Source organism: Enterobacter sp. K510, from assembly GCF_055804875.1.
The window spans coordinates 451958-507949 of the sequence record NZ_JBNRLQ010000003.1 but is presented as its reverse complement, the minus strand read 5'-3'; the positions used below and the strand labels follow the sequence as shown (position 1 = coordinate 507949).

Below are 55992 nucleotides of genomic sequence, written 5' to 3'. Positions count from 1 at the left end.
TTATTTATAAGACGTCTTTTAACGTCTTTGCGAAAGAAACCGTATCACTCAGGTGATGCGGTTTTTTTTCGTCTGTAGAAAACCTACTGCAACCCTGCGTATTACGGCGTTGAGGCAAATGACCAACGGCATTACCTCACCGTTGGTCATCTCATTACCGTCTGATTAACCCTTTCTGTTTCCCGCCAGCGCCAGCGCCAAACACGCCACCGCAACAGGACATGCCAGCCAGATAAACACATCTGACAGACTTTGTGCCTGGCTGAACAGCAATCCCCCTGACAACGATCCGCAAATAGAACCTGCCCGGCCTGCGCTTAACGCCCAACTGACGCCCGTTGCCCTGGCATGGGTAGGGTAGAAGGTTGAAGCAAGTACGCTAAGATTGTTCATCGTTCCGGTCAGGGTAAAGCCCAGCACAAATATTGCCGCCAGTAATGCCTGCGGATGCGCAAGCTGCGCGCCGGTTAAGGTTAACGTGATCGCGGCGATAACGCTGGCGACTGTCAGTACATGCAGGCTCGATAAACGATCCAATAATGTCGCCATTACGATCCCACCCAGCACTCCGCCCAGTGGCAACATAGCCGCGATATGGGTCATTTCTGCCACCGGATAACCGCTTTTGGACAGGATCAGCGGCAGCCAACTGGTCAGCAGATAAAACACAAACATAAAGGCAAAAAAGGCGCACCACAGCACCAGGGTAACGCGGATAGTGTCTTTATGGAAAAGCGCTGCAACCGGCGAGGAAACCTGCACGGTTTCGTTATTGATATAACAGACCGCCTCTTTTTTTTTGCCGGTTATTTTGCTGACGATATGGTTGAGCTTTTTGCGGTATCGATCGCGGCCCGCCATAAAGCAGAGCGATTCCGGCAGCCAGACTACCGCTATCGGGATCAGAATAAGCGGAGCGAGGCCGCCCACCAGCAGCAGACCATACCATTGAAAGATCGGTAAAATGATCCCGGCGATCCAGCCTCCCGCTGCGAGCCCCAGCGTAAAGCCGGAATAGCTCAGGGTCACTAACAATATTTTGCTGCGTGCCGGGGAATACTCCGAGGCAAGCGTAATACTGTTGGGCAGAATAGCGCCCATGCCGATCCCTGTGATAAAGCGTAACGCCGTCATTTCCATCACCGAATCGGTCAGGATGGTCGCCAGCGTGCCGGTCGCTACGATCATAAGGCTTAAGATCAGAATGATCTTTCTGCCGTACCGGTCCGCGAGAATACCGAACCCGGTCGCCCCGGCGAACATGCCAAATAATCCCGCAGCAAATACCGGTGCCAGCTCCTGGGGCGAAATGTGCCAGGCTTTGGTCAGCGTCGGCGCAATATAGCCAATAACAGCGGCGTCAAAACCATCCAGCACTACCATAATGCAGCACAACAGCAGCACCCTTATCTGGAGCGCGGAAAGCGGCGCCGCATTGATTACGTCAGAAATGGCCAGACGATTGTCGTCCATGTTAATTTTCCTTGAAGATGATTATGTTAAAGAGCACCGTCCTGTCCGGGAATAAATAAGGCAGGGCGGTTTGGGTGATTACAGATAAAGCGTGAACAGTAAATTGAGCTGCGTGTCGAATGGCGCTGCGCCATAGAGCGTATCTTTGCCAGGTGAATAATGCTGCCACTGCACAGCCGTATCCCAGCGCGTAAAGTGGTAACGAAATTCGCCCCAGTACAGATTGCTGTCGTTAACCTGATCAAGACGAACCATGGCGTTCACATCCAGCTTATCCATCAGACTGTCCTGCCAGTTAAAAAAGAAGAAGATCCCCTCGCGGGTGGCGATTTCCTGGGAACGGACGAGATAGCCGCTATAAGCGGCCTGCATCGCCGGAGGCGACGTCCGGAGTTTTTCCCATTCGTCACGGTCGGGGGCGGCTTCGTTATACTGATACTCTGCGGTCAGCGAGATTTTACTGGCGGAGGTAAAGGTTCCTCCGACGGCCAGCTGTGAGCGAAAATGCCCGGCGGTATCCCGTTGCCAGGCTTTGTCCCACTGATCCTGCTGCTTGCCTCCCGCCCACTCTGCATAGAGCGTTGTGTTGTCATTCAGCAACAGACTTAAATTGACGCCCGTCTGCAAAGCTTCGTCTTCGGAGAAGAGCGCCAGAAACTGCGGCTTGAGTCGGTCGTTAATCTGTGGACTGTAACTCAGCTGTCCACGGTGCTGGTTATTGGTGCTGCCCAAATCCGCGCTAAAGGAGGCGGTGCTGCTTTCCTGCGACAGGCGCGGCGACCAGAGCAGGGACACCGCGCCGCTGTCCCACAGCCACTGACCGTTCAGCATCACGCTGCCCTGACGATTCTGCCGCAGGCTGGTCGGATCGATATCGGTAACGACACGGGTTGCGCCATCGCGAAACCAGTCGGTCGGCGAATAGCCAGTCGCGACGCCGTTGCGGATGTTGATCCGTCCGGCGTCCAACGCCAGCCCTTCCACGGGTTGCCAGTTCAGATAACCCTCCTGCCAGGTATTCATGGTGTGGTGGCCGGTCAGACCAGCGGTATCAAGGTGATCCAGCCGGTCGCGAAACACCAGTCGCAGGGTGTCGGTCAGGCCGTTGTCGAGGCTGAACTGCTCCGAGCCGCGCCAGTAGCGGCTCTGTCCGTCGTCACGGTTCTGATAGCCCGCCGCGCCGTCGATTTGCAAACGCCAGGCTTTCGGCGCGGCTGATTCAACAGCCGCTTCGTCCGCCAGCGCCAGCGCCGCCAGCGAACTGTCATCAGCCTGCGCCCCCGCTGCCATTAACAGCCCGCAGGCTGAAGCAATGATGAACGGTTTCATGGCGTCGCATCTGCCCGGAAGTTGACCAGATAGTCGCGCTGGAACCAGCGTTCCGGGATGTCACGAAAGTGATAATCCTGATTGCGCATAATAGTGACGAGCTGCGGATCCAGTCCGTCAATGATCACGATTTCAGTCGGACGCGACGCCCCCAGCTGTTGCTGATAGCGGCGATACCAGGCGGTTTTCAGCAGGCGCTCGCTCTCGCTGTAAAACTGCGCTTTGATCGGATCCCAGCCCTCTTTTTTCACCCACAGCTCAATGTGGTGATAGACCGCCTGCGGCGTGCTGGCCTTCAGCGTCAGGCGGATGCTGGCCTGCTGCTTACGGTGGCCGTCTTCAATGACTTCTTCCGCCTGGGCCGTGGCTTTATAGTCGGCGGCGAAATTGGTGGATACCACATCGCCATTGGCTGCCTGTCCCAGCAGGCGCTGCTGCGGCGAAATACGCACGCTCGCTTTGCTGGCGGGCTCATAGAACCAGATGTCCTGATCCTGTTTAAGCATCAGCTTACCGGCATCGCGCTCCGGCGCGGTAAAGCGCAGCAGACTGCGGTACTGACCGCTGCGCGGATCCGGACGGGAATAAACGATCACCGTGGTGGCGTCTTTCTGTTTGCCGTTCTGATAATCCAGCAGCTGGGTGGTCAGTGAAAAACTCTGCGTCGGGTTACGGATCGCATCGCTGGCAGAGAGGATCGCCTGCGGATCCTGGGCGGCAAAGGCCGCTGGCAGATAACACAACAGGCCGCAGACCATCAGGCGAGCGCGCTTCCTTGTAAAAAACATACACTTTTCCTTTCGTTTGATTCAGACATGCCGCAGGGCATCGATAATGTTCAGACCGGCCGCCCGCCTTGCGGCAAAGCCGACGGCAAACACGGCCAGACAGGCCGCGCCAAGGCTGACCTGCGCGATAAGCGCCGGATGGCTCGCCACGTTCGCCAGTAATGGCACTGAATAGGTCATGCCCGGCGGTACCCAGCGCAGGGAGAACAGGCGCAGTGCTGCATCCCCCGTCAGCGCCAGCGCAATGCCCGCGCCGCAGCCCAGCAGCACCATCAGCAGGCTTTCAGTGACAAACAGGCCGATCACGCCGCTACGCTGTACGCCCATGGCGCGCAGCGTGCCGATTTCCGTGGTGCGCTCCATCACCGCCATACTCATGGTGTTGCCGATCATGAACATGGCGACAATCCCCACCAGCAGCGAGGCAAGGCCAAAAAAGGTATCGAACATATGCATAATCTGACCGTGCATCGGGTTAAGCTCGAAAACGTCATGCAGCTCCAGGCGCTGATCGGCAAAGGAGGTCGCCATCAGCATGTCGATACGCGCCCGTGCGGCGGCAATCTGATCGGTGTGCGCAAGCTGAATGATAATGCCGGTCACACGGCGGTCTCCTGCACCGAAGACCAGCCGTTGCGCTGTCGACAGATGCATCGCCAGATAGACGTTATCCAGCGGCTGTAAGCCCTGGTTGAGGGCATCGATCACCGTTAGCCGCGCAATATCAGGCGCGCCGGTCAGACGCGTCGTCAGCACGTCCACCTGGCGGTCGGTTTGTTGCGCCAGGCTTTGCGTCTGCTGACTGGCAAGCGCGGCGATATCCTCATCCAGCACGGCGGCAGCCTCGTTATCCGCCACGGCAGCCGTCGGCGGCGGACAATCCTCCAGCTTCAGCGTGTGGCACAGTCCGAGGATCCGGGCGACGCCGGTACCGATAAGCGCGCTGTTCTTCCCGGTGCCCGCCAGCGGGTAGGGCGGTATAGTGATCGGGTAGTTATAGTCATTCCACTGCTGCAACTGGTTCTGCTCGTCGGGGATCACGCCGCTGATCATTACCTGGGTGGAGGTCTGGCGCAGGAAATTACCGGCGATCCCGCCGGTATCCAGCACCGGCGTCACCACGCGCAGCATCGGCTTTAACAGCGGATCGTTTTCGAGCGTCGCGATCAGCCGATCGCTGTCGGCAATGCTGAAAGCAGTGGGATTGCCGCTGCCAAGCGCCATATATCCCGCGCGGTGAAGTTGCAGATGGCCCGCGCGCTGCACATAGGCGGTTTCCAGCCCGCTGGCGATGTCGCTGACAAAACCGCCGAACAGCAACAGCGCGGCGGTGCCGATGGTCAGCGCCAGCTGCGTTGAAAGGGTACGGCGACCATTACGCCGCAGATTACGTAACGCCAGACGCAGCAATTTCATGACGCCTCCCGGACTAACTGGCCATCTTTCAGAGTAAAGACCCTGTCGGCATGGGCGATGAGCTGCGGATCGTGCGAGGAAAAAACAAAGGTGGTCTGGTGCTCATGCTGGAGCCTGCGCATCAGCAGGATAATTTGCAGCCCGGTGGCGCTGTCCAGATTCGCCGTCGGCTCGTCCGCCAGCACCAGTTTTGGGGTATGCGCCAGCGCGCGGGCGATCGCCACCCGCTGACGTTGCCCGCCGGATAATTCCCCCGGCATGGCGTCGGTTTTACCTGCCAGCCCGACCTCATCAATCAACCGCGCCACGCGCGCGCGGCGTTGCGCCGGCTTCATGCCGCACATCAGCAGCGGGTATTCGATGTTCTCCCCGGCGGTCAATACCGGCAGCAGGTTGAAGTTCTGGAACACAAAACCAATGTGGGTGGCGCGATACGCGGTCATCTGGCGATCAGACCAGCCGCGCACCGACTCGCCGTGCAGATAAATCTCGCCGTCGTCCTGCTTGTCGAGACAGCCAATAAGATTGAGCAGCGTGCTTTTACCGCTGCCGGAAGGCCCCGCCAGCACGGAAAACTGGTTCGCAGGGATCGCAAGGCTGACGTCGCTCAGCGCCGCTACCCGCTCCCGGCCCATCCGATAATATTTTGCAACCTTGCTCAGGGTGACGGCGGTCATAGTCCCTCCCGGTACTGCCAGCTGATGTCCGCCACCGAGGCAAAACGCGCGGGCACCCGCCAGCGCAGCATATTTTGCGTGATATCCAGCATGTGCAGGCTCATGGCCGCCATCAGCCGTGGCGCGGAAACCCCGGCGAACATATCGCGACTGCGGGCGATCTCCCGTGCCGTGTCGGCACGCTGTTCGGTGCTGGCGAAACGCGCTTTTGAACGCAGCATGCAATGAAAGCTGCGGATATCCCCCTCATCGGGCAGCAGAACAGTTGCGTCGGCATCCCCGGCGCTCAGCAGCCTGGCCCCGGCGTTATCCAGCAACAGCAGGCCGTTGGTGGCACGCGGATTACACTCCACGATGGCCAGGCCGTCCGGCGTCTCCATCAGGTCGAAGCTGATTTGGCCGCTGAGGGAATGCTGAGCGATAAAGCGGCGGCAGAAGGCTTCGACATCAGGATGACGCAGCGCCTCAAAGCCGAAGGCTGCGCTCTGTTTCCAGCGGTGGCGGGGCAAATAGCAGGCGTGGGCCAGCAGTTTACCCTTATGCGCGAGGTTGTAGGTGCAAAGTTCACGACCGATCAGCTTCTCCTGGATCAGCCAGCGTCCCCCATCCTGGCGTGGCAGCTGCGCTTCAATCAGCGGGATACGGGGATCCAGAAAAACGCCGTGGCCGAAGCTGGAAAACTCCTGTTTCAGCAGAGGAGAACGATAATCGACAGAAAGGCGGCGCCAGTCTGCCACGCTGTCAACCACCTCAGTACGCGGCGTAATCAGCCCCGCATCTTTCGCCAGCGCCAGCACCTCGTATTTGCTGTGCAAACGGGTAATCAGCGCATCCGGCAGGACGAAGAGTTCAATGGACGGATCCAGCCGCCCGAGGGCATGCTGCCGCGCCAGCCAGAAGCTTTCTTCAAACATCGGAATAAGGCGCGTCGCCGGGGCCTGTTGCGCCAGCCGGTTTACCGCTTCCAGAAAACGCTGCGGATGGGCGCGTAAACAGGGCAGGCGAATGAAAGGCACGTCCGGCGCGATAAGTTTTGAAAGCGCGGCGCGGTTGCTGTCGATAGCCGTCACCTGCGCACCGGCCTCCTGTAACGAACGGGCAAACCAGGCGGCGAAGGGAAAGCGAAAGCCGCTGATTAAAAACCGGGATGTATTCATAACGATGCTTCTTCCCTGAGCCAGTCGATCATGCTCGCCGCAACCTGCGGCAGAGCGTCATGTTTAAGCATTTCATAGTGGTTAGCGTTCACGCGGCGCACTTCCACGGCGGCGGTAAATTGTCCCCAGCCGTAGTCGCGCTGTTGCAGGTTTTGCCGGAACTGGTTCATCGCCTGGGTCAGCGTTTCATCGCCCAGCAGCCGCAGCGAGAGATGAGAAAACCAGTCGATGCGATTGCGCTCGCCGCGCAGCAACAGCAGCCTGACCGGGCAGGTCTGCGGCCGGTAGCGCATGACGGCGTTATTGATGCTGATATAGGTAGCCAGCGTGCGCTGGATTTGCTGCGGACTGAGCCGCCAGCTCCGCCCGCCGACGCGATAGCTGATAAATTCCAGCGCCTTCCAGCGTGGACCGGCAGGCACCAAGCCGAGCAGCGAGCCGAGCACGCCCGCCGCCAGGGTTTTCCCCCATTGCGGGATCAGGCGCAGCAGCGGGCGTTCCGCGGATACCAGACCGAGAAAATCGCGCAGGAACATCTGGAAATAGAGTTTTTCCGACGGCGGCGGAACGTCATAAATACAGAAGGCGTCGATAAAACAGAGGCTGACTTTTTCCCCGGCGCAGGCCAGCTGTCGCGCCATCTCAAAGGCGGTCTGCGCGCCGAAAGAGTAAGCGCCGATAAAATAAGGCCCGCAGGGCTGCGTGCTGCGTACCGCCTGAAGATAGTAAGCGCTCATCTCCTCCACGCTGTCGAGCGGCGTGGTGCCTTCCGCAATGCCGGAGGCCTGCAGGTAATAGACGTCGGCATAAGGCCGCAACAGCGGCGTCAGGCCGGTGTAGTGTGAAATATTGCCGTCCCCGGCGTGAACCAGAAACAGCGATGGCCGCACGGTGGCGTTGGTCTTACCCATTATTCATCCCTGATGTCGTTATGTTTAGCGGCGGCGCGTCCTTCCCGGCTGCGCCGCCGTAGTGCATTTACGCTTTGATAAGCGGGCTTGCCACAGCCGGTTTCAGCGGCCTCTGTTCTTCCAGTAGCTGTTTCGCGCTGGGGCGGCGGTACATATCCTCCAGCTCTAACGTCAGACCATAATCGCTGCGCAGTTCATAGAGGATCTGCACGATCACCAGTGACGTCGCCCCGTAATCGAGGAAGTTCGCTTCATAAGGCAGATCCTGGCCGATGTACTTCTGGAACACGGAAAACGCCTGCGGGTGCGCGGCAGGTTTTTCCGAATCGCTGGTGGTCTGGCTGATAAGCGTCAACAGCGCCCGGCGGTCAAATTTCCCGTTAGCGGCATGACGCGGCAGTTCATCCACCAGATGGATATGCTGCGGCACCAGCCACTCCGGCAGATGGCGCTGACAGTGCTGGCGCAGGGCGGTGACATCGCAGCCGGGAGCGACCACCACGCTGTGCAACTGTTTCAGCGCCCCCTCGCTGGCAAGCGTGGTGCAGTACACCACCTGCGGATGCGTCATCAGCGTGCCGTCGATTTCCAGCGGGTTAACCCGGTAGCCGGAAATCTTCACCTGACCGTCTTTGCGGCCGAAGAAGGTCAGCCCCTCTTCCGGCGACCAGCGCACCAGATCGCCGGTGGCGTAGCGTTGCGGCGGCAACAGACCCTCCCCTGGCGCGATGAACGGGCGATCGCAGTAGCCGCGTGCGACGTGACGCCCTGCGACAATCAGCTCGCCCAGACATCCCGCCGGTACAGGCAGGCCATTTTCATCGGCCACCATAAAGGCGCAATGGGGCAGGGGCTGGCCGATGGGCACGCCGGTTTTGCGGTACGCCTCCATTTTTTGCGCATCAACCTGCCCGGCGCTGACGATACAGGTGGCTTCGGTCGGGCCGTAGGTGTTGAATAGCGCAGGCGTGCGCGGCAGCGCGAACCAGTGTTGCAGCGTTTCGTAGCGCATCTCATCGCCGCCGGTAATGAGAAACGCCAGGCTGGCCGGGAAGCGCGCCTGTCTTTCCTGCATCCAGGGCGTCAGTAGCGACCAGAACGGCGTCGGCAGCGAAATGTGCGTCGGCTGCCAGCCCATCAGCAGATCGAGGAATACGGCAAAGTCACGGCGTACTTCCCGGTCATCGCTTGTCAGCAGGGTACCGCCCGCGCACAGCGTGCCGTACACTTCTTCCACGCTGGCGTCGAAGGTCAGCATGTTGAATTGCAGCATGCGGCTGTTGCGATCAAGGGTATAGAGCGGAATGGCGCTGACGATAAAGGTCGCCAGCGCAGAGCTTTGTACACAGACGCCTTTCGGTTCACCGGTGGAGCCGGAGGTGAAAATAATATACGCATCAACCTCGTCCAGCGCCGTCAGGTCGGGCTGCCAGAGCGGTAACCCGGCGCTGTCCAGACGCAGGCGGTGTTTACGATACAGCAGCTTGCCTGCGGGTTCGGAGGTATCGCCAATGATCATCCGGCAGCCGCAACGCGTCAGAGCGGCGTCAAGCCGCCCGCTGCGCAGATCTTCACAGGCCAGCGGAATGTAGCAGACGCCCAGCGACAGGCAGGCCAGCATAGCGATGATGGCATGGTGGCGTGTCGACAGACAGAGCGCCACCCGATCTCCGGTCTTAAGCCCGTAGGTGGTCAGATCCTGGGCGCAGAGATAGACCGCCTGCCACAGTTCGCCATAGGTGAGCGTCAGCGTCGGGGTTTCCAGCGCGATACGCCAGGGGTCATCAGCGGCATGCTGGCGGATGAGGCTCAGCACGTGAGGGGCCATGGGCAGATCCTGCTCCGGCTCCGGCTGAAGCGCAAGCGCGGGAAGGCTGCGCCTTACCTTTTCCAGTGCCGGCCGCTCGCCTGCCTGACGCAAATAATGCACGCAGCTTTGCGCGATACGTTGCAGCTGTGGCGCGCTGAACAGCGCCCCGTTGCCGATGAAATTCAGTTCAATATCGTTATCCGACGCATTCACCATCAGCGACACCGGCACGTCATCGTCTTCCGCTTCGTAGATCCACTCTACGCTGACGGGGAGATCGCCAAATTGCAGGGTTTCCTCCGGCACATAGTTGAAGTGCAGGCTGGCTCCCCGGGCGGTCGGCGCGTCGGCGCTGCGGATTTCCAAGGCAATATCGTCTGCCAGCTGTTGCAGGCTCGCGCGGGTATCTATGTTGAGCGACAGCGTGCGCGGCTCCATCATCAGGCCGAAAGTCTCGCGCCAGCGTGCCGCTTTGCGGTTATGGGTAAAAATGCCGATATCCAGCGTGGATTGCTGGCAAACATCGGCAAAGGTGGCGGCAAACGCGGCCAGCAGCAGGTTTGCCTGCGCCTGGTGTGGGCGTGCGGGCGAAAGGGCCTGCGTCAGCTGCCGGAAATGGCGCAGCGCGTCACCGCTGATTTTCTCCTGCACCAGCAGGTTATGCCCGCTACGGCAGTGCGCGGCGGCAATGCCATGGAAGCTCAGCGGCGCAGGCGGCTGTGGCATCAGTGCCTGAGACGCGCTGAACGCCCCGGCCAGCTGCGGATAATGACACTCCGGCAGAACGGCATCGGGCGCGTGATAGCGGCGGGACACCGCCGTAAACATCACCCGCGCGGCGTGGTGATCGTAAATCAGATGGTGGCAGCGGAAGAACCAGACAAACTGCTGCTCCGCCAACTGGAACAGCCACGAGCCCGCCAGCGGCGCCAGCGGCGACCAGGGCTGCTTATTCAGACGGGCGATCTCCGCCTGCACATCCGCATCGCTGTTGCGTAAATCGATGAACTTGTGAGGGATCTCGCACATCTCGTCGTGCCACAGCGTGATGTCACGGCCCTGCTGCTGGTACACCGTGCGCAGCGCCGTGAAGTGACGCGTGACGTCACGTACCGCCAGCGCCATACGTCCGGCATCCAGCGGCGCGTTGATGCTGTAGCTTTCCCCCCAGTTGTAGGTCAGTACGGCAGGATTACGCGCCATGGCGTTAAGCATGGGCAGTTGCTGGCGGGTAGGGGTGAGTCGGTTCAGCGGCGCCGGACGTTGATGCAGCGGTTCGATAGCCGGAAGCGGCTCTTGTGCCGGAACGGCGAACAGCCTGTTCAGCGTCTGCGCCGCGCGTTTGACCAGCGCATCGACATCATGCTGCGCCGCCCACTGCGCGTTCATATCCACATGCAGCACCAGGCCATCGCGACGGGCATCGGTGCGCAGGGAGAACACCACGGACGCGCCGTGCAGACCGCCGCCCGCCCAGTCATTCAGCCCCGTCAGTTCTTCCTCATCCTGGCGGGAGGTGGCGGGCAGAATGGTGAACACCACGTCACTGTTGATCGGCGCGCCGGCAATCTGATTAAGCTCGCTCATGGAGATCTGCCGGTTGCGGAACAGGCGGAACAGCACCTTCTGGCACCGGGCGATCCATTCCTGTAACGAGCAGGGTTGCGGCACGGAGAATAACGTCGGCAGCAGGGTAACAAAGTTTCCCAGCGCTTCCGGATCCAGTCCCGGTTTATCACACACCGGCAGCCAGGCGAGAAAATCAGTTTCATCGCTGACCACATGCCACAGCCAGCTCATTACGCTGTAATAAAGCGTATTGAGCTGATTTTCCGGCACCCCCGCGTGTCGCGCCAGCTGCGCCTGATCGCAGGGAATAAAAAAGTTGCGGCGGATGATGCGGGTGGACGACAGCGCCGGTTTACTGAACGGCAATAACGCTGGCAGGGTTTGCTGCCAGTAGCGGGTGACCGCAGGCGGTGTGATTTGCGGCCCGCACTGCTCCAGATAATCGCAGCGCATCTCCGGCAGCGCACCGGCATCGTCCACGCGTTTGCGGCTGGCGCTGTAGTCCAGCGCCATGGTTTTCAGGCGGCACAGCGACAGGCCATCGACAATGGCATGATGAATGCGGAAGGTGGCGACCAGTCGATCGCCACAGTAAAACAGGCGGGCGTCGTACAGCGGCGCGTCAAACAGCTCTGCGGGTTCATATTGCCAGGCTTCCAGCATCCCGGCGATGGTGTGGGCGTCGCAGACAGTGGGCGCGGTGTCCCATTGCGGCATCTGGCTGTCCACATACTGGCGAATACCCTCGTCGGTGCGGGTAAAGCGCACACGCAGGATCGCTTTGTCATGCCACAGGCGCGTCAGCGCATCCGTCACCCGCTGCCAGTCGTGACCGGCAGGGAAAGACACCGCTGAAACCATCTGAAAGTGTTCGCTGTGCCCGTGGATCGCCTGGCTCATGACGATTTCTGTTTGCTGCCGGTATAAAGGGAAGGTTATACGCACTGTCACTTTTGCCCTTTCTCCCAGTTCGCGATGTGCTTGTGGGCGGCGGCCAGCTTATCGGCGTCCATTCTGGTCTGTTCAGGATGGAAGCCCGGCAGGAACCAGGGCAGAAAATCTTTGATGATGGTGACGTACAGGCCCTTCCAGCCATACAGCTTCCACAGCGTGCCGGGAATGCTCGCCAGGGTAAGTTCACCGCGGGCTTTCATCGCGCCGGTGCTGAGTTTTAACAGCAGCAGGGCGAAGATGAGGAAAGACGCCAGCGACCAGACAATTCGGTGCGGATAGCTGCCGCCGGTTTTCATATAAATATCGAAAGGCACGCTGCGGTGCTCCACTTCTTCAATGGCGTGCCAGTACCACAGGGCTTTCATTTCATCGCTCGCTCCCTCAAGCCAGCGGGGATTGCCGATCACCTGTTTGCCGCCGATGGACGTCAGGTGCTCCAGCGCACAGGTGACCGCGAGCTGATTACGCGGCTTAAGGCTGCGCAGCCAGTTAAAGCAACGACCCAGCAGGCGTTCGTTGTTTTCCACGAAGCGCTCCGGCAGGCCCAGCGAACGATTATATTTATTGTGCCAGCGCGTGTGCTCTGCTTCCTGATAGTAAAAACGGCGGGCAATCTCCTGCGCCTCTTCCATATCGGGATGAGCTTTCAGCGTCTGTTTTACCGAGTTGATAAACAGGCGTTCCGCTTCCGGAAACATCAATGACAGCGCATCGAGATTTGCCGCAAGCGAGGCGTCGCGTTTTAACCAGTAAGGATGCTCTTCATCCGGCGTGAATGAAAAGTCCATATGGCGTAGCGTAAGTTCTGAAGTTAAATTCCCTTTCATCGTCATTCCTTAATCAGTAGTGGTTATCAGGCCTTTGCAGTGGAGGAGGTGCGGCCATGTTTACGGTGCGCCGTCGCCCAGGTGTGGCTGGCCATCGCACAGGCCAGCGAAAGTTCGCCCGCCAGCACAGTGGCGGCGACAATTTCCGCCAGTTTGTTGGCTTTTCCTGCGCCCTGGCAGCCCAGCAGGGCAAGACCCGCCTGAGCATAGGGCTGGTTCACGCCGCCGCCGACGGTGCCGACGATCAGCGACGGGATGGTGATGGCGACCCGCAGATCGCCGTCCGTCGTCTGGCGACAGTCCATCATCATGCTGCTGGATTCCGCCACGCAGGCGGCGTCCTGTCCGAGGGCGATAAACAGGGCGGCGATACCGTTGGCGCTGTGACAGCCGTTGCTGGTGGCACCCGCCAGCCAGCCGCCTTTGGTCGCCAGCCAGTACAGCTCCATAAACTGTTCCGGCGTGGTTTTCATCACCTTGTAAAGCTCGTTCGCGGGCACAACGATCTCAGCAGATACCCGGCGTCCACGGCCGCTGATCATATTGAGGGCGGAGTGCTTTTTATCGGTGTCGAAATTCCCGGACAGCAAATAGCGGTAGGGCCACGGGCAGCGGTCGAGGAGCCATAAACAGAGCTTCTCGGTCACGATAGTCACCATGTTTTGCCCGGCAGCGTCGCCGGTGGTGTAGTTAAAGCGCACAAACACCGTGCGATCCAGCGGTTGCACGTCAAGGGAACGCAGTTTTGCGAAGCGCGAATGCTCGCTCACCTGCTGCTGTAACGCCGGAAGCTGTGAGGGCAGCCAATGGGCGAAGGCGGTGGCATCGATCATGCTGTCAAAACAGAAGACCGGTGAGCGCTGCATGTTTTCGCCGCTAATCACCGTCTTAACCGGATTATCAGCGTTAAACAGCTTCATCCCCCGGTGATAGCTGGCGACCATTGAGCCTTCCGTGGTGGCCAGCGGAACATAAAATCCGCCGCTGGCATACTGGCCCTGCACATGTAACGGCCCGGCGATGCCTACCGGAACGGACGCCGTGCCGATAGCGTTCTCAATATTGCCTTTTAAGGTTTCGGCATTGAGTGACTCATCAAACAGCGGCGCCAGCGACACGCCGGTGTGCTGTTCCAGAAACTGATGACGTTCATGAATATCGGCAGGCTGAAAGTGTTGCTTGCTGAAGCGGCGCGGCAGGGGCGCGGCGGCGGCAATAGCCTGGCGTTTGCGCATCAGCTTGCCGTTGCCGTTGCGCGGCAGCGCAGTGACGATATGAAAGCAGTGCGGCAGCTTGTAATAACTGAGCTGTGTGGCGAGCCACTGGCGCAGGACGCCCACATCAAAGGTGACGGGGTCTTCAGGCACCAGGCTGGCAACAATACGTTGAGTGATCTCTTTGTCGTCCTCGCCCGTTACCATGCACTCTTTGACAGCGCCTGAGCGCAGTATGGCGTTTTCGATTTCCGTCGGATCGAGGGTGAAGCCGCGGGTAATGATCAGGTTATCGATACGGCCAAGATGGCGGAAATACCCGTCGCTGTTTTGCTCGGCGCGGTCGCCCGTGATCAGCCAGCCTGCAAAGGGGCCGCTTTTGGCAAGCGCTCTGTCCGCGATGAGACCGCGTACCGCCAGATACCCCGGCATACCTGCCGGCAGATGCTGGCCTGACTCATCCAGCACCGCCACTTCATAGCCCGGCAGCGCTTTGCCCGTCCAGCCAGGGCGGGCGTCTTCTTCGCGGGTGGAGATAAAAATATGCAGCGCTTCGGTGCATCCCAGCGCATCGGTTAACACCAGCCCGGTGGCTTCCCGCCACTGGAGGGCAAGATCTTCCGGCAGGGTTTCACCCGCAGAAATGCATTTGCGCAGCGTTGATGTCGACCATCCGGCTTTCAGTAAACGGCGATAGGCGGTAGGCGCGGTAAATAGCACCGTTGCCTGAAAACGCGCGATAATCTCTGGCAGCGTTTTAGGCGACACTTCCCGGAGTAATACCGAACTGGCGCCTACCGTCATTGGCGCAAAGATCAGCGAGCCTAAACCATAATTAAAAGAGAGCGGCGCGGTACAGACAATAATGTCAGCAGGCTGAGGTTTTAATATATTAATAACATAACTTTCGCAATTGGCTTTAATATCGCCATGACTGTGAAACGTTATTTTAGGTTTGCCGGTGCTGCCCGAGGTAAAAGCAATGAGGGCAATGTCGCTGGCATGGCTTTCTGGCCAGCAGAAGGACGCAGGAACTGCCTCAAGCAGAGGAGCGGAAATAAATCCATCATTTTCCTTTTCTGAATCAATGCTAATCATTCTGGAAAATAGCGGATGGTGCTCATCGGAAATATGTTTTTCCCGCAGGCTTTCATCAATAATAATGAGCGCAGGGGAGGCCAGTTCAATAATATTATCGAATTCCACCTTGCTTGATGCCGGGTTCAGGGTGGTGATGACGCCGCCCGCCCGTACTACCGCCAGCCAGCACAGCGTCTGGGCAATACTGCATGGGGCAAGCAACGCTACTCTGTTGCCGGGCTTAAACTTATGTTTAATCAACAAATTCGCCGCAATAAGATCTACCGTTTTCTTAACATCACGGTACGTCCAGTTATTGTTAAGCGTTCTGAAACAAAGATTATCCGGGTGCGGCGTCTGATTTATTAACCAGGCTGATATATTAAGTTTTTCTGCTTCCTGCGAAAGAAAAGATGAAGAACTATTGGCAACGTCCATTGTTGTCTCTGTAATATATAAATGATATGAATATGTTTCTTGTGAAAAATCCTTGAGGGACAGGAATGTGCGTAATTTCCTATTGCACTTGTAACTAAGTGTATAGGTAACAGAATAACAGTGTCAATGGGGGACTGAAAATTGAAATGTCTGCGGCAATTAAAGACCGAGTTGTGAAACGATTTTATCAATTAAATGAAAGAGTTTCCTAATGCCCGAAATATAATAAAAATAGCGATTAATATTATATCCACCAGGATAAAGCCTAAGCCAGGCGGCTAATAAGATACGCTCTTTTTTAACGGGTATGCTCGCTGAGAAAATCAATAAAGGCGCGGATGCGGGTACTTACCGCCCGATCGCTGTAATAGACGGCGCTGAAAGGCATATCCACCGGCAGGCGCTTCGCAGGCAACACTTCTACCAGTTCGCCGCTGGCAATTTCCTTATCGATCATATAATCCGACAGGCAGGCGATGCCGTTGCCGCCGAGACACAGCTGTTTCAGGGTTTCCCCGCTGTTCGATGAAATGCCGCAGGTGATCTCATAAAGCTGCCCGTCCGGGCAGGCGACAGGCCAGGTATTCAGGGATACCGGCTCGGTAAAACCAAGGCAGGTATGCTTCTCGAGATCCTCAACGGTTTCCGGTGTGCCGTAGCGCGCCAGATAGGCCGGCGAGGCGATCATGCGGCGGTAGCTGCTGAACAGCGGGCGGGCGCGCAGGCTGGAGTCGGTGAGCTTACCCACGCGGATCGCCACATCTACTTTACGCTCAATCAAGTTGATGAATGTTTCGGACGAGACCAGCGACAGCGTCATTTCCGGGTAGCGTTCGCGGAAGGGTTTGATGAGCGGCATTAAGTAATGCAGCACCACCGGTGTGGCGGCATCGATGCGCAACAGGCCGCGGGGCATTAATCTGGCTTCCATTACTTCATTTTCCGCCGCCGCCATCTCCTGCAAAATAAGCTGTACCCTGCGGAAATAGCGCTCGCCTTCTTCGGTGAGGCTAAGCTGGCGGGTGGTGCGGTTGAGCAGGCTGACGCCCAGCTTCATCTCCAGCTTTTTCACCGCCCGGCTGACGGCGGAGTTAGCCTGGCCTAATTGTTCGGCTGCCCGGCTGAAGCTGCCGCTTTCCACCACCGCCACAAAAATTGCCATCTCTTCCGATGTCGCCTTCATTATTGCCCCTGTCGCAAAATTATTACGCTATTTTAATGATAACTGACACTTATGCATCATAGTTTTACGGGGGCGCAGGCGGAGGGCCTGGTCCCATTAATGATGTTTTACCCGAATAGCGTTGAAAGTGTGCGCTAAAATCCCTATAACAGAAAGGCTACTCTGCTTCCGGGGCGGCTCACAGCGACAGAGGTTTGAAACCAAAAGTGCGAAAGAATACCTATGCTATGCGCTATATTGCCGGTCAACCTGCTGAGCGAATTTTGCCGCCAGGTTCATTCGCGAGCATTGGTCAGGCACTGCCACCTGGCGCGCCCTTAAGCAGTGACGATAAGATCCGCGTGCTGGTGTGGAACATCTTTAAACAGCAGCGGGCGGAATGGCTCTCTGTGCTGCAAAACTTCGGTAAAGACGCCCACCTGGTCTTGCTGCAGGAGGCGCAAACCACCCCTGAACTGGTGAGATTCGCCACCACCAACTATCTGGCTGCCGATCAGGTTCCCGCTTTTGTGCTGCCGCAACACCCCTCCGGCGTGATGACGCTCTCCTCCGCGCATCCGGTTTATTGCTGCCCGCTGCGCGAGCGCGAACCCATCCTGCGGCTGGCGAAATCGGCGTTGGTCACGGTATATCCCTTGCCGGATTCACGGCTGCTGATGGTGGTGAACGTCCATGCGGTGAATTTCAGTCTCGGCGTCGATGTTTACAGTAAGCAACTGCTGCCGATTGGCGATCAAATCGCGCAACATAACGGCCCGGTGATCATGGCCGGAGATTTTAATGCCTGGAGCCGCCAGCGTATGAACGCGCTGTACCGTTTCTCCAGAGAGATGTCGATGCGCCAGGTGCGCTTTACTGACGACAACCGCCGTCGCGCCTTCGGTCGTCCGCTTGATTTTGTCTTCTATCGTGGTCTGAACGTGGATCAAGCCTCCGTGCTGGTGACCCGCGCCTCCGATCACAACCCGCTACTCGTCGAATTCAGTCCCGGCAAACCTGATAAATAAAGGCGTGTCAGGTCTGCCCCAGGGCAGGCCTGCAACCATGGCGCTGCCCTTCATTTAACTCACAGAAGGATGACACCATGACCACGCAATCCCATCACGATCACGTCGAAAAACAGTTTGGCTCTCAGGCCAGCGCCTATTTAACCAGCGCTGTACATGCCTCTGGCCGCGATTTACAGCAACTGCGGGCGCGGCTGGCCGGACATGCCGGCTCGCAGGTTCTGGATTTGGGATGCGGCGCGGGACACGCGAGTTTTACCGCTGCTGAAGTCGTGGCGCAGGTGACGGCTTATGATTTATCGGCACAAATGCTGGAGGTGGTGGCGAAGGCGGCGCGGGAAAAAGGACTGAACAATATTGATACGCAGCAGGGCTATGCAGAAGCGTTGCCTTTTGCCGATGCCTCTTTTGAGGTGGTGATCAGCCGCTATTCCGCGCATCACTGGCATGATGTCGGTCAGGCGCTGCGTGAAGTCAAACGCGTACTGAAACCCGGCGGGACGCTGATTATTATGGACGTGATGTCGCCAGGCCATCCGGTGCGGAACATCTGGCTGCAAACGGTCGAAGCGCTGCGCGATACGTCGCATGTGCAGAACTATTCTTCTGGAGAATGGCTGTCGATGATTACTGAGGCCGGCCTGATTTCGCGGACGCTGACCACCGATCGTCTGGTGCTTGAATTTGCGTCCTGGGTGGCGCGCATGCGCACGCCGCAGCCGCTGTGCGAGGCCATACGCTTATACCAGCAAAGCGCATCTCATGAGGTAAAGCGTTACTTCGAATTGCAGGATGACGGCTCTTTTACCAGTGACATCATTATGGTCGAGGCGCAGAAAGCGCAATAAAAGCGGGAGAAATAAAAAAGGCACCGGGGAAGCGGTGCCTTTTTTCATCATCAGGAGTCAGGTGTCGCGCTGTTCTTCACAAACAGCGTCAGCTGATCGCCAGGCTTCAGGTTATCGGTACTGTCGTTCCAGCGCATCACATCTTTGATGTTCACGCCGTGACGTTTAGCAATACTCGACAGCGAATCGCCTTTGCGAACACGATAGGTAATGCTATCGCTGTTGTTCGCCAGGGTCTGCGCGCTGCTGCCCGCACCGACGGTCAGGTTCTGGCCGACCTTCAGGCTTGCACCCCGCAGATTATTCCATTGCTGGAGATCTTTGGATGTCACGCCGAGACGTGACGCAATGCCAGAAAGCGTATCCCCTGAACGTACTTTATAGCTTCGGCTGGTCAGCGGTTTATTATCCGCGAGCAGCGTCGGCTGTACGGCAGCGATTTCGCCGGAAGCCAGTGATTCACGCAGCTGTTCTGCATGTTTCTGCGGCACCATCACATACTGAGGGCCGCTCGAACCGAGCGTCGAGCCTTTAACGCCTGCGTTAAAGGTTTTCAGCTTGTTCACGGGTATTCCCGCCATTTCAGCCAGCTGGTTAATCTCAACCGGGCTGTTCAACCTGACGCGCGCCAGCGCACGACTTTCATCTGTAGAAGGCAGACGAACGCCATAACGCTTGCTGTTCTTGAGAATATCGCTCAAAGCCAGCATTTTTGGCACGTAAATCCTGGTTTCCTGTGGCAGTGAAAGAGACCAAAAGTCCGTGGGTTTACCCCGGGCTTTATTCGCTTTCATTGCCTTCAGTACACGACCTTCACCGCTGTTATAGGCCGCGACTGTTAATAACCAGTCGCCGTCAAACATACGGTTCAGACGCTGCATCATGTCGAGCGCGGCCGTTGTGGACGCCACTACATCACGACGCGCATCGTAATTGCGTGTCTGTTTTAAACCATAATTGCGCCCCGTGCTCGGAATGATTTGCCAAATGCCTGCGGCATTGGCACCAGACGTCGCGTGTGGGTCAAAAGCGCTCTCCACTATGGGTAGTAGTACCAGTTCCATGGGCATGTTACGTTTCTTAACTTGCCCTGCTATCCAGTACATATACGGCTCTGCCCGTAAAGTTACATCGTGGAGATAGCTCTTATTGTTCAAATACTTCTGTTTCTGTTCGCGAATCCGGCCATTCTCCGGAATTCCCATCTTTAGCTCGTCGCCAATGAGAGCCCACAAGTCTTGATCCTGCGCGAAGGATGTCCCATCGTCCATCCAGCGTGCTTGACTCGTAAACTTTCCTGCTTCCCCTTGACCAGCTGCAGAAAGGCTCTGTGCGTGCTGTTGAACGTTGCCATCTTGATTAGCCTGGCAACCTACCAGCAGGACAGAGGCGAGTAATATCGCTTTTGCCTTCATGTGTGTGTCAATAGTTGCTTAAAAGACGACCGATCATAACGGCGATGTTTGCAGAAGACAAGCATAACCGTCAGAAGTCATCTTTCTTTGCCCGCAACCAGGCAAAACGCTGCTCAGGCTGTTGCAAATTTGTTTCTTTATTTATTTGATCAATTAAAACAGGGTCTTGCGTACGTAAAAATAAATTTATGTGGCGTTCATTTTTCAGAAAAACGGGTAATGTCTTTTCTTTTTTTGCGCGTAAGTCTTTAACTTTATTGTAGTAATCATTTATGAGCGAATCGTGCGGTAGGATACTGTGGGCAAACTTCATATTGGCTAACGTGTATTCATGTGCGCAACAAACGAGCGTTTCGTCCGGAAGGGCGGCAATTTTGACAAAGGACTGGTACATCTGCTCCGGCGTGCCTTCGAACAGTCTGCCGCACCCGCCAGAAAACATCGTGTCGCCGCAAAAAAGATAAGGGAAACTGAAGAAACAGATATGTCCTAAAGTGTGACCTGGCGTGGAAAACACCGCGAACTCCATACCCAAAACGGTAATTTTATCGCCCCCGGTTACAATTTCTGTCGTGCCTTTACCCTGGGTTTCCGCCGGACCGTAGACCGGAATATCGGGATACTGTTGCAGTAACGTCTTCACGCCGCCGACATGATCATTGTGATGATGCGTCAGTAAAATAGCGGCGGGCTGCCACTGGTTTTCTTTGATTGCATCCAGCACCGGCGCGGCTTCGCCCGGATCGACAATCAGACAGCGTCTTTCGTCGTTGCTGAGCACCCAGATGTAGTTGTCCTGGAAGGCGGGAATACTGTTAAGATTCATAATTACCTCTCAAAGCGTAGCGGAAGGTTGTGATGAAGGCGGCAAGGATACCTCAAACATTTGTGGCACCCGAACACTGGAGTGACTTTCCCGCAGGCGAACATTATCGTGCCGCGCTGGAACTGCAACTCAAGCCATGGCTGGCGAAAATCTATGGATTTCACCTGCTTAAGATTGGCAATCTCAGCGCAGAAATCAATGTCGAAACTTGCGCTATCTCGCATCAGGTCAATGTAGCGCCTCAGGGCGACGCCTTACAGGTGAGGGCGGATCCGCTGCATTTGCCGTTTGCCGATAAATCTATCGACGCCTGTTTACTGGCGCACACCCACAACTGGTGTGGCGATCCGCACGGCTTATTGCGGGAAGCGGACCGTGTGCTGATTGATGATGGCTGGCTGGTGATCAGCGGCTTTAATCCGGTAAGCCTGCTTGGGCTGCGCAAACTCGTGCCGATACGAAGACAGTCGGCAATCTACCGCAGCCGCATGTTTACCATGATGCGACAACTGGACTGGTTATCGCTGCTCAACTTTGAAGTGCTGCACTACAGCCGCTTTCACGTCTTACCCTGGCGCAGGCAGGGCGGAAAAATGTTGAGTACGCATCTGCCCGCCCTTGGCTGCATGCAACTGATTGTGGCCCGTAAACGGACTATCCCGTTGACGCTTAATCCCATGAAACAGAGTAAGGCCCGGCAACGTGTCAGGCAGGCAGTGGGCGCGACGCGCCAGTTTCGCAAGCCCTGATCAGGCGTCCGGCTGATAACCGATGTCGTCCTGAGTGGGATTCATGGCCGCCGCGCGCGCCAGCTCATCGCAGCGTTCGTTCTCCGGATGTCCGGCGTGGCCTTTCACCCACTCCCAGCGGATCTCATGCTGACCGAGGGCGGTGTCCAGGCGCTTCCATAAATCGACATTTTTTACCGGTTTTTTTTCGGCGGTTTTCCAGCCGCGTTTTTTCCAGTTATGGATCCACTGGGTGATCCCCTGGCGGACGTACTGGCTGTCGGTGCTAAGCACCACTTCGCAGTGCTCTTTCAGCGCTTCGAGGGAGACGATAGCGGCCATCAGCTCCATCCGGTTATTGGTGGTCAGCCGATAGCCTTCGCTGAAGGTTCTTTCATGGCCGCGATAGCGTAATATTGCACCATAACCACCCGGACCCGGATTACCGAGGCAAGATCCATCGGTGAAAATTTCTACCTGTTTAAGCATCTCTGGTAGACTTCCTGTAATTAAAAACGGCAAGTAAAACGATAAGTCTGACATAAATGACCGACATGAGCACTGCAATTACACGACAGATCGTCCTCGATACCGAAACCACCGGTATGAACCAGCTTGGCGTTCATTACGAAGGGCATAAAATCATTGAGATCGGCGCGGTTGAGGTCATCAACCGCCGTCTGACCGGCAATAACTTCCACGTTTATCTGAAACCGGATCGGCTGGTGGATCCTGAAGCTTTTGGCGTACACGGTATTGCCGACGAGTTTTTGCTGGATAAACCGACGTTTGCCGACATTGCCGATGAGTTTTTAGACTATATCCGCGGCGCGGAGCTGGTGATCCATAACGCCTCGTTTGATATCGGCTTTATGGATTATGAATTTAGCAAGCTGAATCGCGGGATCCCGAAAACGGAAACCTTCTGCAAGATCACCGACAGCCTGGCGCTGGCGCGTAAAATGTTTCCCGGTAAGCGAAACAGCCTGGATGCGCTCTGCTCGCGTTATGAAATAGACAACAGCAAACGTACGCTGCACGGGGCGTTACTCGACTCCCAAATCCTCGCCGACGTTTTCCTGCTGATGACCGGCGGGCAAACCAGCATGGCGTTTTCCATGGAAGGGGATAATCAGCAACAGCAGGATGAAACCGGGATTCAGCGCGTTATCCGCCAGGCGAGCAATCTGCGCGTGGTTTTTGCCAGTGAGGAAGAAGTGATGGAGCATGAAAAGCGGCTCGATCTGGTGCAAAAGAAAGGCGGAAGCTGCCTGTGGCGCGCCTGATATCCTTCGAAAAGCGCTAAAAATCAGCATGTGGGCGATTTTTGCAGCAACTGATTCAAAACTGAAGAAAAAGCGTTGACGCCCTGCATGGTAAACCGTAATATTCGCCTCGTTCCCACGGGAACAGTGGAGCGGTAGTTCAGTCGGTTAGAATACCTGCCTGTCACGCAGGGGGTCGCGGGTTCGAGTCCCGTCCGTTCCGCCACTATTCAAAAGCCCTGAATCAGCAATGATTCAGGGCTTTGTCGTTTCTGAAACCATCGTTGCATTTTGCCCTCTCATGACAGAAGAGGGCAGCACGGATTTACTCCAGCGTAAAAGGATCCGCATCCTGCCAGGCTGGGAACTTCTCGCGGTACTCTTTCAGCGCCGTCAGGGACAGTTCCGCCTCGATGCGTGTCGCCATATGCGGCTCGGCGGTCGCTAAGATCTCACCCTGCGGACTGACAATACGGCTGTCGCCCCGATAATGATGCCCGTTGCCGTCAGTGCCGACGCGGTTACAGCCCACCACATAGGCCAGGTTTTCAATGGCGCGCGCCACCAGCAACGATTGCCAGTGCAGCGAACGCGGCGCAGGCCAGTTGGCGACGTACAGCGCCAGATCATAATCATTGCGATTGCGCGACCACACCGGGAAGCGCAGGTCGTAACACACCAGCGGCAGAATGCGCCAGCCGCGCCACTCAAACACCACACGCTCATTTCCGGCTTCATAATGATGGTGCTCATCGGCCATACGGAACAGGTGGCGTTTGTCATAGTGATGCAGGGTGCCGTCCGGCTCCACCAGCAAAAAGCGGTTTACCGGCCCGCGCTCGCTTTGCAGCGCCGCGCTCCCCGCCACCAGCGCATTGGTCTGCCGGGCCTTGTCATGCATCCAGGCGACCACCTCATCCTGCGGCAGCGATTGCTGCGCGGCTTCCATCGCAAAGCCGGTGGTGAACATTTCCGGCAGGACGATCACATCGCGCCCGGTGAGGGTTTCCAGTTGTCTGTCAAAATGACGCAGATTGGCCGGGCCATCCATCCAGACCAGCGGTTGTTGCAGTAACGTAATTTTCAAACCAGGCACATTGTGTCTCCCGAAGATCCGTATTTTCACACTGTAGCACGGCGTTCAGGGAATGTGTTGGCAATAAAAAACCCCGCACAGGGCGGGGTTTGACAGTGCGCCTTAACGTCAGGCGGCTTCGATTTTACGGATATTCTCCGGCGGTGATGACTGCTTTACCGGCTGTGTCGCCAGCGCTTCAGGCTCAAAGTCATCGACGTTGATGCTGCGTAAACGACTCTCTTCGGCTTTCGTCAGGATCGCGGCTTCTTCAGCGGTAATGATGCCTTTCGCCAGCGCATCACGCGCCAGTTCATCCAGACGGGTAAACGGCAGATTACGGCCCGCTTCCTTACAGATGCGCTGGTGGACAGGGTCCGCGGCCATCACGTCCAGCAGGGCCTCTTCCAGCAGACCAATCGGGTTGTACTCGCTCGGCGTCAGATACTGACCGCGACCAATACGCGACCGGGTGGCGCTCGGCGTTTGCAGGATCTTCGCCACTTTATGATCCAGTTTGTCCGACGGAGCAAGGTAGTGGCGGCCAGTCGGGAAGATCACGGCTCTCATCAATCCGGCGACCGCGCGGTTCGGGAAGTTAGCCAGCAGATCGTCAATCGCCTGTTCAGCTTTATAAATCGCATCCTGCACGCCCCAGTGCACCAGCGGCAGATCCGCTTCGTGACGGCCTTCGTCGTCATAACGTTTCAGGGTCGCAGAGGCGAGGAACACCTGGCTTAATACATCGCCCAGACGCGCGGAGATACGTTCGCGGCGTTTCAGACTGCCACCCAGCACCGCCATGGAAATATCGGACAGCAGGGCGAGGTTAGCGCTCAGGCGATTAAGGTGCTGATAATAACGTTTTGTCGCATCATGGGTCGGCGAACGGCTGGTCAGGCCGCGCGTCAGGCCGAGCCAGAAGCTGCGCACCATGTTGCTGCCGACGTGCCCGATATGTTTGAACAGCAGTTTATCAAAGGCATTCAAATCATTTTTCTGCGCGGCGTTCATCTCATCCAGTACATACGGATGGCAGCGGATCGCGCCCTGACCGAAAATCATCATCGTACGGGTCAGGATATTCGCCCCTTCCACGGTAATGGCGATAGGGGAGCCCTGATAGGCGCGCGCCAGGAAGTTGCCTTCGCCCAGCATAATGCCTTTACCGCCGGCGATATCCATGGCGTCAATGATTGACTGCTGACCGCGATGGGTACAGTGGTATTTCACAATTGCTGACAGCACGGCCGGTTTTTCACCGAGCATAATGCCGTAGGTGATGAGCGATGCCGCCGCGTCCATCACATAGGCGTTACCGCCAATACGTGCCAGCGGCTCTTCAATACCTTCCATCTTGCCGATCGCTACTTTGAACTGGCGACGGATATGGGCATAAGCGCCGATGCCCATCGCCACCGATTTCAGACCACCGGTAGAGTTGGACGGCAGCGTGATACCGCGACCCACCGACAGACATTCCACCAGCATACGCCAGCCCTGACCGGCCATTTTCGGACCACCGATAATGTAATCAATAGGCACGAAAATATCGTCGCCGCGGGTCGGGCCATTCTGGAACGGCACGTTCAGCGGGAAGTGACGGCGGCCAATTTCCACGCCCGGCGTGTTGGTGGGGATCAACGCACAGGTAATGCCCAGATCCACTTCACCGCCGAGCAGTTTTTCCGGATCCGAGAGTTTAAACGCCAGGCCAAGTACGGTGGCGATAGGCGCGAGCGTAATATAACGTTTGTTCCAGGTCAGGCGCATACCGAGCACCTGTTCCCCCTGCCAGTCACCCATGCAGACGATACCGGTATCCGGGATCGCGCCCGCATCTGAACCCGCTTCCGGGCTGGTCAGGGCAAAGCAGGGGATCTCCTGCCCGCGCGCCAGGCGCGGCAGATAGTGATTTTTTTGCTCATCGGTACCGTAGTGCTGCAACAGCTCCCCCGGACCTAATGAGTTAGGCACGCCGACGGTGATCGCCAGAATACCGGAAACCCCGGACAGTTTTTGCAGCACGCGGGACTGCGCATAGGCGGAGAATTCCAGGCCGCCGTACTCTTTTTTGATGATCATCGCAAAGAAACGGTGCTCTTTCAGGAACGCCCACAGTTCCGGCGGCAGATCGGCCATCTCATGGGTGATCTGAAAATCATTTGCCATGCGGCAGGCTTCTTCCACCGGCCCGTCAATAAACGCCTGCTCTTCAGCGGTCAGACGAGGCTGCGGATAGTTATGCAGCTTTTTCCAGTCAGGATTGCCCTGGAACAGATCGCCTTCCCACCAGGTGGTACCGGCATCAATCGCCTCTTTTTCCGTGCGCGACATCGGCGGCATCACTTTGCGGAAGCTGCGGAAGGCCGGTGCCGACATCATGGACTTGCGCATGGATGGCACATTGAACGGCACCAGTATGATCGCCAGCGGCAACAGCACCCAGATGGACCATAACCCCGTCAGGCCCAGCAAGGCGGTCCACGCCAGCAGAATAACGCTACTTAATACCAGACTGACGCGGTGATAAAACAGCACACCGAGCAGCGCCATGGTTGCGAGGATACTCAAAATTATCATAGAAAATTGCTCCCTGTCTTGTAGGAGGTCTGACCACTTGTGATGTTATGGTTGTAGTGGATGTCATTTTATTTAGCAATGTGTTTACAAGATAATTACAACCTGGTTCACATTGTTGGGGCGGGGGAGCGCACGAAAACCGAAAAGGCCCGGTGATATGTCAGGCTTATACTTCTCGCCCGAAACGCTATCCGGTACACTGCGATGAGTTAACCTCATCCATTTTTAAGGATACCCTCATGTACCAGGATCTGATTCGTAACGAACTGAACGAAGCGGCGGAAACGCTGGCGAATTTTCTGAAAGATGAAGCCAATATCCACGCCATTCAGCGCGCGGCGGTACTGCTGGCAGACAGCTTCAAAGCGGGCGGTAAGGTACTTTCCTGCGGTAATGGCGGTTCACATTGCGATGCCATGCATTTTGCCGAGGAGCTGACCGGTCGTTATCGTGAAAACCGTCCTGGCTATCCGGCTATCGCTATTTCTGATGTCAGCCATATTTCCTGCGTCAGCAATGATTTCGGTTACGACTATATTTTCTCGCGTTACGTGGAAGCCGTGGGCCGTGAAGGGGACGTGCTGCTGGGGATCTCTACCTCCGGTAATTCCGGCAACGTGATCAAAGCTATTGCCGCGGCGCGTGAAAAGGGCATGAAGGTGATCACCCTGACCGGTAAAGACGGCGGCAAAATGGCCGGTTCTGCGGATATTGAAATTCGTGTGCCGCATTTCGGTTATGCTGATCGTATTCAGGAAATCCATATCAAAGTGATCCATATCCTGATCCAGTTAATCGAAAAAGAGATGGTTAAAGCATAACTCTCATCGGGGGCGACCGCCCCCGAAGCGTGGTGGAGGTGTTGTATGTGCGAACTGCTCGGGATGAGCGCCAATGTGCCTACCGATATTTGCTTCAGCTTTACCGGGCTTGTACAGCGCGGAGGCGGCACCGGGCCGCATAAAGACGGCTGGGGTATTACCTTTTACGAAGGCAAAGGCTGTCGCACGTTCAAAGATCCACAGCCCAGCTATAACTCGCCGATAGCAAAGCTGGTACAGGATTATCCCATCAAATCCTGCTCCGTTATCGCCCATATTCGCCAGGCAAACCGTGGCGAAGTGGCGCTGGAAAACACCCATCCTTTCACCCGTGAACTCTGGGGTCGCAACTGGACCTACGCCCACAATGGCCAGCTGACCGGCTATAAATCGCTGGAAACCGGCAACTTCCGCCCGGTAGGGGAAACCGACAGCGAAAAAGCCTTTTGCTGGTTGCTGCATAAATTAACCGCGCGCTATCCGCGTACGCCAGGCAATATGGCGGCGGTGTTCAAATACATCGGGACGCTGGCGGAAGAGTTGCGTGAGAAGGGCGTGTTTAACATGCTGCTGTCGGACGGGCGCTACGTGATGGCCTACTGCTCGACTAATCTGTTCTGGATCACAAGGCGCGCGCCCTTTGGCGTGGCGACGCTGCTGGATCAGGACGTGGAGATCGACTTCCAGAAAGAAACCACACCGAATGATGTGGTTACTGTTATCGCCACTCAGCCGTTAACCGGCAATGAAACCTGGCACAAAATCATGCCAGGTGAGTGGGTCTTATTTTGCCTCGGGGAGCGTGTAGTTTGACGCCAGCTGAGGCTGCACAGCGCCTTTAGCGATCGGCTTGCTCACCACGTAACGCCCGTCCACCACCGACACAACAGGCGGTTGATGGGTTGCGGCGAAATAGTCATATCCCGGCTTCAGCTGCTTCCAGAAATCGGCATAGTAAGAATATTTATGACGCGCCATATTGGCGTCGGTCATGCGGAACGGGTAAATGCTCACCTGCACGCTTTGCTGACCAAAAATCAGCGCGCCGGTCACAAACTGGAAGATCTCATCAATGCCGGAATCGGTCATCGCATAGCAGCCGACAGAGACACAGGCGCCATGGATCATCAGGTATTTGCCTTCATAACCGTGAGCACGATCGTAGGCGTTCGGGAAACCGATATTGATCGCCTTATAGAAGCGGCTGTCCGGCTTCAGCTGGCTGCGCTGAACGTTATAAAAGCCTTCCGGACTTTTGAAATCGCCCTGACGCTGTTTCGGTCCCAGACCGCCTGAATAGTTACAGATCTTATAACTATCAAGAAGCTGATACTGCTCGCCCATTTTGACGTAGAGATCAAGGGTGCGTTCTTCTTTGAAGATCTGGATGTAAACCGGCGACCCCATCAACTGCTGTTTGTACTCTTTGCTGACCGGCGTGGTTGAACTGTTGCTGCTAAGCAGCCCGGCAAACGAGACGCACGGGATCAAAAGCATCGCAAGAAATAATGCGATTTTGCGCATACTGCTGGTTCCTTGATAAAACGTAATTCACATTGCCAGGACGGCAAAAGGGATCCGAAATCAGACTAATCTGTGTCAGGAGCGCTCACATTAGCACCCCGGTAGTTTTTCGCAAGTCCGGATAAGCGCGTTTACACTATGTTTAATTGCGCCATTGCTATTGATTATCTCATTGCTCACAAAATCATTACAACTGCTTCTCATAAACGGCAGTAAGGCTGTATACTTATCCAGTATGGGTGAGGGTCTGCGATGCGTAAAATAATACACGTTGATATGGACTGCTTTTTCGCAGCAGTGGAAATGCGCGACAACCCCGCGCTGCGTGATATTCCCCTCGCCATCGGCGGCAGCCGGGAAAGACGCGGCGTGATCAGCACTGCCAACTATCCGGCGCGCAAATTTGGCGTGCGCAGCGCCATGCCCACGGCGATGGCCCTGAAGCTTTGCCCGCATCTCACCCTGTTACCCGGTCGTTTCGATGCCTATAAAGAAGCTTCCGCGCATATCCGGGAGATTTTTGCCCGTTACACTTCGCACGTTGAACCCCTTTCCCTTGATGAAGCCTATCTGGATGTCACCGACAGCGTGCACTGTCAGGGCTCGGCCACGCTGATGGCCCGGCAGATCCGCCAGGCCATTTTTGATGAACTTCAGCTCACTGCCTCGGCTGGCATTGCGCCGGTAAAGTTTCTGGCGAAAATTGCCTCCGATCTTAACAAGCCCAACGGTCAGTACGTCATCACCCCGAACGAGGTGTCGCAGTTTCTGCGCACGTTACCCTTATCGAAAATCCCCGGCGTCGGCAAAGTATCGGCGGCGAAGCTGGAAAAGCTGGGATTGCGCACCTGCGAAGACGTACAGCGCGCCGATCTCGCTATGCTGCTCAAGCGCTTTGGCAAATTTGGCCGTGTGCTGTGGGAGCGCAGCCAGGGGATCGACGAGCGGGAGATCACCAGCGAGCGGTTACGCAAATCGGTCGGCGTGGAGCGCACGCTGGCAGACGATATTCATGAGTGGTCAGAATGCGAAGCGCAGATTGATTTTCTTTATGATGAGCTGGAGCGGCGGCTGGCAAAGGTTAAACCGGATCTGCGCATTGCCCGTCAGGGGGTGAAGTTAAAATTCAACGATTTTCAGCTCACCACCCAGGAGCACGTCTGGCCGTGCTTAAACAAAGCCGATTTGCTCGCCATCGCCAGAAAAACCTGGGATGAACGGCGGGGAGGGCGGGGCGTCAGACTGGTGGGGCTGCACGTTACGCTGCTCGATCCACAGCTGGAGCGGCAACTGGTGCTGGGGCTTTAATTGGGGGAAACGTGCCGGGTGGCGCTGCGCTTACCCGGCCTACAGTGTTCATGCAGGCCCGGCAATCCCGTACAACATTGCACGGGCGAGCTGTTGTAGGCCCGGCAAGCGAAGCGCCGCCGGGCGTTTATCACAAAGCTTACGACTTAACCGGGATCGCCTTCAGCAGTTCAGTGAGCAGCGTCCAGTACTGGCCCACGCTTTCAATATGCACCTGCTCATCCGGCGAGTGCGGTCCGGTAATGGTTGGCCCGATAGATACCATATCCATATCCGGATATGGTTTTTTGAACAGACCACATTCCAGGCCCGCATGGATCACCTGAATGTTCGGCGTCTTATCGAACAGACGCTGATAGGTTTCGCGTACCAGCGCCATCACCGGCGAACTGGCGTCCGGCTGCCAGCCTGGGTAGCTGCCTTTGGCGGAAGTTTTCGCGCCAGCCAGCGTCCCGAGGGATTCCAGCATGCTGACCACATACTCTTTACCGCTGTCGATCAGCGAACGGATCAGACAGATGATCTCTGCGCTGTCGTCCTGCATGGTCACCACGCCAACGTTCAGCGAGGTTTCCACCACGCCTTTTGCCACGTCAGAGTTGCGGATCACGCCGTTCGGGGTGGCATTCAGCAGCTGCACGAACGCATCGCGGGACTGGCTGGTCAGCGCGGCTTTATCCGTGGTGGTCGCTTCCAGAACCACGTTCAGGTTCTTCTCTTTCGCTTCCAGCTCGTTTTTCAGAATGTCGAGGTAAGTGCTCGCCAGGGTTTTCAGCTCATCAGCTTTGTCAGCAGACACGGCAACGGTGGCGAAAGCTTCACGCGGGATGGCGTTACGCAGCGTACCGCCGTTGAAATCCACAAGACGCAGATCCAGCGCTTTCGCGTGACCGGCCAGGAAGCGGGCCAGCAGTTTGTTGGCGTTGCCCAGGCCGAGGTGAATATCGCCGCCGGAGTGACCGCCTTTCAGGCCTTTCAGCGTCAGCTTAAAGGTCTGGAAACCCGCCGGGATGGCTTCACGGGACAGCGGCAGGGTGGAGATAAAATCAATCCCGCCCGCGCAGCCCATGTAGATCTCACCCTCTTCTTCAGAGTCGGTGTTGATCAGAATGTCTGCCTGCAGCCAGTTCGCCTGCAAACCAAAGGCGCCGTCCATCCCGGCTTCTTCGGTCATGGTCAGCAGCACTTCCAGCGGGCCGTGCGCCACGCTGTCGTCAGCCAGCACCGCCAGCGCAGAGGCCATGCCAATACCGTTATCCGCGCCCAGCGTGGTGCCGCGCGCTTTTACCCACTCGCCATCGATATAAGGCTGGATCGGATCTTTGGTGAAATCATGCACGGTGTCGTTGTTTTTCTGCGGCACCATATCGAGGTGCGCCTGAAGCACAACCGCTTTACGGTTTTCCATACCGGCGGTAGCCGGTTTACGGATCAGGATATTACCGACGCTGTCGCTCTCGGCAAACAGGCCTTTCTCCTGCGCCCAGCCCATAATGTGCGCGGCGAGTTGTTCTTCATGATAAGAAGGATGCGGAATGGAACAGATTTTGGCAAAAATATCCCACAGCGGCTGTGGAGATAATTGAGACAGTTCAGACACGATAAGTCTCCTTGACATAGACCTGTAAAAGAAATGTACAGGTTGCAGGGTTAGCAAATAAACACCATGTGCAATGCTTGCGCGATAGGCTGGCAGAATACCACTTTATTGGCGGCCTGGTACTGTGACGCACGTAAAAAGCAGCGCGGGTGCCCCGTAACACTGGTTTTTAGTGCGTCGGATCTCTATAATCTCGCGCAACCCATTTTCCCCTCGAACACTTTTTAAGCCGTTTTAAAATAGGCTGGGACACTTCACATGAGCGAAAAATACGTCGTCACCTGGGACATGTTGCAAATTCACGCCCGCAAACTGGCCGCGCGCCTGATGCCGTCAGAGCAGTGGAAAGGCATCATTGCCGTTAGTCGTGGTGGTCTGGTGCCGGGCGCACTGCTGGCACGTGAATTAGGTATTCGCCATGTAGATACCGTATGCATCTCCAGCTACGACCATGACAACCAGCGTGAGCTGACCGTGCTGAAACGCGCGGAAGGCGATGGCGAAGGTTTCATTGTGATCGACGATCTGGTGGATACCGGCGGTACCGCGGTTGCTATTCGTGAAATGTATCCAAAAGCGCATTTTGTTACTATTTTTGCAAAACCGGCTGGTCGTCCGCTGGTGGATGATTATGTAATTGATATTCCGCAGGATACCTGGATTGAACAACCCTGGGATATGGGCGTGGCCTTCGTGCCGCCGATCTCTGGCCGTTAATCCCCGCATCTATTATGCCTTTTCAGCGCCCGGTTATGCCGGGCGTTGTTCATTTTAGCGCCCGGCAGGTTACAATAGTCATTAGTGACGTATTCATGGAGGCTGCGCGCAATGACCCAGGCTAATCTTAGCGAAACCCTGTTTAAACCCCGCTTCAAACACCCTGAAACGTCGACATTAGTCCGCCGTTTTCAGCATGGCACGCAACCGGCGGTGCAATCGGCGCTGGATGGCAGAAACATCCCGTGCTGGTATCGCATGAACAACCGTCTGATGTGGATCTGGCGCGGCGTCGATCCGCGTGAGCTGCTGGACGTGCAGGCGCGCATCGTGATGAGCGAAGCCGAACGCACCGACAACGCCCTTTACGACACCGTGGTGGGCTATCGCAACGGCAACTGGATATATGAGTGGGCCACCCAGGCGATGGTCTGGCAGCAAAAAGCCAGTCAGGAAGAAGACGCTGCCCTCAGCGGCCGTCACTGGCTTCATGCCTCTACCCTCTACAGCATTGCCGCCTACCCCCATCTGAAGGGTGACGATCTGGCGGAGCAGGCGCAGGCGCTGGCGAACCGTGCCTATGAAGAAGCGGCGCGACGGCTGCCTGGCTCGCTGCGCGAGCTGGAGATCCCCATTGCCGGCGGCGCGCCCCTGACCGCGTTTCTGCACATGCCGAAAGGCGACGGCCCCTTCCCGACGGTGCTGATGTGCGGCGGGCTGGATAGCCTGCAAAGCGACTACTACACCCTTTATGAGCGCTATTTCGCACCGCAGGGCATCGCCATGCTGACGCTGGATATGCCGTCGATTGGCTTCTCATCAAAATGGAAGCTGACCCAGGACTCCAGCATCCTCCACCAGCACGTGCTGAAAGCGCTGCCGGATATTCCGTGGATTGACCATACGCGCGTCGCCGCCTTTGGCTTCCGCTTTGGCGCGAACGTCGCCGTGCGGCTGGCCTATCTGGAATCGCCGCGCCTGAAAGCGGTGGCCTGTCTGGGGCCGATGGTGCATGCGCTCCTGACCGACAGCGCCCGTCTGAGCACGATACCGGAAATGTATCTCGACGTGCTGGCGAGCCGTCTGGGGATGCACGATGCCTCGGACGAAGCGCTGCGCGTGGAGCTGAATCGCTATTCGCTGAAAACGCAGGGGCTGCTCGGACGCCGTTGCCCGACGCCGATGCTGTCCGGCTTCTGGAAGAACGATCCCTTTAGCCCGGAAGAAGAGTCGCGTTTAATCACCTCGTCATCTGCCGATGGCAAGCTGCTGGAGATCCCGCAGAAACCGCTTTATCGCAATTTCGACCGTGCGCTGCGGGAAATTACCGACTGGATTAATCATAAATTGCGTTAATGCATTGCTAATTTATGCCGGTTTGGTAAAACAGTGGCTACACATAAGGAGATTGCAATGACGTTACCGAGTGGACACCCGAGAAGCCGACTTATTAAGAAATTCACCGCACTTGGCCCCTATATCCGGGAAGAACAGTGCGAAGATAATCGGTTCTTTTTCGACTGCCTGGCTGTTTGCGTTAACGTTAAGCCAGCGCCGGAAAGCCGCGAATTCTGGGGCTGGTGGATGATAATGGAAGCCCAGGAGAAGCGCTTTACCTACAGCTATCAGTTCGGCATGTTTGATAAAGAAGGGCACTGGCAGCCCGTCGCGATCAAAGACAAAGAAGTGCAGGAGCGTCTGGAACATACGCTGCGCGATTTTCATGGTCGTGCCCGCGATATGCTCTCCACCCTTGAGCTGAAGCTTGAACCTGCTGATGACTTCAAAAAAGAGCCGGTGAAGCTCTCGGCCTGATTTATCGCTAAACCTTACGCATAAAAAAACGCCCTTCATCGCTGAAGGGCGTTTTCTTTTCTGTCATCAGAATTGATAGGTCACGCCGACCGCTACCACGTCGTCGCTGCTCAGACCCAGCTGATTGTCGTCGTCGATCTGGTTGATTTTGTAGTCAACCATCGCCGACATGTTTTTGTTGAAGTAGTAGGTCACGCCCACATCAATGTATTTAACCAGATCTTCATCGCCGATCCCGCCTTCGATGTCTTTACCTTTGGACTGCACGTAGCCCAGAGACGGACGCAGGCCGAAGTCGAACTGGTACTGCGCCACGGCTTCAAAGTTTTCCGCTTTGTTAGCGAAACCGCCGGAGATCGGGGTCATGTTGTGAGACACCGCGTACATGGCAGCCAGGTAAACGTTGTTGGCATCATACTTGATGCTGGTGCCCCAGGCGTCGGCTTTGTCGCCCTGACCACGCGCCTGCAACTGTTGCAGATCGGTACGGTCCGAGCTGGCATAAGCGCCGGTGATAGTGACCGGGCTGCCGCCGAAATCATAGGCCAGAGAGGTGCCCCAGCCGTCGCCGTTCTGTTTGTTCGCCGCGCGGGTGCCTTCGTTTTTACCCTGATACTGTAAGGTCATGTCCAGGCCTTCCACAGCGCCGAACAGGTCGGTGTTGCGGTAGGTCGCCACGCCAGTAGTACGCTTGGTCATAAAGTTGTCGGTTTTACCCAGAGAGTCGCCGCCAAATTCAGGGAACATATCCGTCGCCGCCTGCACGTCGTACATCACGCCGAGGTTACGACCATAATCCAGAGAGCCAAAATCTTTAATTTTCAGACCCGCGAAGGCCAGACGGGTTTTCTGCGCGTCAGATGCGCCTTCGATTTTGTTACCGGCAAATTCCGCTTCCCAGCGACCAAAACCGGTCAGCTGATCGTTAATCTGCGTTTCGCCTTTAAAGCCCAGACGCACATAAGTGGTATCACCGTCACTGCCAGCATCGTCGCTGAAGTAATGCATGGCTTTAACTTTGCCATAGAGGTCCAGCTTGTTGCCGTTCTTGTTATAAACTTCTGCCGCCTGTACCGATGCGGAAGCGACAATGCTCATCACCACTAATGCCAGAGTACTCTTTTTCATTTTGATTCCTGATTTGAAAGACACGCTAATATTCGCTGGGCTTATAGCCCCGTGAAAAAACATGAGGGGTTTTAACGCTCTGGAATGAAGGTTTTATGACAAAGTCGGATTAATTTGAAAAAAATGGATTTATTTGCTACTGCCATAAAAGTGTCAAATTCTGCCGTTAGGCTTGCTGATCCCGCGCAATAAAAAACGGGCTTTTTACGCAGGTTATTGGCAAGCGCGCTGACTCCTGTTAAAACGTCCTTTCCCATCTTTTTTCTTATTTGTTTAACGGCAGAGAATCATGAGTGACAGCCAGACGCTGGTGGTAAAACTGGGCACCAGTGTTTTAACGGGCGGATCGCGCCGCCTGAATCGCGCCCACATTGTGGAATTAGTCCGCCAGTGCGCACAGCTGCATGCCGCCGGGCATCGCATTGTGATTGTGACGTCCGGGGCGATTGCTGCCGGGCGCGAGCATTTAGGCTATCCGGAACTGCCGGCGACCATCGCCTCTAAACAACTGCTGGCAGCGGTGGGGCAAAGCCGTCTCATCCAGCTGTGGGAACAACTTTTTTCCATCTACGGCATTCATGTCGGACAGATGCTGCTGACCCGCGCCGATATGGAAGATCGCGAACGTTTCCTTAACGCCCGCGACACCCTGCGCGCGCTGCTGGACAACAACATCGTGCCGGTGATCAACGAAAACGACGCCGTCGCTACCGCTGAAATTAAAGTGGGCGATAACGATAATCTCTCGGCGCTGGCCGCGATCCTCGGCGGTGCGGATAAATTATTGCTGCTGACGGATCAACAAGGGCTGTTTACCGCCGATCCGCGCAGTAATCCCCAGGCGGAACTGATCAAAGACGTTTATGGTATTGACGACGCCCTGCGCGCCATTGCCGGAGACAGCGTTTCCGGCCTCGGCACCGGCGGGATGGGAACCAAACTTCAGGCCGCTGACGTGGCCTGCCGCGCCGGTATCGACACCATTATTGCCGCGGGCAGCCGTCCCGGCGTGATTGGCGATGTGGTGGAGGGGATCTCTGTGGGGACGCTGTTCCATGCCCAGACCTCACCGCTGGAAAACCGTAAACGCTGGATCTTTGGCGCGCCGCCCGCCGGTGAAATCACCGTGGATGAGGGCGCGACCGAGGCTATCCTGCAACGGGGCAGCTCCCTGTTGCCGAAAGGCATCAAAGAGGTGAACGGCAACTTTTCGCGTGGGGAAGTGATCCGCATCCGTAACCAGGAAGGGCGCGACATTGCCCATGGGGTAACCCGTTACAACAGCGATGCGCTGCGTCGTATCGCTGGCCACCACTCGCAGCAAATTGACGCGATTCTGGGTTATGAATATGGCCCGGTCGCCGTCCATCGTGACGATATGATCACCCGCTAAGGAGCAGACGTATGCTGGAACAAATGGGCATCGCTGCGAAAGCAGCATCGTACAAACTGGCGCAGCTATCCGCCCGCGAAAAAAACCGCGTGCTGGAAAAAATTGCCGATTATCTGGAAGCGCAGACGGAGGCGATCCTGCTGGCGAACGCCGAGGATGTGGCAGAAGCGCGTCGTAACGGTCTGAGCGAAGCCATGCTCGACCGCCTGGCGCTCAATCCCGCACGCCTGAAAGCCATCGCTGACGATGTCCGCCAGGTGTGCAAGCTGGCCGATCCGGTGGGACAGGTGATTGACGGCGGTCTGCTCGACAGCGGCCTGCGTCTGGAGCGTCGCCGCGTGCCGCTTGGCGTCATTGGCGTGATCTATGAAGCGCGCCCCAACGTCACCGTGGATGTCGCCTCCCTGTGCCTGAAAACCGGCAACGCCGCTATCCTGCGCGGCGGCAAAGAGACCTGGCGCACCAATGCCGCGACCGTGAAGGTCATTCAGCAGGCGCTGGAAGAGTGCGGTCTGCCCGCGGGCGCCGTACAGGCGATTGAAAGCCCGGATCGTGCGCTGGTGAACGAGATGCTGCGCATGGACAAATATATCGACATGCTGATCCCCCGTGGCGGCGCAGGCTTGCATAAACTTTGTCGCGAACAGTCCACCATCCCGGTGATCACCGGCGGGATCGGCGTGTGCCATATCTACGTGGATGACACCGCCGAGATTGACCCGGCGCTGAAAATTATCGTTAACGCGAAAACCCAGCGTCCCAGCACCTGTAATACCGTGGAGACGCTGCTGGTTCATCAGCATATCGCCAGCACCTTCCTGCCTGCGCTCAGCAAACAAATGGCGGAAAGCGGCGTGACGCTGCATGCCGACGCCGCCGCGCTGGCACAGTTACAGGATGGGCCGGCGCAGGTGGAAGCGGTGAAAGCGCAGCAGTATGACGATGAGTTTTTGTCCCTCGATCTGAACGTGAAAATCGTCGCGGATCTGGATGACGCTATTGCGCATATTCGCGAGCACGGCACCCAGCATTCAGACGCGATCCTCACCCGTACGCTGCGCAATGCGAATCGCTTTGTGAATGAGGTAGATTCGTCAGCGGTCTATGTGAACGCTTCAACGCGATTCACGGATGGCGCACAGTTTGGTCTGGGGGCAGAAGTTGCCGTCAGCACGCAGAAGCTGCACGCCCGCGGCCCGATGGGTCTTGAAGCCCTGACCACCTATAAGTGGATCGGTTTTGGCGACGATACCATTCGTGCTTAAATGAAACGGGGTGATGCAAAAGTAGCCGGTTGATTAGAAAGGTTATTGACGCATCGCCCTGTTAGTTTTAACCTTCTACACCGTCATTCACGCCCGTGAAGACGTCTCAGGGCCGATATAGCTCAGTTGGTAGAGCAGCGCATTCGTAATGCGAAGGTCGTAGGTTCGACTCCTATTATCGGCACCAACAACCACGCGGCTTCACGCGATATTCACCAGACCTGCAAACGTGCCTTGTGCCATATTTGTGCCATTTCCCGCCAGAAATGAGTCAATTTGCATCGCATGTTGCGTCAGGTGATTCGGTGCCAGGTGCGCATATCGCTGCACCATTTCTATACTCTCCCATCCTCCCATTTCTTTGAGTGCTGAAAGTGGAACGCCGGACTGAACAAGCCAGCTCGCCCAGGTGTGCCGCAAGTCATGAAAACGGAAATTCTCGATACCCGCTCGCCTTAACGCAGCCTTCCATGCCGTGTTAGCATCACTGCGCATTTTCCTGACTTCTTTTGTCCGGGTTCCGTCCGGGCGCACGGAAGATTCAGTGTGAACGAAAACCCACCGGTTATGCTTACCCACCTGATCACGTAGCACCTTGCAGGCAGAATCATTAAGGGCGACCCCAATCGCCCTTCCTGCTTTCGCATCCTCAGGGTGTATCCACGCCACCTTCCTTTGCATGTCTATCTGCGACCATTCCAGATCCGTTATGTTGGAACGCCGCAGACCAGTCGCCAGAGCAAAAATAACCACCGGTTTAAAGTGATCTGGCAACTCCCTAATCAATGACTGCGCTTCTTCCTTTGTCAGCCACCGGATGCGCTTGTTCTTCGGTACCGGGCATTTGATATTCGGTGCTTTGGCAATCCATCGCCATTCGTTAGCAGCACAACGCAGCAACGCCCGGATAAAAGCCAGGTGAGTTGTCTTTGTTGCCTGCGCTGCCGGCTTATCCTTAAACTCAGGGACGGGCTTGCCATTCCGCAAGCAGCTATCCCTCATCGCCTCCCAGTTCAGCCGGTGCTTCCGGTTAACCATCCCGCTTACTGCCGATAGAATTTTATCTTCCGTGATTGCTGACAGGTCCATCCCCCTGAAATGCATCAGCCAGAATCCGATCCGACTTTTGTCATCGTCGAGACTTTTCTTGTGCTGCTTCTCATTCAGCCAGCGCACACATGCTTCATCGAATGTATGCGCTTTATATTCCCCCATCTTGTCGACACGCCATGCCTCTGCCTTCAACTGGTCATGGAGTTCCTGTGCCTGCCTTTTGTCCGATGTGCCAAGAGACCGTCTAATTCGGCTCCCACCAGGCGTAACGAAGTCGCAGTGCCACGTACCGGCACGTTGTTTGATTGACATGCTTTATCCTCCTGCACATCAACCGCATTCACCGGCTGATTGTGGATCGGGTTCTTCAGTGCTGCAATGCAATCTGTCTTGCAGATGAGGTATGGGCTTTTCTTCTTCGCGGGATTTTTGCGCGTGGCAGCAAGTCTGCCTGACTTAATCCACTCTGCCACAGTGCCTTCGCTGACCCGCAGGAAGGCCGCCGCTTCATCGCGGGTAAATATCATTTCTTCCATTGGTTATCTCCAGGAAAAAAGAAACCGCCTCGGTGGGCGGCTATTCGATGCGAAGGCCAGGTATCTTCCCGGCGGCGATGGCGTCGTACAGTTCGTACCATGGCGCGCCAACAAGAGAGCCGTCTGGAAACTTATCTCCGTATTCGAATGGCGCTACTCTTGGATCAACTCTGGATAGTGCGATAACACCTTTCTCGCGCTTCTTGTCTGCTTCTGAGCGGATTGGCCGGAAGATTATGTCACCTTTAATGCCGGTTAATTCCACGCCATAACAATCTCGATAGACAATAAATGCACTGCCAACATAGTCGACAGTGCATTCTGTCCATTCATTACACGGTATAGATTTCTTCGCGTACTCACATACACACCCCACCGGCGGCAGCCCCTGCCCATCCCATTGCGGTTGCGCGGCGGCAAGTGCGGCTTGGTATTGCTCGCGGGTGACCTCTTCAGCCAAATAATCTGGCTTCAAACTCATATTAATGCGCCATTCCCCGGGGCAATCTCCGTTCTCATTAGAAAAATAGAGTGTATCGCTGCCACATAAAAACCCTGCATCAACCGCACCATCCGGCCACCCGCCACGCTCCGGCAATTCCTGCACCAATAAATCAATAAGTTTCATTTTTCCTCCGGGCAAAAAGAAGCCCCGACTAGCGGGGCAATGACAACAAGGGGATGCTTTCGCACCCAATAGCCAGCTCATAACTGGCTATCAGTTGCGTCACTCATGCTGCTTAACGGTGTAATTACCGTTTGGCTTAACGCCGACAGAAAAATAACTCCCGCCAGTGACTCCCACACCCCAGTCTTCGCTAGTGCCATCACCTTGCTTTTTGTTGGTGATGAAGTGCTGAAGTGCAACGACGGCGGCCTCAATATCAAGCGTTGAGTTCACTGTTATGGTTATGCGCACAGTTCCTCCTAAGCCACCCGCATAGCGCGCAGCTGTTTAATGTGAGTTCTTTGGTTTGGGGCAAAAAGTTCTGCTTACAACGCTTTCACTGCCGCTCTGGCTGCGCACAACTCCATATGGGTACCTAAGGGTAACTGGGATGCAAGTCAGTCAATCGCTGTTGTTAACGACATGGTCTCTATTCGATGCGATAAAGACGCCAGACTGAGAGTTTCGGGTGATTATCCATTCTTCAATGTTGCTAACCAATATACAGCGCAATTTACTAAAATTGAGGATGCACACTTTACCACTACTGTTACTGGGTCTGGTCGTGGAATAGGTGCAAATAGTGGCTGCTATATATCACACTGGCAGATCAATAACTGTCGATTTGCGCAAAACATGGCATTTGGTATCCGAGGAGACATGATTGGCTGCGTAGTTAATAAATGCCTTTTTGGAGCTATCGGAGGCGTTTCTGGAACTCTACAGCCAATTTATTCTGTTGGTTCTTTTAGTGCCCCTATCGCTGCATCGAATATCAATGTTTTTAAAGACTGTGAGTTTTCTCGATGTTCATCAACCTATATCGTCCGGATGGAGAATGGCATTAAACCTAAGTTTGACGGATGTATCTTTGAGGTAAATACAGCAACTGAGGCAGTAATTCGTATCAAAGGTATGTATTTCCCGGTGTTTGTTAATTGTTGGTGGGAAGTTAACACTGCGCCAAACATGCTCTTGCTTGACATTGCTGATGGAATCGACTCCACTCAACTGGTTATCGATCAGTGCCAGATCGACAGCGGGACGCCCTATAGCACCGCTATTATCAACTGGGGTGCCACTGTAAACAAAAGTCTTGCTCTGACAAACACGCTTTTCGCCAGGGGCAGTGGGGTACTTTGCAATGAAGGTACAGTTCCAACATTTTCTTATGGCAACCGCAGTACTACAACTGGCATAAACTTTACAACAGGCGCGGCGAGTTTCACAAATCTCAATTCTTCAGGGGTTATAAATACCGCAGGTATTGTTAGCACTGCCGGGAATCAAGTCAGAGGGCTTTACTCCCTGCCAAACACGGGAACGACCATTGTAACCGATATACCGGTAAGCAGTGGGAATGGGGGCGGGCTTGTCATCATGCGGGGTAGTCGAAATGATGGGGTTTCAATATGCCAAGTATACGCAATTACTATAAAGAGGTCGGGCGGATTTGGTAATGATGTTGAAGCAACTCTTATAGGAAGGGCGCCTTCCTCTGATACTGGTTCCTGTACATTTAGCTCGGGCAGTGGAAATCTGGTTATAAACAGAGGCAGTAATACTGGTAATCTTTATTTTACATTACTTATATAAATACCCTCCCCATCAAATGATGGAGGGGGTGGTGTTATTGATTGTCTTTGACAGCAAATTTATCAAAGGCAATCTTAACTATAAGCGATATGGCTAAGAATATTAATATGTCAACTGAATAATTCATGCCTATTAGGTGTTTGTTTAAATCACGGTACCCCTCTCCAAGGAAGGAGATATAGAACTGTGAGATTCCGAAAGCGGATGTTGCAAATAAAATCATAGAATATCGCCATTTGAAAGCAAGTACAGAAATAATGGCAATAATAACAAGAATTGAAAATCTGAGGCCTTTAAGTGCTCTTTCTTTGGCATTCATAACTGAATTCAGTACAGCGCTGTTGCTCTCAACAATCCTGATGTTTTTATACACATGGAAATAGTCTTCTCCAAGTTGAGTGCTAATTCCTTTATCATAAGGCAGTTTGAATATTTCCAGAGGATGCGAAGCAAAAAATCTCACTGAGTCACCAATGGATATATCCTGATGGTCTGCGAAGCATTTTCCTCTGATGGTGGTTCTTTCGGCGCCTTTTTCAATATTGAATTTGTTACCCCATGAGTCTATGCCGATACAATCAGTGTCAACATTGTCTGGCAAGGCAATGCCATTTATATCAGCATACAGATATGTACCAAAGTAAGTTGAATGGAAGCTATTGTTCTTTGTTGAGCCAGAGAAGACTATGCATAAGATTGCCAGAACCGTAGCTACACCCATGGGCAGGTGTAATCTTACATCATAATTTCTCTTAAATATTATGAAACATGCCGAGATAAGTACTGGGAAGTAAAAGTACTGGCTTTTAGAAGTTGCAATCATCGCGCAAGCAATGAACAGGTATATGTAATCTGCTCTGGAATGCAAACCTCTAATCATGATGGCAATGACCAGAGGTACCAGCAGTATAATGAACTGGTCTTGATAAAAAGAGGAAAACTGCGATATGTTGGATGGGGTTATTGCCCATATCAAAGCTAGCGGGAATAATATCCATGTGAATTTGCTTTTGTTGACACCATTGAATAAATAAAAAAATGAAAGGACGGTAAGCACTTTTAAAATTGCTGACCAAAACCTCAGATCAAAGAAGTGCGTTATAGAGGAGACAATGACGGCATAAATGTATAAAACGTAACTTACCGAACTTATGTAGTCATACTTACCTATTGACCGGAAAGATTCTCTGAACTGGTAAATTAGCGAGCCTTCATCAGAAAATTGCTTAATGTTTTCCAGGAAAGGGAATATGGCTCGATAAAAATCGCCAGTGTTTAACATGTACACATCAATAGATAAATAGCATACTGCCCAGCAAATCGCAGCAATATATGCAAACTTAACGTAAGAAATCACTTGTCACGCCCACCCTTTAAAATATATTTAGGTCTTTGTTTTACTTCTGTATAAATTCTGCCAATGTACTCACCCAGAACTCCAATCCCGATCAACTGTACGCCACCTAAAAATAAAATAGATACGAGCAGTGAAGGATAGCCACGAACGGGGTTACCAAAAGCTAATGTGTCTATGATCATCCATGCCCCATAAAGGAAAGATAAACCAGCCACAACCAGCCCGATGTACGTCCACATGCGTAATGGGAATGTAGAGAAACTGGTAATTCCTTCAAGCGCTAGGTTCCACAGCTTCCAGCCATTAAACTTTGTATTCCCGGCAACCCGCTCTGCGCGGGCATACTCAACCACATCTGTGCGTCCACCAACCCAGCTCAGAACGCCCTTCATGAAGAGGTTACGCTCTGGCATGAGTTTGATGTTTTCCACTACCTCGCGAGACATCAGGCGGAAGTCACCAACGTTTTCTTCTATCTTTGGGTTGCTGATTTTGTTGTGCAGCTTATAGAACCATTCAGCGGTCTTGCGCTTCAGTCTGCCATCTGTAGAGCGATCAGATCGTTTAGCCAGAACCATATCAGCCCCGGCCTGCCACTTCTCAATCAGGTGAGGAATAACTTCGATGGGGTCTTGCAGGTCGACGTCAATTGGGATAATCGCTTCTCCGGTGGCACGATCAAGTCCGGCGAATAGAGCTGGCTCTTTCCCAAAGTTGCGAGTGAACGACAGCGGCACCACAAGCGGATCTGAAACAGCAAGCGCGTTAATAATAGATTCTGTAGCATCTTTGCTGCCGTCATTGATGAAAACGATTTCTACTTCATGCTGCTGAAGCCCTTCAAATTCCCGAACCGTTTTATAAAAAATCGGTATTGCGTCTTCTTCGTTGAAGACGGGAACGACCAGAGAAATTTTCATTTTTTATCCCTGAAGACGATAAATTTTGAATAAAGGAAGCCGCATATCAGGCTGATAGCAGAGAATATGATCAGCGTTGCGATTGGCGGTAATTCGGCATTGTCAGCCTCCCAGCCAACAGCGGCGCTAAGAGAACCCATAAATCCTACGTACAGCATGTAACGCATCGTCGTCGTAGATGATTTGAAAGTGAATCGCGCATTGGCAAAGAAACTGAATGATACAGCCACGACGAATCCTGCAAAATTTGCGAGCGCCTGGCTGGTATGTAGTGCATAAATGCAAAAGGCGAACACGACCCAGTGTATGAGCGTATTTAAAACACCTATTGATGTGTACTTGGCGAAAAGCTTTAACATGATAAATATCAGTAGATTCTGAAAGGATGAGAGTTTAGCACCGTACCGTTACTTGATCGACCACCATCTTTGACGATACTGTATATATATACAGTTATGATGGAGGGTAGGCTATGGCACGCAGATCAGATATTCTCGCCGCGTTCGTGGCGGCAATACACAAAAACCCCAAGGGGTATCAATGCCTCAGAACGGCGGACTTCGTGCGTGAGCTACGCGAGCGTAACTGGCATTACACCCTAGCCGACGCTAATCGGTGGATAGAGCGATACCAGACCGGATTTGTTGATAAAACTCCTGATGCGAGTGAAAACCGGCTGTGGATGCTCAGAAACATGGGGTATTTTCAATAATGGGATTCCCGTCTCCAGCGGCTGATTACATTGAAACAACGATGTGCGCTGACATCATTTGCAACCTGACGGCTAACAGTCTGGTCATTGAGACATCAACCGGCGCTGCTGTAGTGGACAGGGGATTGATAGTACGGCAGGGCGACGTGCTGCTCGCCAGTGTCGACGGACGTGCCTATTTTGGGAAGATGATGGGGAGGGCGTTCATCACGCATGATGGCGATGCGATAGAAGGGGAATCTCTGGATGAGCTTCAGGTGATCGGCGTCGTAACGCATTTCGTCGTCGATACGCGGAACGACCTGGATGATGACTGCCCGGTGATGTGAGCGTATGGCGATTTAGCATGTGCCACGTTTGTGTCACACATGGTGAATCGTCATTATTCATCTTTGAGCTTGCGCCATTAACTTGTCATGTGTGAATGCGGTTATGGCTTTATAAAACAGTTAGTTAAATGTAGTTCTACTAATTCGTAATGCGAAGGTCGTAGGTTCGACTCCTATTATCGGCACCAACTTCTCCCTCTTCCCGGATCCTCCGAATACCATTAAAAACCCGTGTACTGAGATTTTCAGCGCGTAGCTTACCTTCACTCTCTGCCGACAATACCAGTAATGGGGCTAAAATGATTGTGTCTATGAACACCCTTCATGAGTACGCGAAGAAGGGAATGCTTCCATAAGGAAATCGCCGATGCTCAAAGAAAACTTCAACGAACTGCAAATCTTTCTTGTGGTGGCGAGGGAGCGAAGCTTCACCAAAGCAGCGGGCAAACTGGGCGTTTCTCAGTCTGCACTCAGCCACGCGATGAAGGCCCTGGAGGAAAGGCTGAATATCCGCCTTCTGACCCGCACGACCCGAAGCGTTGCCCCTACAGAGGCCGGTGAGAGAATTATTGCCTGTCTTGAACCGCGTATTGCCGATCTTGAGCAGGAGCTGGAATCGCTTGTTCAACTAAACGGCACTGCCTCCGGCAATATTCGTTTATCTGCCGGGGAGCATGCCGCGCGAAGTCTGGTATGGCCGAAGTTAAAACCCTTTCTCAGGGAATATCCGGAAATTAATCTCGAACTGGTGGTGGATAACGGCTTTGTCGATATTGTTGAGGGGCGTTTTGATGCCGGGATCCGCCTTGGCGAAAGCGTGGATAAGGACATGATTGCGGTAAGAATTGGGCCGGACATGAGAATGGCCGTAGTGGGAGCACCGTCTTATTTCGCTGCAAATCCTGCACCTGAAACGCCGCACGAGCTACAAAATCATCTGTGTATCAATATGCGCCTGCCGACAGCCGGAGGGCTTTACCACTGGGAGTTTGAGAAGGAAGGGAAACCGTTACGTGTCAGAGTAGAAGGGCAGGTAACCTTTAATCTGCAGGCGGAAAGGATTGATGCTGCTTTATCCGGTTTTGGCATCGCCTGTATACCTGAAGACAGAGTGCAGGATTATATAAAGTCAGGAGAGCTTATTCAGGTTTTGCAGGACTGGTGCCCATCTTTCCCCGGATATTACCTCTACTACCCGAGCCGCAAGCAGCATCCCCCCGCTTTTGCGCTGATGATCGATGCACTTCGCTATCAGGAATAACGGGTCCGCCAATTGCAGCGGACCCGTCCGGGTATTAACGGCCTACGCGGGCCTGGTGCTCAGGAGAGTAACGTTCGCCGACGATTTTAATCGTTTCAAGCGCCTGGGTTATCTGTCGCGAGTCATCCTGAGAAAGGATGATGTCGGCGGCCCCCAAGTTTTCCTCCAGCCGGTGCAGTTTCGTGGTACCAGGGATAGGAACAATCCACGGCTTTTGTGCCAGCAGCCATGCCAGAGCGATTTGTGCAGACGTCACACCTTTCTCTGCCGCCAGTTCACCCAGCAATGAGACCAGCTTTTCATTGGCTTCAATCGCCTGCCCGGCGAAACGCGGCACCTGGCTTCTGTAATCATCCTTCCCAAAAGTGGTTCCTGGCTTAATCGATCCCGTCAGGAAGCCTTTGCCTAATGGGCTGAAGGGAACGAAACCAATGCCCAGTTCCTCCAGTAATGGCAGGATCTCCCGCTCAGGCTCGCGCCACCACATGGAGTATTCGCTCTGCAGCGCCGTAACAGGTTGTACAGCATGCGCACGACGAATGGTTTGCGCACCTGCTTCGGACAGACCGAAATGTTTAACTTTGCCTTCAGCGATCAGGTCTTTTACCGTACCCGCAACATCTTCAATCGGGACATCCGGATCGACACGGTGTTGATACAGCAGGTCAATGACATCAGTTTTAAGACGGCGTAATGATCCTTCCACCGCTTCACGGATATGCTCCGGACGGCTGTTTAAAATCTGCTGCTTGTTGTCGTCGCCAAAAGTAAAACCAAACTTAGTGGCAATGACCACACGGTCACGAAACGGTTTTAAGGCTTCGCCGACTACTTCTTCATTAAGGAAGGGGCCATACACTTCAGCGGTATCGAAGAAGGTGACGCCACGTTCAACCGCTGCGCGAATGAGCTCGATAGCCTGACGAGTATCGGTCGCCGGGCCATAGCCGTGGCTTAAGCCCATGCAACCGAGCCCAAGCGCGGAAACTTCGAGTCGGGATTGACCCAGATAACGTTTTTGCATTGAATAAATACCTCTATTATCGCGACTTAAACATCAAGTTTGCGGCCAGTCAGCCATTCCACCATCGCCGGATCGCGGTGAGAGAAGAAGGCGCTGGTTGCGGTGTCAAGGGCGGCAATTTGCAGCATATCCTCAGCGCTGAGTTCAAAATCGAGAATGTTGATGTTCTCTTCCATGCGTTCTTTGCGCACCGACTTCGCCAGTGAAATGATGCCTCGCTGGAAGATCCAACGCAGCACAACCTGGCCCACGCTTTTGCCGTACTTCTGACCAATCGCCGTTAACACGGGATGCTGGAAAAGGCCATTTTTACCCTCAGCAAAGGGTGCCCATGCTTCCGGTTGAATGCCATGGCTTTGATTCCATGGAACGGCATGCAGCTGCTGGTTGAAGGGGTTAACTTCAATCTGGTTCACCGCAGGGGACACTTTGTTGAAGGCGATAAGGTCGGCCAGTCGGTCTGGATGGAAGTTGCTGACGCCAATGGCGCGAATTTTGCCTGCCTGCTGCAGTTCTTCCATAGCACGCCATGCCCCATGGACATCGCCGTAAGGCTGGTGAATCAGATACAGGTCGACGTAATCAAGTTGCAGCCGATTCAGAGAACGTTCGAACTGGGCTTTAGCGCCTTCGTAATTGGTATCCTGTAGCCACAGTTTGGTCGTTACAAAAAGTTCGTTACGCGCGATACCGCTCTGTTTCAGAGCGTTCCCGACCTGGGTTTCATTCTGGTAAGACGCAGCGGTATCGATCAGGCGGTATCCCGTATCGATCGCATCAATAACCGCTCTTTCGCATTCAGCAGCATCCGTCATCTGGAAGACACCAAAGCCCAGCAGGGGCATTTCAATACCGTTGTTCAGTTTTACAGTTTGCATGACGTTATCCTTCAGCTGTTGTGTTGGAAAAGCATAACGCAAACTGATTTATTCGATTAGATGGGGTAATTAGCTAGGGTTTATTAGGTATGTTCATTAATTTTTAGGGAGGGCTTAAGGTCGGCTTTGTGCCAAAAGCGGACCTTTCATACTTCTTGGTATATTCAGGCGAATAAGCCTTAATGCGATGAAACAAATATCGACGCTTGCTGTACAGGCGGAACGGCGAAGTATCGCTGCATACGTTTAATCTCCTCTGCGGGTGGCAGACCAAACAGGCGTTTAAACTCGCGATTAAATTGCGACGGACTTTCATAACCGACGGCGTAACTCGCTGCAGCAGCAGTTATTTGCTGACGCACCATCAACATCCGCGCCTGGTGCAGGCGTACCGATTTAACATACTGCATCGGCGGCATCCGGGTTATCGCTTTAAAATGGCTGTGAAACGTCGGCACACTCATTCCGGCTTCCATCGCCAGTTGCGTCAGCGTTAACGGCTCAGCGTAGGTAGCATGGATGCGCTGTAGCACTTTACCGATTTTGCCAAATTGCCCTTGCAAGGTCAGCGCGGCGCGCATGGCATTTCCCTGTGCGCCTGTTAATACGCGGAAATAGAGCTCACGTACCCGTGCAGGACCGAGGATCGCCGCTTCAAGCGGATTGTTAAGGACTTCGAGCAAGTGCCGCACGGCCGTTTTTACCGCGTCGTCCATTGGGCTCGACATCATGCTTTGCGGCGCGGCGAGAGGATATCGGGCGTCATGCTGTTCAATCTGCAACATCAGTTCAGCGGCCAAATGAAAATCCAGATGCATATAAATCGCCAGCAACGGATGTTCAGCGGACGCGTCGGTTTCCATCACAAACGGCACCGGCACCGAAACCGCCAGGTAGTGCTGTTCATCATATAAATAGGTCTGCTGACCAAAATAGCCGCGTTTGCTCCCCTGGCAGACAATCACGATCCCCGGATCGTAAAGCACTGGCGTTCTGGCAAGTGGACGATCGGCACGCAATATTCGCACATCAGGCAATGCGGTAAGGTTATATCCCTCCTGCACCGCAAGTGCTTTAACTAAGGTAATCATCCCGGGCATCACAGCACCTCATAAAATCAGGCAAGAAAAATAGAAGATACGGCCTAAAAATGCGGCAGGACGTAGAATACCATGCAACCTTCATTGTTCATGGGAGTTCTTTTATGACATCTGCAAAAACGATTTTAATCACCGGCGTCAGCAGTGGCTTTGGCCGTGCACTGGCGCAGGAAGCCCTCGCCACAGGCCATCGGGTCATCGGTACCGTGCGCAGCCGCGAAGCACAGCACGATTTCGAGGCGCTTCATTCGCAGCGGGCTTTCGGCCGTCTGCTCGATATCACGGACTTTGAGCATATTGATGAGGTGGTTGCGGAGATTGAGTCTACCGTCGGTCCGGTTGATGTGCTGGTAAACAATGCCGGTTACGGTCATGAAGGCATAATGGAAGAATCCTCGCTCGCAGAGATGCGCCGCCAGTTTGAAGTCAATGTGTTTGGCGCAGTGGCAATGATCAAAGCCATGCTACCGGGCATGCGCCAGCGTCGTCATGGCCATATTATTAATATCACCTCGATGGGCAGTTTCATTACCCTGCCCGGCATCAGCTATTACTGCGGCAGCAAATTTGCGCTGGAAGGAATATCAGAAACGTTAAGTAAAGAGCTGGCTCCGTTCAACATACACGTAACCGCCGTGGCACCTGGCTCGTTTCGCACCGACTGGGCCGGACGATCGATGGTACGCAGCGCTCGCAGCATCCCGGACTACGACGCTTTATTTGATCCGATTCGTCAGGCACGTGAAGAAAAAAGCGGTAAGCAACTCGGCGATCCCGTTAAGGCCGCACATGCCATGCTGGCAATGATTGAGAGTCAGAACCCTCCAACGCATTTATTGTTAGGCAGTGATGCATTAAGTTTAGTGCGGCAAAAGCTCGAGGCATTAGGTAAGGAAATAGAACAATGGGAAGAAATAACACGTTCAACGGATGGCTGATCAGCTGCTGAGACAGAGAGCATACTGGATAATGGATTATGGCTGGTCGCACAAGCGCTCATTTCGCTCGGGCATCATGCTGATGCCCTTGCAGTTCAGCCTTTTTACTTTCAGGCTTCCAGGCTTGCGGTGAAATCAACTTCCGCTCCTCGCTCAAAGCAGACAACCACGTTCATCTGTTTTTGCCAAGATTGAGCCATTTATTTTTTATAAAGCTGATGTTTGTGTTGAGCCCTCACTATTGAGGGCTCAACATTATATCTTTCTATTGCAGTTGTTTTTCCTTCAGGAATTGACTCACCAAATCAGCAATCTGCACATTATTTAAATCAGAGAATGGGAAATGGGTATTCCCTTTTATTCCCACTTCAGGCAGATGCGTCACAGTTACATCCCCACCATGCTTGTTCACCACGTCACGCCACTCACGAGCCATCGCCAGACGCACGCGCCAGCTGTCCTGCGCGGGCATGGCGACAGGTTTATCCGGTATATTATCGCCGTAAATAATCAGAATCGGGATTTTGGTCAGTGCCATAAACTGCTCCATTGGCACAGGCTCACCCTTCAGCGTGTCGAACGCGCTTGGCATAGGGGCTGGGAGTTCTTTTTCAGGGAAGACAAAGCTGCTGCCAGGCTCAAAAGCGACAATGGCTTTGACCTTGTTGTTTTTCATCGCCGAGTACCAGCCAGGTCCGCCGCCCTGAGAGTGGGTGAAGAGGATTGCCGGGCCGGATTTATCCACGACGGCTGACATCGCATCAGAGATAACATTGATATCAAACGGCCCGGTATTTGGGGTCATCTGACGGAAATACTGATTCAGTGCTTCTTTGTCGTGAGAGAACTGAACGCCCTTAAAATACTCTGGCCACACGCCAACGCGGAACTGGTTGAACCACATCTGTTCATCCGGTTTAGGCGTAACAGTACCTTCTACAGTAGTGCGTCCGGCGCTGCCCCGGCGTGGCTGATCGACAAGATAAGTTGAGAACCCGCGACGCAGGAAGATGTTCTGGAACCCTTCGCGACCATCCGGGGTACTTTCCCAGGTACGGGAGAACTGACCTGCGCCGTGCAGCATCACGATAGGGTATTTACGCGGATTTTCCGGAATTTGGTAGAACACTGAGGCATGATCGCCATGCCAGGTTTGGCCAGCTGAATCCAGCGGCTTTTTCGCGTCAAATGTTCCTGGTGCGGTGATGATAGTGCCACCAGCAGAAAAGCTTCCTTGTTCCTGAATGACCAGCGGCTCGGCATAGACCGACTGAGCCACCAGGCCACCCGCCATTACGCAGATGGCCAGCGTTTTTAAGATTGTCTTCAAGATTACATCCTCTGTTATGTTTGCCGTTCAATCATATCTGAGTTGTCAGCGTTAATTATTTAGCACCCCTGATTGCCCTTATTTGGCAGACTCATGAATGCGGTTGATTAACTGCGTATCGTCTCTAACCAGCTGGTGACCGTTTCAGTGGTTCTTCGCTCCTGGTCGCATTCAATGACCAGCGGTTTTTCCCGACGCGCAGTTGGGGCGAGACTGGCAAGGATGTCGTCGCTGTCTCCTTTACCGTAGCCACCGTGAGTAATAAAGGGGATGAGTAATTTGCCCGCAAGGTTGTGGCTGCTGAGAAATGCTTGCACTACAGGCGGCACGCTGGTCCCCCAGATCGGAAAGCCTAAATACAGGGTCTCGTAGCGTGAGATATCTGCAACGCTATTTTTTAATGCCGGTTTTACACCTCGCTCACGCTCTTTTTTCGCCTGTTCAACGGTCTGAAAATAGTCTTCTGGATAAGGTGTAGCCGGTTCGATTTCAAACAGATCGGTATTCAGGCTGCGGTGAATGACGCCCGCAATCACCCGTGTATTTCCGCTGCGGGAAAAGTACGCCACCAGAACACGGCTTTTACCCTGCACGTTTGCGGTTCCGGTCGCAGCTGAGGCAAAAGAAACGTTCGACAGCGTCAGCCCGGCAAGTGCGGTGATTAACATTCTGCGGTTGGGATCATGCTCCATTATCCACTCCTAATTGTTTGCGAGCGCCTGCTGCAGCGCCTTTTCAGCTCGCGTTGATGCATCACTTTCGCCATGTTCACGCAGAACCTGTGCCAGCTGGCGCAGCTGCGACGCCGTCAGGCCGACCCGCATGCTGGCTCGCGTATGCGACAGCAGTTGTGATTCGACGCCCGGCGTGGCCGCTAATGCGCCAACCGTTGCCAGCTCGCGGCTTTGCCAGTCGAGGTTATCACGGGCGAAAATGTCGCCGAAAAGGTGCGTTTGCAGGAACTGGTTAATCACCGGGGCAAAATCAAACAGCGGGCCCTGGACGGGAGCGCCTGAGATTTTTGTCTGGTTTGCGGTACCGACACGGCGAAGCTCATCCCCGACAGGGATCGGGGCAATCGGTTCTTTACCCTCAACGTCTTTGATACCACGTTGTTTACGTGCTTCGACGACCTTCATCAGTTCACTAAGCGCATTCAGGCTACGGGGGAAGCCCGTATAGGCATAAAGCTGGACGAGAATCTCTTTGGTTTCGTTTATCGTGAGCCCTGCGTCAAGACCCTGATTCAGGGCTGCATTCAGCTTATCCATCTGACTGCTGGCCATTGCTGCCGCAATCAACGGGATGACCTGTTGGCTAGCTGACAGCGTATCTGAAACCGTTTGTTCGTGGTTCATTTCTGAGGCTCCTTTATTGACGGGCGCAGCGTGTGCCGCGAGACCAAAACTAAAGGTCAGCAGTACCGCTGCGGCTAATGCTTTAATGAGCGTGGTATTGTTCATCTGTCACTTTCTCCATCCAGTTAACGCTTTTGCCATCCACAATCCCGGTTATCGCCAGATGCGTCATCGCGCTGCCGGGGGCCGCCCCGTGCCAGTGTTTAACGCCCGCCGGGCAAGAGACAACGTCACCGGCGCGGATAACCTGCACCGGCTGGCCTTCTTGCTGGGTGAGCCCAACACCCGAGGTTACAATCAGCCGCTGACCTGCCGGATGCGTATGCCAGGCGGAACGAGCGCCGGGTTCAAACGTGACATAAGCCCCGGAAACAGGGATGTCGTTATCCGGTATGAAGAGAGGATCAACCCTGACACGACCGGTAAAGTTCTCGGCTGGCCCGAACACCGCATTCTGACTTCCTGCGGGGGATATATGGACAGCGGGATTTTGTTCCGCTGCCCAGGATGAAAATGTGAAGAAGGGCAGTAACAGCCCGAGGTAACGTAAATGTCCGATCATGCAAAGCGTCCTTATCAATGAAGAGGGGATTGCCTGCGATGATTTTATCGAGGGAGTAATGACGTCAGGCTGACGCCCCCCTGACAATTCTGTCAGCTAACCCGGGTCCCGGCTCAGTACCGGATTGAGCATTGTCTGCCGCTTTATCCGCTTGTAGCGCAAAGGTGAGGCCAAATGTATTGATGCCATCTTCACTACGGGCAAAGACATCTCCCCGGTGCATAATGGCGACGGCACGCACGATCGACAGGCCCAGTCCATGATGGGTATCACTCCTGGCCCGGGAGGTGTCAACGCGATAGAACCGCTCGAAAAGCCGGTGTAAGTGCTCTGGTGCTATTGGATCGCCCGGGTTTGACACTTCAACACAGGCTTGATGACCGGTTTCGCTTAACCGCACCGTAACCGTACTGTTGGAGGGGGAGTGTCTTGCGCTGTTTTCCAGTAAATTGGCCAGTGAACGGTGGAACAGTCGTCGGTCGATGTCCGCGGTGACGTCGCCCTGAACATCGAGAGAGAGCTGTTTTTCAGCAAAAGAGGGTTCCACATACTCCGCTGTTTTTAGGGTTTCTTCGCGCAGGGACACCTGCGTAAGCTGGGAAGCATGTTCACCCGCATGGGCATGGGACAGGAACAGCATGTCGTTAACGATAGACGTCATGCGTTCAAGTTCTTCCAGATTGGAACCCAGTAACTCTTCCAGTTCATCCTGCGAGCGTCGGCGCGAAAGCCCCAGCTGCGTCTGGCCGATCAGGTTAGTCAGCGGAGTCCGGAGTTCATGCGCAACATCGGCATTAAAGCTTTCGAGCTGCCGCCAGGCGACCTCCTGCCGTTCCAGCACGCCATTAAAAGATGATGCTAACTGCTGTAATTCGTCAGGTAATGCTTCGGTATTCAGGCGCTGACCATGGTCCCCAGGAGCGAGTTGCCGGGCCTGTTTACTGAGCGCCCCAACGGGACGAAGACCGATCCTTGAAACGACGTATCCCAGTAAGGCGACAATCACGACGCCCAGTGCAGTAATGATCAGCAATGTACGCGTGAACGCATCGAGTGTGCCCATATACGGCGTGGAGTCGATGGCAACAATATAGCGCAGCTCAGGTCTTTCTCCGTTGGCGGGGATAGTTTTCACTAACAGAAACAGCGAGCATGCACCTTCTGATGCACCGGGCACTTTATTAAAACCTTCCCGCAAAGAAGACCACTGAACACCTACCGGTGGTGTTCCCCCCATGCTAAAGCGTGGGTTATCGCTCACTATCCAGTAGCGAACGCGTTCACCTTCAGAATTGGTTAACACGGTGAATTTATTGGCAAGCAGTGACCAGCCGTCAACCGAGGTTCGCGCGGTGATCCACGGACTCATTAATGATTCGCGGAACAGCAGCTCGTTGTGCATCTGCTTTTGCAAAGAGTCATGCAAGGAGCTTCTGAGCAGGATGCCGATAACGGAAACAATCAGTAGCGCGGATAAGGCAAACATCAGCGCCAGGTGAACGGAGATGGAACGCTCAGGCATGCTTATCCCCTTCATTTATTCGGACCGGACTTCGAGGACATACCCCATGCCACGAACGGTATGTAATAGTTTGACGTCGAACGGCGCATCCACTTTGGCTCGCAGGCGTTTAATGGCGACTTCGACTACATTGGCATCGCTGTCAAAGTTCATGTCCCATATCTGCTCAGCTATCATCATTTTTGACAGAATCTCCCCCTGATGCCGGGCCAAAAGGCTCAACAGGGAAAACTCTTTCGCAGTCAGCTCCAGTCGCGTTCCGGCGCGAAATACGCGACGAGCCAGCAGGTCGAGATGCAGATCGTGAATTTGCAGCTGGGTGATGTCTGCGCCATCCGTAGCGCGGCGGCGCACCAGGGCCTGAATACGCGCCACCAGCTCAATCAGCGAGAAGGGCTTGGGGAGATAATCATCCGCGCCAAGACGAAGCCCTTTGACGCGTTCATCGACCGAGCCGCGAGCCGAGAGCATCAGCACCGGCGTCTGTTTGGCTGCCCGCACACCCTCAAGCACCCGGTAACCATCCATCCCCGGCAGCATTACATCCAGTATTATCGCGTCGTAGTCGAACTCCAGCGCGTAATGAAGACCTTCAGCTCCATCTGCAGAGACATCTACCGTAAATCCGGACTCACTTAACGCACGGTTGAGATAGGTTGACGTTTTTTCTTCATCTTCGACTAACAACAGGCGCATAACGGGACT

51 protein-coding genes and 2 tRNA genes are annotated in these 55992 nt (G+C 54.6%); 19 read left to right on the top strand and 34 right to left on the bottom strand.

The features are described 5' to 3' along the window. Positions 1-165: 165 nt before the first annotated feature. From ACQUTD_RS07800 to yafC, 11 genes are all read right to left on the bottom strand, one after another. Positions 166-1473 carry an MFS transporter gene (locus ACQUTD_RS07800; protein ID WP_473273958.1) on the bottom strand — a complete coding sequence of 436 codons (1308 nt, stop codon included), beginning with the start codon at positions 1471-1473 and terminating at the stop codon, positions 166-168. Between the two features lie 78 nt (positions 1474-1551). After that, complete coding sequence (locus ACQUTD_RS07795; protein ID WP_473273960.1) at positions 1552-2802, bottom strand: hypothetical protein; 1251 nt, start codon at positions 2800-2802, stop codon at positions 1552-1554. Further along, positions 2799-3590, bottom strand: a complete 792-nt coding sequence (locus ACQUTD_RS07790; RefSeq protein ID WP_473273961.1) for an outer membrane lipoprotein-sorting protein — start codon at positions 3588-3590, stop codon at positions 2799-2801. The genes ACQUTD_RS07795 and ACQUTD_RS07790 overlap by 4 nt, the downstream gene beginning before the upstream one ends. Before the next feature lie 21 nt (positions 3591-3611). Further along, the gene (locus tag ACQUTD_RS07785; RefSeq protein WP_473273962.1) at positions 3612-5006 is read right to left on the bottom strand and encodes an FtsX-like permease family protein; all 1395 of its coding nucleotides are present in this window, start codon (positions 5004-5006) and stop codon (positions 3612-3614) included. Further along, positions 5003-5683: an ATP-binding cassette domain-containing protein gene (locus ACQUTD_RS07780; RefSeq protein ID WP_473273963.1), complete on the bottom strand. Its 681-nt coding sequence runs from the start codon at positions 5681-5683 to the stop codon at positions 5003-5005. Before ACQUTD_RS07780 ends, ACQUTD_RS07785 begins: the two co-directional genes overlap by 4 nt. Continuing rightward, positions 5680-6840, bottom strand: coding sequence for an ATP-grasp domain-containing protein (locus ACQUTD_RS07775; RefSeq protein WP_473273964.1), 1161 nt, complete (start codon positions 6838-6840; stop codon positions 5680-5682). The genes ACQUTD_RS07780 and ACQUTD_RS07775 overlap by 4 nt, the downstream gene beginning before the upstream one ends. Next, a complete protein-coding gene (locus ACQUTD_RS07770; RefSeq protein WP_473273965.1) occupies positions 6837-7751 on the bottom strand; it encodes an alpha/beta fold hydrolase in 915 nt (304 codons plus the stop codon). Before ACQUTD_RS07770 ends, ACQUTD_RS07775 begins: the two co-directional genes overlap by 4 nt. 67 nt (positions 7752-7818) lie before the next feature. Continuing rightward, on the bottom strand, positions 7819-12075 hold the full coding sequence (locus ACQUTD_RS07765) for an AMP-binding protein (protein WP_473385636.1): 4257 nt from the start codon (positions 12073-12075) through the stop codon (positions 7819-7821). A 2-nt stretch (positions 12076-12077) separates the two neighbouring features. Beyond that, complete coding sequence (locus ACQUTD_RS07760) at positions 12078-12911, bottom strand: metal-dependent hydrolase (RefSeq protein ID WP_318364873.1); 834 nt, start codon at positions 12909-12911, stop codon at positions 12078-12080. 26 nt (positions 12912-12937) lie between these two features. Next, a complete protein-coding gene (locus ACQUTD_RS07755; protein ID WP_473273967.1) occupies positions 12938-15643 on the bottom strand; it encodes an AMP-binding protein in 2706 nt (901 codons plus the stop codon). 298 nt (positions 15644-15941) lie between these two features. Then, positions 15942-16826: a DNA-binding transcriptional regulator YafC gene (gene yafC, locus ACQUTD_RS07750; RefSeq protein WP_473273970.1), complete on the bottom strand. Its 885-nt coding sequence runs from the start codon at positions 16824-16826 to the stop codon at positions 15942-15944. Positions 16827-17032: 206 nt separating this feature from the next. Here yafC and ACQUTD_RS07745 point away from each other — a divergent pair, with 206 nt between their 5' ends. Both ACQUTD_RS07745 and ACQUTD_RS07740 read left to right on the top strand, forming a co-directional pair. Continuing rightward, on the top strand, positions 17033-17833 hold the full coding sequence (locus ACQUTD_RS07745; RefSeq protein WP_072569399.1) for an endonuclease/exonuclease/phosphatase family protein: 801 nt from the start codon (positions 17033-17035) through the stop codon (positions 17831-17833). 77 nt (positions 17834-17910) lie between these two features. Further along, positions 17911-18681 (top strand): methyltransferase domain-containing protein, encoded by a 771-nt coding sequence (locus tag ACQUTD_RS07740; RefSeq protein ID WP_473273972.1) that lies wholly within the window; start codon positions 17911-17913, stop codon positions 18679-18681. A 50-nt stretch (positions 18682-18731) separates the two neighbouring features. Here ACQUTD_RS07740 and mltD read toward each other — a convergent pair whose 3' ends face one another. Together mltD and gloB are read right to left on the bottom strand one after the other, a co-directional pair. After that, complete coding sequence (mltD, locus tag ACQUTD_RS07735) at positions 18732-20096, bottom strand: murein transglycosylase D (RefSeq protein ID WP_072567424.1); 1365 nt, start codon at positions 20094-20096, stop codon at positions 18732-18734. 70 nt (positions 20097-20166) lie between these two features. After that, a complete protein-coding gene (gene gloB, locus ACQUTD_RS07730) occupies positions 20167-20922 on the bottom strand; it encodes a hydroxyacylglutathione hydrolase (RefSeq protein ID WP_473273973.1) in 756 nt (251 codons plus the stop codon). A gap of 32 nt (positions 20923-20954) precedes the next feature. Here gloB and ACQUTD_RS07725 point away from each other — a divergent pair, with 32 nt between their 5' ends. Beyond that, positions 20955-21671, top strand: a complete 717-nt coding sequence (locus tag ACQUTD_RS07725; RefSeq protein ID WP_473273974.1) for a methyltransferase domain-containing protein — start codon at positions 20955-20957, stop codon at positions 21669-21671. Here ACQUTD_RS07725 and rnhA read toward each other — a convergent pair whose 3' ends face one another. After that, positions 21672-22139, bottom strand: coding sequence for a ribonuclease HI (gene rnhA, locus ACQUTD_RS07720; protein ID WP_072567427.1), 468 nt, complete (start codon positions 22137-22139; stop codon positions 21672-21674). Positions 22140-22204: 65 nt separating this feature from the next. Between rnhA and dnaQ the strand changes: the two genes are divergently transcribed. Beyond that, entirely contained in the window at positions 22205-22936 is a 732-nt protein-coding gene (dnaQ, locus tag ACQUTD_RS07715; protein WP_318363135.1) for a DNA polymerase III subunit epsilon, read from the top strand. A gap of 128 nt (positions 22937-23064) precedes the next feature. Continuing rightward, positions 23065-23141 (top strand) — tRNA-Asp (locus tag ACQUTD_RS07710). A gap of 99 nt (positions 23142-23240) precedes the next feature. Here ACQUTD_RS07710 and ACQUTD_RS07705 read toward each other — a convergent pair. Continuing rightward, the gene (locus ACQUTD_RS07705) at positions 23241-24011 is read right to left on the bottom strand and encodes an amidohydrolase (RefSeq protein ID WP_473273975.1); all 771 of its coding nucleotides are present in this window, start codon (positions 24009-24011) and stop codon (positions 23241-23243) included. Positions 24012-24119: 108 nt separating this feature from the next. Continuing rightward, positions 24120-26573 (bottom strand): acyl-CoA dehydrogenase FadE, encoded by a 2454-nt coding sequence (fadE, locus tag ACQUTD_RS07700; RefSeq protein ID WP_318363137.1) that lies wholly within the window; start codon positions 26571-26573, stop codon positions 24120-24122. Between the two features lie 239 nt (positions 26574-26812). Here fadE and lpcA point away from each other — a divergent pair, with 239 nt between their 5' ends. Both lpcA and ACQUTD_RS07690 read left to right on the top strand, forming a co-directional pair. Then, entirely contained in the window at positions 26813-27394 is a 582-nt protein-coding gene (gene lpcA / locus ACQUTD_RS07695) for a D-sedoheptulose 7-phosphate isomerase (protein ID WP_088220352.1), read from the top strand. A gap of 45 nt (positions 27395-27439) precedes the next feature. Next, on the top strand, positions 27440-28207 hold the full coding sequence (locus ACQUTD_RS07690; RefSeq protein ID WP_072567432.1) for a class II glutamine amidotransferase: 768 nt from the start codon (positions 27440-27442) through the stop codon (positions 28205-28207). Here ACQUTD_RS07690 and dpaA read toward each other — a convergent pair. Further along, complete coding sequence (dpaA, locus tag ACQUTD_RS07685) at positions 28178-28918, bottom strand: peptidoglycan meso-diaminopimelic acid protein amidase (RefSeq protein ID WP_473273977.1); 741 nt, start codon at positions 28916-28918, stop codon at positions 28178-28180. The two genes, ACQUTD_RS07690 and dpaA, sit on opposite strands and share 30 nt — an antisense overlap. A gap of 252 nt (positions 28919-29170) precedes the next feature. Here dpaA and dinB point away from each other — a divergent pair, with 252 nt between their 5' ends. Beyond that, the gene (dinB, locus tag ACQUTD_RS07680) at positions 29171-30226 is read left to right on the top strand and encodes a DNA polymerase IV (RefSeq protein WP_473273978.1); all 1056 of its coding nucleotides are present in this window, start codon (positions 29171-29173) and stop codon (positions 30224-30226) included. Between the two features lie 139 nt (positions 30227-30365). Here the strand turns inward: dinB and pepD are convergent, their stop codons facing one another. Continuing rightward, positions 30366-31826, bottom strand: a complete 1461-nt coding sequence (gene pepD / locus ACQUTD_RS07675) for a cytosol nonspecific dipeptidase (RefSeq protein ID WP_473273979.1) — start codon at positions 31824-31826, stop codon at positions 30366-30368. Positions 31827-32084: 258 nt separating this feature from the next. Between pepD and gpt the strand changes: the two genes are divergently transcribed. The 3 genes from gpt to crl all read left to right on the top strand — a co-directional run bounded on the left by gpt (position 32085) and on the right by crl (position 34358). Further along, positions 32085-32543 (top strand): xanthine phosphoribosyltransferase, encoded by a 459-nt coding sequence (gene gpt / locus ACQUTD_RS07670; RefSeq protein WP_072567436.1) that lies wholly within the window; start codon positions 32085-32087, stop codon positions 32541-32543. A gap of 111 nt (positions 32544-32654) precedes the next feature. Then, on the top strand, positions 32655-33899 hold the full coding sequence (gene frsA, locus ACQUTD_RS07665; RefSeq protein ID WP_072567437.1) for an esterase FrsA: 1245 nt from the start codon (positions 32655-32657) through the stop codon (positions 33897-33899). A gap of 57 nt (positions 33900-33956) precedes the next feature. Further along, a complete protein-coding gene (crl, locus tag ACQUTD_RS07660; RefSeq protein WP_072567438.1) occupies positions 33957-34358 on the top strand; it encodes a sigma factor-binding protein Crl in 402 nt (133 codons plus the stop codon). Positions 34359-34424: 66 nt separating this feature from the next. On the opposite strand, the gene phoE is transcribed toward crl, so the two are convergent. Beyond that, positions 34425-35486, bottom strand: a complete 1062-nt coding sequence (gene phoE, locus ACQUTD_RS07655; RefSeq protein WP_072567439.1) for a phosphoporin PhoE — start codon at positions 35484-35486, stop codon at positions 34425-34427. Positions 35487-35775: 289 nt separating this feature from the next. Between phoE and proB the strand changes: the two genes are divergently transcribed. From proB to ACQUTD_RS07640, 3 genes are all read left to right on the top strand, one after another. Then, on the top strand, positions 35776-36879 hold the full coding sequence (gene proB, locus ACQUTD_RS07650; RefSeq protein ID WP_072567441.1) for a glutamate 5-kinase: 1104 nt from the start codon (positions 35776-35778) through the stop codon (positions 36877-36879). Positions 36880-36890: 11 nt separating this feature from the next. Further along, the gene (gene proA, locus ACQUTD_RS07645; protein ID WP_473273982.1) at positions 36891-38144 is read left to right on the top strand and encodes a glutamate-5-semialdehyde dehydrogenase; all 1254 of its coding nucleotides are present in this window, start codon (positions 36891-36893) and stop codon (positions 38142-38144) included. A 111-nt stretch (positions 38145-38255) separates the two neighbouring features. Further along, a tRNA-Thr gene (locus ACQUTD_RS07640) sits at positions 38256-38331 on the top strand. 14 nt (positions 38332-38345) lie between these two features. On the opposite strand, the gene ACQUTD_RS07635 is transcribed toward ACQUTD_RS07640, so the two are convergent. From ACQUTD_RS07635 to ACQUTD_RS07625, 3 genes are read right to left on the bottom strand one after another with little or no spacing between them, the layout of a single operon-like run. Further along, positions 38346-39503 (bottom strand): site-specific integrase, encoded by a 1158-nt coding sequence (locus ACQUTD_RS07635; protein ID WP_333024979.1) that lies wholly within the window; start codon positions 39501-39503, stop codon positions 38346-38348. After that, positions 39386-39733, bottom strand: a complete 348-nt coding sequence (locus ACQUTD_RS07630; protein WP_473273984.1) for a helix-turn-helix domain-containing protein — start codon at positions 39731-39733, stop codon at positions 39386-39388. Before ACQUTD_RS07630 ends, ACQUTD_RS07635 begins: the two co-directional genes overlap by 118 nt. A gap of 40 nt (positions 39734-39773) precedes the next feature. After that, entirely contained in the window at positions 39774-40361 is a 588-nt protein-coding gene (locus ACQUTD_RS07625) for a hypothetical protein (protein WP_473273985.1), read from the bottom strand. Positions 40362-40823: 462 nt separating this feature from the next. Here ACQUTD_RS07625 and ACQUTD_RS07620 point away from each other — a divergent pair, with 462 nt between their 5' ends. Next, positions 40824-41996: a hypothetical protein gene (locus tag ACQUTD_RS07620; protein ID WP_473273987.1), complete on the top strand. Its 1173-nt coding sequence runs from the start codon at positions 40824-40826 to the stop codon at positions 41994-41996. Between the two features lie 34 nt (positions 41997-42030). On the opposite strand, the gene ACQUTD_RS07615 is transcribed toward ACQUTD_RS07620, so the two are convergent. The 3 genes from ACQUTD_RS07615 to ACQUTD_RS07605 are packed head-to-tail and all read right to left on the bottom strand — an operon-like array spanning position 42031 to position 44632. Continuing rightward, a complete protein-coding gene (locus tag ACQUTD_RS07615; RefSeq protein WP_473273988.1) occupies positions 42031-43353 on the bottom strand; it encodes a DUF2142 domain-containing protein in 1323 nt (440 codons plus the stop codon). Then, positions 43350-44273 carry a glycosyltransferase gene (locus ACQUTD_RS07610; protein WP_473273989.1) on the bottom strand — a complete coding sequence of 308 codons (924 nt, stop codon included), beginning with the start codon at positions 44271-44273 and terminating at the stop codon, positions 43350-43352. The genes ACQUTD_RS07615 and ACQUTD_RS07610 overlap by 4 nt, the downstream gene beginning before the upstream one ends. Continuing rightward, positions 44270-44632 (bottom strand): GtrA family protein, encoded by a 363-nt coding sequence (locus ACQUTD_RS07605; RefSeq protein ID WP_473273990.1) that lies wholly within the window; start codon positions 44630-44632, stop codon positions 44270-44272. Before ACQUTD_RS07605 ends, ACQUTD_RS07610 begins: the two co-directional genes overlap by 4 nt. 113 nt (positions 44633-44745) lie before the next feature. On the opposite strand from ACQUTD_RS07605, the gene ACQUTD_RS07600 reads away from it, so the two are divergent. From ACQUTD_RS07600 to ACQUTD_RS07590, 3 genes are all read left to right on the top strand, one after another. Further along, entirely contained in the window at positions 44746-44985 is a 240-nt protein-coding gene (locus ACQUTD_RS07600; protein ID WP_473273992.1) for a hypothetical protein, read from the top strand. Then, a complete protein-coding gene (locus tag ACQUTD_RS07595; RefSeq protein WP_473273993.1) occupies positions 44985-45314 on the top strand; it encodes a S24/S26 family peptidase in 330 nt (109 codons plus the stop codon). The genes ACQUTD_RS07600 and ACQUTD_RS07595 overlap by 1 nt, the downstream gene beginning before the upstream one ends. A 367-nt stretch (positions 45315-45681) precedes the next feature. Continuing rightward, a complete protein-coding gene (locus ACQUTD_RS07590) occupies positions 45682-46575 on the top strand; it encodes a LysR substrate-binding domain-containing protein (RefSeq protein WP_473273995.1) in 894 nt (297 codons plus the stop codon). Between the two features lie 34 nt (positions 46576-46609). Here the strand turns inward: ACQUTD_RS07590 and ACQUTD_RS07585 are convergent, their stop codons facing one another. The 3 genes from ACQUTD_RS07585 to ACQUTD_RS07575 form a co-directional block, all read right to left on the bottom strand. After that, the gene (locus ACQUTD_RS07585; protein WP_473273996.1) at positions 46610-47599 is read right to left on the bottom strand and encodes an aldo/keto reductase; all 990 of its coding nucleotides are present in this window, start codon (positions 47597-47599) and stop codon (positions 46610-46612) included. Between the two features lie 26 nt (positions 47600-47625). After that, positions 47626-48477, bottom strand: coding sequence for an aldo/keto reductase (locus tag ACQUTD_RS07580; protein ID WP_473273997.1), 852 nt, complete (start codon positions 48475-48477; stop codon positions 47626-47628). 179 nt (positions 48478-48656) lie between these two features. Further along, complete coding sequence (locus ACQUTD_RS07575) at positions 48657-49577, bottom strand: AraC family transcriptional regulator (protein ID WP_012540028.1); 921 nt, start codon at positions 49575-49577, stop codon at positions 48657-48659. A gap of 104 nt (positions 49578-49681) precedes the next feature. On the opposite strand from ACQUTD_RS07575, the gene ACQUTD_RS07570 reads away from it, so the two are divergent. Continuing rightward, complete coding sequence (locus tag ACQUTD_RS07570; RefSeq protein ID WP_004136823.1) at positions 49682-50515, top strand: oxidoreductase; 834 nt, start codon at positions 49682-49684, stop codon at positions 50513-50515. A 265-nt stretch (positions 50516-50780) separates the two neighbouring features. On the opposite strand, the gene ACQUTD_RS07565 is transcribed toward ACQUTD_RS07570, so the two are convergent. The 6 genes from ACQUTD_RS07565 to ACQUTD_RS07540 form a co-directional block, all read right to left on the bottom strand. Continuing rightward, positions 50781-51845 (bottom strand): alpha/beta fold hydrolase, encoded by a 1065-nt coding sequence (locus tag ACQUTD_RS07565; RefSeq protein WP_473273998.1) that lies wholly within the window; start codon positions 51843-51845, stop codon positions 50781-50783. A 107-nt stretch (positions 51846-51952) separates the two neighbouring features. Next, positions 51953-52537, bottom strand: coding sequence for a flavodoxin (locus ACQUTD_RS07560; RefSeq protein ID WP_473273999.1), 585 nt, complete (start codon positions 52535-52537; stop codon positions 51953-51955). Between the two features lie 9 nt (positions 52538-52546). After that, positions 52547-53308: a carboxymuconolactone decarboxylase family protein gene (locus tag ACQUTD_RS07555; RefSeq protein WP_473274000.1), complete on the bottom strand. Its 762-nt coding sequence runs from the start codon at positions 53306-53308 to the stop codon at positions 52547-52549. Next, on the bottom strand, positions 53286-53765 hold the full coding sequence (locus tag ACQUTD_RS07550; RefSeq protein WP_473274001.1) for a (R)-mandelonitrile lyase: 480 nt from the start codon (positions 53763-53765) through the stop codon (positions 53286-53288). The genes ACQUTD_RS07555 and ACQUTD_RS07550 overlap by 23 nt, the downstream gene beginning before the upstream one ends. 64 nt (positions 53766-53829) lie before the next feature. Continuing rightward, complete coding sequence (locus ACQUTD_RS07545; protein WP_473274002.1) at positions 53830-55287, bottom strand: heavy metal sensor histidine kinase; 1458 nt, start codon at positions 55285-55287, stop codon at positions 53830-53832. Between the two features lie 15 nt (positions 55288-55302). After that, complete coding sequence (locus ACQUTD_RS07540) at positions 55303-55983, bottom strand: heavy metal response regulator transcription factor (RefSeq protein WP_023320379.1); 681 nt, start codon at positions 55981-55983, stop codon at positions 55303-55305. Positions 55984-55992: the final 9 nt, after the last annotated feature.

Excerpts from the sequence above, each read along its gene's own strand:
- ACQUTD_RS07800 (WP_473273958.1), bottom strand. The coding sequence starts at position 1,473 with ATGGACGACAATCGTCTGGCCATTTCTGACGTAATCAATGCGGCGCCG.
- ACQUTD_RS07795 (WP_473273960.1), bottom strand. The coding sequence starts at position 2,802 with ATGAAACCGTTCATCATTGCTTCAGCCTGCGGGCTGTTAATGGCAGCG.
- ACQUTD_RS07790 (WP_473273961.1), bottom strand. The coding sequence starts at position 3,590 with ATGTTTTTTACAAGGAAGCGCGCTCGCCTGATGGTCTGCGGCCTGTTG.
- ACQUTD_RS07785 (WP_473273962.1), bottom strand. The coding sequence starts at position 5,006 with ATGAAATTGCTGCGTCTGGCGTTACGTAATCTGCGGCGTAATGGTCGC.
- ACQUTD_RS07780 (WP_473273963.1), bottom strand. The coding sequence starts at position 5,683 with ATGACCGCCGTCACCCTGAGCAAGGTTGCAAAATATTATCGGATGGGC.
- ACQUTD_RS07775 (WP_473273964.1), bottom strand. The coding sequence starts at position 6,840 with ATGAATACATCCCGGTTTTTAATCAGCGGCTTTCGCTTTCCCTTCGCC.
- ACQUTD_RS07770 (WP_473273965.1), bottom strand. The coding sequence starts at position 7,751 with ATGGGTAAGACCAACGCCACCGTGCGGCCATCGCTGTTTCTGGTTCAC.
- ACQUTD_RS07760 (WP_318364873.1), bottom strand. The coding sequence starts at position 12,911 with ATGAAAGGGAATTTAACTTCAGAACTTACGCTACGCCATATGGACTTT.
- ACQUTD_RS07755 (WP_473273967.1), bottom strand. The coding sequence starts at position 15,643 with ATGGACGTTGCCAATAGTTCTTCATCTTTTCTTTCGCAGGAAGCAGAA.
- yafC (WP_473273970.1), bottom strand. The coding sequence starts at position 16,826 with ATGAAGGCGACATCGGAAGAGATGGCAATTTTTGTGGCGGTGGTGGAA.
- ACQUTD_RS07740 (WP_473273972.1), top strand. The coding sequence starts at position 17,911 with ATGACCACGCAATCCCATCACGATCACGTCGAAAAACAGTTTGGCTCT.
- mltD (WP_072567424.1), bottom strand. The coding sequence starts at position 20,096 with ATGAAGGCAAAAGCGATATTACTCGCCTCTGTCCTGCTGGTAGGTTGC.
- gloB (WP_473273973.1), bottom strand. The coding sequence starts at position 20,922 with ATGAATCTTAACAGTATTCCCGCCTTCCAGGACAACTACATCTGGGTG.
- ACQUTD_RS07725 (WP_473273974.1), top strand. The coding sequence starts at position 20,955 with ATGAAGGCGGCAAGGATACCTCAAACATTTGTGGCACCCGAACACTGG.
- rnhA (WP_072567427.1), bottom strand. The coding sequence starts at position 22,139 with ATGCTTAAACAGGTAGAAATTTTCACCGATGGATCTTGCCTCGGTAAT.
- dnaQ (WP_318363135.1), top strand. The coding sequence starts at position 22,205 with ATGAGCACTGCAATTACACGACAGATCGTCCTCGATACCGAAACCACC.
- fadE (WP_318363137.1), bottom strand. The coding sequence starts at position 26,573 with ATGATAATTTTGAGTATCCTCGCAACCATGGCGCTGCTCGGTGTGCTG.
- lpcA (WP_088220352.1), top strand. The coding sequence starts at position 26,813 with ATGTACCAGGATCTGATTCGTAACGAACTGAACGAAGCGGCGGAAACG.
- ACQUTD_RS07690 (WP_072567432.1), top strand. The coding sequence starts at position 27,440 with ATGTGCGAACTGCTCGGGATGAGCGCCAATGTGCCTACCGATATTTGC.
- dpaA (WP_473273977.1), bottom strand. The coding sequence starts at position 28,918 with ATGCGCAAAATCGCATTATTTCTTGCGATGCTTTTGATCCCGTGCGTC.
- dinB (WP_473273978.1), top strand. The coding sequence starts at position 29,171 with ATGCGTAAAATAATACACGTTGATATGGACTGCTTTTTCGCAGCAGTG.
- gpt (WP_072567436.1), top strand. The coding sequence starts at position 32,085 with ATGAGCGAAAAATACGTCGTCACCTGGGACATGTTGCAAATTCACGCC.
- frsA (WP_072567437.1), top strand. The coding sequence starts at position 32,655 with ATGACCCAGGCTAATCTTAGCGAAACCCTGTTTAAACCCCGCTTCAAA.
- crl (WP_072567438.1), top strand. The coding sequence starts at position 33,957 with ATGACGTTACCGAGTGGACACCCGAGAAGCCGACTTATTAAGAAATTC.
- phoE (WP_072567439.1), bottom strand. The coding sequence starts at position 35,486 with ATGAAAAAGAGTACTCTGGCATTAGTGGTGATGAGCATTGTCGCTTCC.
- proB (WP_072567441.1), top strand. The coding sequence starts at position 35,776 with ATGAGTGACAGCCAGACGCTGGTGGTAAAACTGGGCACCAGTGTTTTA.
- proA (WP_473273982.1), top strand. The coding sequence starts at position 36,891 with ATGCTGGAACAAATGGGCATCGCTGCGAAAGCAGCATCGTACAAACTG.
- ACQUTD_RS07630 (WP_473273984.1), bottom strand. The coding sequence starts at position 39,733 with ATGGAAGAAATGATATTTACCCGCGATGAAGCGGCGGCCTTCCTGCGG.
- ACQUTD_RS07625 (WP_473273985.1), bottom strand. The coding sequence starts at position 40,361 with ATGAAACTTATTGATTTATTGGTGCAGGAATTGCCGGAGCGTGGCGGG.
- ACQUTD_RS07620 (WP_473273987.1), top strand. The coding sequence starts at position 40,824 with ATGGTCTCTATTCGATGCGATAAAGACGCCAGACTGAGAGTTTCGGGT.
- ACQUTD_RS07610 (WP_473273989.1), bottom strand. The coding sequence starts at position 44,273 with ATGAAAATTTCTCTGGTCGTTCCCGTCTTCAACGAAGAAGACGCAATA.
- ACQUTD_RS07605 (WP_473273990.1), bottom strand. The coding sequence starts at position 44,632 with ATGTTAAAGCTTTTCGCCAAGTACACATCAATAGGTGTTTTAAATACG.
- ACQUTD_RS07600 (WP_473273992.1), top strand. The coding sequence starts at position 44,746 with ATGGCACGCAGATCAGATATTCTCGCCGCGTTCGTGGCGGCAATACAC.
- ACQUTD_RS07595 (WP_473273993.1), top strand. The coding sequence starts at position 44,985 with ATGGGATTCCCGTCTCCAGCGGCTGATTACATTGAAACAACGATGTGC.
- ACQUTD_RS07590 (WP_473273995.1), top strand. The coding sequence starts at position 45,682 with ATGCTCAAAGAAAACTTCAACGAACTGCAAATCTTTCTTGTGGTGGCG.
- ACQUTD_RS07585 (WP_473273996.1), bottom strand. The coding sequence starts at position 47,599 with ATGCAAAAACGTTATCTGGGTCAATCCCGACTCGAAGTTTCCGCGCTT.
- ACQUTD_RS07580 (WP_473273997.1), bottom strand. The coding sequence starts at position 48,477 with ATGCAAACTGTAAAACTGAACAACGGTATTGAAATGCCCCTGCTGGGC.
- ACQUTD_RS07575 (WP_012540028.1), bottom strand. The coding sequence starts at position 49,577 with ATGCCCGGGATGATTACCTTAGTTAAAGCACTTGCGGTGCAGGAGGGA.
- ACQUTD_RS07570 (WP_004136823.1), top strand. The coding sequence starts at position 49,682 with ATGACATCTGCAAAAACGATTTTAATCACCGGCGTCAGCAGTGGCTTT.
- ACQUTD_RS07560 (WP_473273999.1), bottom strand. The coding sequence starts at position 52,537 with ATGGAGCATGATCCCAACCGCAGAATGTTAATCACCGCACTTGCCGGG.
- ACQUTD_RS07555 (WP_473274000.1), bottom strand. The coding sequence starts at position 53,308 with ATGAACAATACCACGCTCATTAAAGCATTAGCCGCAGCGGTACTGCTG.
- ACQUTD_RS07550 (WP_473274001.1), bottom strand. The coding sequence starts at position 53,765 with ATGATCGGACATTTACGTTACCTCGGGCTGTTACTGCCCTTCTTCACA.
- ACQUTD_RS07545 (WP_473274002.1), bottom strand. The coding sequence starts at position 55,287 with ATGCCTGAGCGTTCCATCTCCGTTCACCTGGCGCTGATGTTTGCCTTA.
- ACQUTD_RS07540 (WP_023320379.1), bottom strand. The coding sequence starts at position 55,983 with ATGCGCCTGTTGTTAGTCGAAGATGAAGAAAAAACGTCAACCTATCTC.